Annotated in this window: 55 protein-coding genes, 1 pseudogene and 2 other annotated features; of the genes and pseudogenes, 4 read left to right on the plus strand and 52 right to left on the minus strand. The window is 41.2% G+C overall.

The window, feature by feature from the left end; genetic code table 11:
• Positions 1 to 121: 121 nt before the first annotated feature.
• From ruvA to BLR93_RS14275, 38 genes and pseudogenes are all read right to left on the minus strand, one after another.
• On the minus strand, positions 122 to 736 hold the full coding sequence (gene ruvA, locus BLR93_RS14090; RefSeq protein ID WP_093215867.1) for a Holliday junction branch migration protein RuvA: 615 nt from the start codon (positions 734 to 736) through the stop codon (positions 122 to 124).
• A 164-nt stretch (positions 737 to 900) separates the two neighbouring features.
• Entirely contained in the window at positions 901 to 1,464 is a 564-nt protein-coding gene (locus BLR93_RS14095) for a BofC C-terminal domain-containing protein (RefSeq protein ID WP_093215870.1), read from the minus strand.
• Between the two features lie 187 nt (positions 1,465 to 1,651).
• Positions 1,652 to 2,401 carry a YebC/PmpR family DNA-binding transcriptional regulator gene (locus BLR93_RS14100; protein WP_093215872.1) on the minus strand — a complete coding sequence of 250 codons (750 nt, stop codon included), beginning with the start codon at positions 2,399 to 2,401 and terminating at the stop codon, positions 1,652 to 1,654.
• Between the two features lie 232 nt (positions 2,402 to 2,633).
• Positions 2,634 to 3,152, minus strand: coding sequence for a YhcN/YlaJ family sporulation lipoprotein (locus tag BLR93_RS14105; RefSeq protein WP_093215875.1), 519 nt, complete (start codon positions 3,150 to 3,152; stop codon positions 2,634 to 2,636).
• 79 nt (positions 3,153 to 3,231) lie between these two features.
• Positions 3,232 to 3,969: an NAD(+) synthase gene (gene nadE / locus BLR93_RS14110; RefSeq protein WP_093215878.1), complete on the minus strand. Its 738-nt coding sequence runs from the start codon at positions 3,967 to 3,969 to the stop codon at positions 3,232 to 3,234.
• Between the two features lie 31 nt (positions 3,970 to 4,000).
• Positions 4,001 to 4,972 carry a phosphotransferase gene (locus tag BLR93_RS14115; RefSeq protein WP_093215880.1) on the minus strand — a complete coding sequence of 324 codons (972 nt, stop codon included), beginning with the start codon at positions 4,970 to 4,972 and terminating at the stop codon, positions 4,001 to 4,003.
• Between the two features lie 1,074 nt (positions 4,973 to 6,046).
• Positions 6,047 to 6,194: pseudogene (gene safA, locus BLR93_RS18525) on the minus strand (SafA/ExsA family spore coat assembly protein); the annotation flags it as partial.
• Between the two features lie 224 nt (positions 6,195 to 6,418).
• Positions 6,419 to 7,282 (minus strand): prephenate dehydratase, encoded by an 864-nt coding sequence (gene pheA, locus BLR93_RS14125; RefSeq protein WP_093215885.1) that lies wholly within the window; start codon positions 7,280 to 7,282, stop codon positions 6,419 to 6,421.
• Between the two features lie 16 nt (positions 7,283 to 7,298).
• Positions 7,299 to 7,748: an ACT domain-containing protein gene (locus BLR93_RS14130; protein ID WP_093215888.1), complete on the minus strand. Its 450-nt coding sequence runs from the start codon at positions 7,746 to 7,748 to the stop codon at positions 7,299 to 7,301.
• Positions 7,749 to 7,806: 58 nt separating this feature from the next.
• Positions 7,807 to 9,087 (minus strand): GTPase ObgE, encoded by a 1,281-nt coding sequence (obgE, locus tag BLR93_RS14135; RefSeq protein ID WP_093215890.1) that lies wholly within the window; start codon positions 9,085 to 9,087, stop codon positions 7,807 to 7,809.
• Between the two features lie 14 nt (positions 9,088 to 9,101).
• Entirely contained in the window at positions 9,102 to 9,644 is a 543-nt protein-coding gene (locus BLR93_RS14140) for a Spo0B domain-containing protein (protein WP_093215893.1), read from the minus strand.
• Between the two features lie 192 nt (positions 9,645 to 9,836).
• Positions 9,837 to 10,127, minus strand: a complete 291-nt coding sequence (gene rpmA, locus BLR93_RS14145; RefSeq protein ID WP_093215895.1) for a 50S ribosomal protein L27 — start codon at positions 10,125 to 10,127, stop codon at positions 9,837 to 9,839.
• A 15-nt stretch (positions 10,128 to 10,142) separates the two neighbouring features.
• Positions 10,143 to 10,475 carry a ribosomal-processing cysteine protease Prp gene (locus BLR93_RS14150; protein ID WP_093215898.1) on the minus strand — a complete coding sequence of 111 codons (333 nt, stop codon included), beginning with the start codon at positions 10,473 to 10,475 and terminating at the stop codon, positions 10,143 to 10,145.
• Between the two features lie 12 nt (positions 10,476 to 10,487).
• Complete coding sequence (gene rplU, locus BLR93_RS14155; protein WP_093215900.1) at positions 10,488 to 10,796, minus strand: 50S ribosomal protein L21; 309 nt, start codon at positions 10,794 to 10,796, stop codon at positions 10,488 to 10,490.
• Between the two features lie 15 nt (positions 10,797 to 10,811).
• Positions 10,812 to 10,887: a sequence feature (ribosomal protein L21 leader region), on the minus strand.
• A 37-nt stretch (positions 10,888 to 10,924) separates the two neighbouring features.
• A complete protein-coding gene (locus BLR93_RS14160; RefSeq protein WP_093215903.1) occupies positions 10,925 to 12,391 on the minus strand; it encodes a ribonuclease E/G in 1,467 nt (488 codons plus the stop codon).
• A gap of 12 nt (positions 12,392 to 12,403) precedes the next feature.
• Complete coding sequence (locus BLR93_RS14165) at positions 12,404 to 13,270, minus strand: M50 family metallopeptidase (RefSeq protein ID WP_139184431.1); 867 nt, start codon at positions 13,268 to 13,270, stop codon at positions 12,404 to 12,406.
• The gene (locus BLR93_RS14170; protein ID WP_093215910.1) at positions 13,254 to 14,015 is read right to left on the minus strand and encodes a M23 family metallopeptidase; all 762 of its coding nucleotides are present in this window, start codon (positions 14,013 to 14,015) and stop codon (positions 13,254 to 13,256) included. The genes BLR93_RS14165 and BLR93_RS14170 overlap by 17 nt, the downstream gene beginning before the upstream one ends.
• Positions 14,016 to 14,662: 647 nt before the next feature.
• On the minus strand, positions 14,663 to 15,460 hold the full coding sequence (minD, locus tag BLR93_RS14175) for a septum site-determining protein MinD (RefSeq protein ID WP_093215912.1): 798 nt from the start codon (positions 15,458 to 15,460) through the stop codon (positions 14,663 to 14,665).
• The gene (gene minC / locus BLR93_RS14180) at positions 15,453 to 16,139 is read right to left on the minus strand and encodes a septum site-determining protein MinC (RefSeq protein ID WP_093215915.1); all 687 of its coding nucleotides are present in this window, start codon (positions 16,137 to 16,139) and stop codon (positions 15,453 to 15,455) included. The genes minD and minC overlap by 8 nt, the downstream gene beginning before the upstream one ends.
• Positions 16,140 to 16,220: 81 nt before the next feature.
• The gene (gene mreD / locus BLR93_RS14185) at positions 16,221 to 16,760 is read right to left on the minus strand and encodes a rod shape-determining protein MreD (protein WP_093215917.1); all 540 of its coding nucleotides are present in this window, start codon (positions 16,758 to 16,760) and stop codon (positions 16,221 to 16,223) included.
• On the minus strand, positions 16,760 to 17,620 hold the full coding sequence (gene mreC / locus BLR93_RS14190; RefSeq protein ID WP_093215920.1) for a rod shape-determining protein MreC: 861 nt from the start codon (positions 17,618 to 17,620) through the stop codon (positions 16,760 to 16,762). The genes mreD and mreC overlap by 1 nt, the downstream gene beginning before the upstream one ends.
• Positions 17,621 to 17,634: 14 nt before the next feature.
• Positions 17,635 to 18,675: a rod shape-determining protein gene (locus BLR93_RS14195; protein WP_093215922.1), complete on the minus strand. Its 1,041-nt coding sequence runs from the start codon at positions 18,673 to 18,675 to the stop codon at positions 17,635 to 17,637.
• A 289-nt stretch (positions 18,676 to 18,964) separates the two neighbouring features.
• Positions 18,965 to 19,654: a RadC family protein gene (gene radC, locus BLR93_RS14200; RefSeq protein ID WP_093215925.1), complete on the minus strand. Its 690-nt coding sequence runs from the start codon at positions 19,652 to 19,654 to the stop codon at positions 18,965 to 18,967.
• Between the two features lie 28 nt (positions 19,655 to 19,682).
• Positions 19,683 to 20,261: a Maf family protein gene (locus BLR93_RS14205; RefSeq protein WP_093215927.1), complete on the minus strand. Its 579-nt coding sequence runs from the start codon at positions 20,259 to 20,261 to the stop codon at positions 19,683 to 19,685.
• 183 nt (positions 20,262 to 20,444) lie between these two features.
• Complete coding sequence (locus BLR93_RS14210) at positions 20,445 to 21,365, minus strand: hypothetical protein (RefSeq protein WP_093215930.1); 921 nt, start codon at positions 21,363 to 21,365, stop codon at positions 20,445 to 20,447.
• 128 nt (positions 21,366 to 21,493) lie between these two features.
• Positions 21,494 to 22,126 (minus strand): type 4a pilus biogenesis protein PilO, encoded by a 633-nt coding sequence (gene pilO, locus BLR93_RS14215; RefSeq protein WP_093215932.1) that lies wholly within the window; start codon positions 22,124 to 22,126, stop codon positions 21,494 to 21,496.
• Entirely contained in the window at positions 22,116 to 22,679 is a 564-nt protein-coding gene (locus BLR93_RS14220) for a hypothetical protein (protein ID WP_093215935.1), read from the minus strand. Before BLR93_RS14220 ends, pilO begins: the two co-directional genes overlap by 11 nt.
• Before the next feature lie 27 nt (positions 22,680 to 22,706).
• Positions 22,707 to 23,663, minus strand: coding sequence for a type IV pilus biogenesis protein PilM (gene pilM / locus BLR93_RS14225; protein WP_093215937.1), 957 nt, complete (start codon positions 23,661 to 23,663; stop codon positions 22,707 to 22,709).
• 14 nt (positions 23,664 to 23,677) lie between these two features.
• Positions 23,678 to 24,433 (minus strand): prepilin peptidase, encoded by a 756-nt coding sequence (locus tag BLR93_RS14230; RefSeq protein WP_093215939.1) that lies wholly within the window; start codon positions 24,431 to 24,433, stop codon positions 23,678 to 23,680.
• A gap of 81 nt (positions 24,434 to 24,514) precedes the next feature.
• Positions 24,515 to 24,868 (minus strand): competence type IV pilus major pilin ComGC, encoded by a 354-nt coding sequence (locus BLR93_RS18405; protein WP_093215941.1) that lies wholly within the window; start codon positions 24,866 to 24,868, stop codon positions 24,515 to 24,517.
• A gap of 178 nt (positions 24,869 to 25,046) precedes the next feature.
• Positions 25,047 to 26,249, minus strand: coding sequence for a type II secretion system F family protein (locus BLR93_RS14240; RefSeq protein ID WP_093215943.1), 1,203 nt, complete (start codon positions 26,247 to 26,249; stop codon positions 25,047 to 25,049).
• Positions 26,250 to 26,256: 7 nt separating this feature from the next.
• A complete protein-coding gene (locus BLR93_RS14245; RefSeq protein ID WP_093215945.1) occupies positions 26,257 to 27,291 on the minus strand; it encodes a type IV pilus twitching motility protein PilT in 1,035 nt (344 codons plus the stop codon).
• Between the two features lie 12 nt (positions 27,292 to 27,303).
• On the minus strand, positions 27,304 to 28,935 hold the full coding sequence (locus BLR93_RS14250; protein WP_093215947.1) for a GspE/PulE family protein: 1,632 nt from the start codon (positions 28,933 to 28,935) through the stop codon (positions 27,304 to 27,306).
• Between the two features lie 21 nt (positions 28,936 to 28,956).
• Complete coding sequence (locus BLR93_RS14255) at positions 28,957 to 30,429, minus strand: DUF7305 domain-containing protein (RefSeq protein WP_093215950.1); 1,473 nt, start codon at positions 30,427 to 30,429, stop codon at positions 28,957 to 28,959.
• A gap of 8 nt (positions 30,430 to 30,437) precedes the next feature.
• Entirely contained in the window at positions 30,438 to 30,854 is a 417-nt protein-coding gene (locus tag BLR93_RS14260; RefSeq protein WP_093215952.1) for a prepilin-type N-terminal cleavage/methylation domain-containing protein, read from the minus strand.
• Entirely contained in the window at positions 30,851 to 31,300 is a 450-nt protein-coding gene (locus BLR93_RS14265; protein WP_093215955.1) for a type IV pilus modification PilV family protein, read from the minus strand. The genes BLR93_RS14260 and BLR93_RS14265 overlap by 4 nt, the downstream gene beginning before the upstream one ends.
• A gap of 140 nt (positions 31,301 to 31,440) precedes the next feature.
• Positions 31,441 to 33,162: a GGDEF domain-containing protein gene (locus BLR93_RS14270; protein ID WP_093215957.1), complete on the minus strand. Its 1,722-nt coding sequence runs from the start codon at positions 33,160 to 33,162 to the stop codon at positions 31,441 to 31,443.
• Between the two features lie 92 nt (positions 33,163 to 33,254).
• Complete coding sequence (locus BLR93_RS14275; protein ID WP_093215960.1) at positions 33,255 to 34,535, minus strand: bifunctional folylpolyglutamate synthase/dihydrofolate synthase; 1,281 nt, start codon at positions 34,533 to 34,535, stop codon at positions 33,255 to 33,257.
• Positions 34,536 to 34,715: 180 nt separating this feature from the next.
• Between BLR93_RS14275 and BLR93_RS14280 the strand changes: the two genes are divergently transcribed.
• Genes BLR93_RS14280 through BLR93_RS14290 form a run of 3 tightly spaced genes read left to right on the plus strand, consistent with a single transcriptional unit; the run spans position 34,716 to position 37,026 of the window.
• Positions 34,716 to 35,612 (plus strand): ATP-grasp domain-containing protein, encoded by an 897-nt coding sequence (locus BLR93_RS14280; RefSeq protein WP_093215962.1) that lies wholly within the window; start codon positions 34,716 to 34,718, stop codon positions 35,610 to 35,612.
• A 17-nt stretch (positions 35,613 to 35,629) separates the two neighbouring features.
• Entirely contained in the window at positions 35,630 to 36,490 is an 861-nt protein-coding gene (locus BLR93_RS14285; RefSeq protein WP_093215965.1) for an ATP-grasp domain-containing protein, read from the plus strand.
• A 2-nt stretch (positions 36,491 to 36,492) separates the two neighbouring features.
• Complete coding sequence (locus BLR93_RS14290) at positions 36,493 to 37,026, plus strand: GNAT family N-acetyltransferase (protein WP_175559381.1); 534 nt, start codon at positions 36,493 to 36,495, stop codon at positions 37,024 to 37,026.
• 96 nt (positions 37,027 to 37,122) lie between these two features.
• Here BLR93_RS14290 and BLR93_RS14295 read toward each other — a convergent pair whose 3' ends face one another.
• From BLR93_RS14295 to hemA, 9 genes are all read right to left on the minus strand, one after another.
• On the minus strand, positions 37,123 to 39,777 hold the full coding sequence (locus tag BLR93_RS14295; RefSeq protein WP_425440952.1) for a valine--tRNA ligase: 2,655 nt from the start codon (positions 39,775 to 39,777) through the stop codon (positions 37,123 to 37,125).
• Between the two features lie 81 nt (positions 39,778 to 39,858).
• Positions 39,859 to 40,089, minus strand: a binding site (T-box leader).
• A gap of 413 nt (positions 40,090 to 40,502) precedes the next feature.
• Complete coding sequence (locus BLR93_RS14305; protein ID WP_093215973.1) at positions 40,503 to 41,522, minus strand: phosphotransferase; 1,020 nt, start codon at positions 41,520 to 41,522, stop codon at positions 40,503 to 40,505.
• A 188-nt stretch (positions 41,523 to 41,710) separates the two neighbouring features.
• Positions 41,711 to 42,793 carry a stage VI sporulation protein D gene (gene spoVID, locus BLR93_RS14310; protein ID WP_175559382.1) on the minus strand — a complete coding sequence of 361 codons (1,083 nt, stop codon included), beginning with the start codon at positions 42,791 to 42,793 and terminating at the stop codon, positions 41,711 to 41,713.
• A 170-nt stretch (positions 42,794 to 42,963) separates the two neighbouring features.
• Positions 42,964 to 44,253, minus strand: coding sequence for a glutamate-1-semialdehyde 2,1-aminomutase (hemL, locus tag BLR93_RS14315; RefSeq protein ID WP_093215978.1), 1,290 nt, complete (start codon positions 44,251 to 44,253; stop codon positions 42,964 to 42,966).
• Between the two features lie 17 nt (positions 44,254 to 44,270).
• A complete protein-coding gene (gene hemB, locus BLR93_RS14320) occupies positions 44,271 to 45,248 on the minus strand; it encodes a porphobilinogen synthase (RefSeq protein WP_093215981.1) in 978 nt (325 codons plus the stop codon).
• 5 nt (positions 45,249 to 45,253) lie between these two features.
• Positions 45,254 to 46,048, minus strand: a complete 795-nt coding sequence (locus BLR93_RS14325; RefSeq protein ID WP_093215983.1) for a uroporphyrinogen-III synthase — start codon at positions 46,046 to 46,048, stop codon at positions 45,254 to 45,256.
• Positions 46,048 to 46,977 carry a hydroxymethylbilane synthase gene (gene hemC, locus BLR93_RS14330; RefSeq protein ID WP_093215986.1) on the minus strand — a complete coding sequence of 310 codons (930 nt, stop codon included), beginning with the start codon at positions 46,975 to 46,977 and terminating at the stop codon, positions 46,048 to 46,050. Before hemC ends, BLR93_RS14325 begins: the two co-directional genes overlap by 1 nt.
• Positions 46,978 to 47,051: 74 nt before the next feature.
• Entirely contained in the window at positions 47,052 to 47,870 is an 819-nt protein-coding gene (locus BLR93_RS14335) for a cytochrome C assembly family protein (protein ID WP_093215988.1), read from the minus strand.
• 72 nt (positions 47,871 to 47,942) lie between these two features.
• On the minus strand, positions 47,943 to 49,310 hold the full coding sequence (hemA, locus tag BLR93_RS14340) for a glutamyl-tRNA reductase (RefSeq protein ID WP_093215991.1): 1,368 nt from the start codon (positions 49,308 to 49,310) through the stop codon (positions 47,943 to 47,945).
• Positions 49,311 to 49,594: 284 nt separating this feature from the next.
• Between hemA and BLR93_RS14345 the strand changes: the two genes are divergently transcribed.
• Positions 49,595 to 50,080 (plus strand): LiaI-LiaF-like domain-containing protein, encoded by a 486-nt coding sequence (locus tag BLR93_RS14345; RefSeq protein ID WP_093215993.1) that lies wholly within the window; start codon positions 49,595 to 49,597, stop codon positions 50,078 to 50,080.
• Positions 50,081 to 50,176: 96 nt separating this feature from the next.
• Here BLR93_RS14345 and yihA read toward each other — a convergent pair whose 3' ends face one another.
• The 5 genes from yihA to BLR93_RS14370 form a co-directional block, all read right to left on the minus strand.
• The gene (yihA, locus tag BLR93_RS14350; protein WP_093215996.1) at positions 50,177 to 50,758 is read right to left on the minus strand and encodes a ribosome biogenesis GTP-binding protein YihA/YsxC; all 582 of its coding nucleotides are present in this window, start codon (positions 50,756 to 50,758) and stop codon (positions 50,177 to 50,179) included.
• A complete protein-coding gene (gene lon, locus BLR93_RS14355; protein ID WP_425440953.1) occupies positions 50,745 to 53,012 on the minus strand; it encodes an endopeptidase La in 2,268 nt (755 codons plus the stop codon). The genes yihA and lon overlap by 14 nt, the downstream gene beginning before the upstream one ends.
• Positions 53,013 to 53,373: 361 nt before the next feature.
• Positions 53,374 to 54,654, minus strand: a complete 1,281-nt coding sequence (gene clpX / locus BLR93_RS14360; protein ID WP_093216001.1) for an ATP-dependent protease ATP-binding subunit ClpX — start codon at positions 54,652 to 54,654, stop codon at positions 53,374 to 53,376.
• A gap of 424 nt (positions 54,655 to 55,078) precedes the next feature.
• A complete protein-coding gene (gene tig, locus BLR93_RS14365) occupies positions 55,079 to 56,365 on the minus strand; it encodes a trigger factor (protein WP_093216003.1) in 1,287 nt (428 codons plus the stop codon).
• A 182-nt stretch (positions 56,366 to 56,547) separates the two neighbouring features.
• A complete protein-coding gene (locus tag BLR93_RS14370; RefSeq protein ID WP_093216006.1) occupies positions 56,548 to 57,543 on the minus strand; it encodes a tetratricopeptide repeat protein in 996 nt (331 codons plus the stop codon).
• Positions 57,544 to 57,671: the final 128 nt, after the last annotated feature.

The following is a 57,671-nucleotide window of genomic DNA, read 5'->3' on the forward strand; positions in this document are numbered from 1 at the left end:
TGGGCGCTTCCTGCTTCTCTGTACGATAAGTCAACTTCGAATCGCTGACGCTCTTCGAGTTTCCTTTATCTCCTCCGATGCAGTCCAGCGCCTGCACCGCTACCGGTCGCTTCCGCTTTTCTTACTTCATCAATAGGGCTAGGCCTTTGCGGATATACTCGTCGGAATTCGTATAATCCGCTTGCTTTAATACTGGCAGGATACTTTTCACTTCACGCTCAGAGTATCCTAGTGCCTTCATGGCGGCTGTTGCTTCCTCCAAAGCCTTATTATCCGCAACTGTTTCTAAGTCGGCATTATTCTCTTTACCGCCCTCCATCTGGGCAGCCTCAAAGCCAGCCGGAAGCTTGCCCTTCAAGTCTAAAATCATTTGGCGAGCTGTCTTCTTGCCGACTCCAGGGAACTGTGTCAGAAACTTGTCATCTTCTCTTTCTATTGCTGAAACAAATTCTTCTACCCTTACAGAGGCAAGGACTGCCAAAGCTCCTTTAGGCCCAATTCCAGAAACGTTTAACAGCTTGGAAAAAAGGAGCTTATCCTCTGTTTTTTTAAAGCCATATAGCGTCTGATTATCTTCTCTTATATAGTGATAAGTATAGATAAGAAGTTGTTCTCCGATCTCTTCTTGAAAATTAAATGGATTGGCACAAATTATTTCGTAGCCTACTCCACTGGCTTCAACAAATACAGCTTCCTCATTTACTGCTTCTAAAGTACCTTTTATGTATGCAATCATATTTTTGATTCTCCCCTGTTTTCTTTAGCCTACTTTTTATCTTACCATACAAGCGTATGTTCGTATAACAGTTTTTAGAGCTGAAACAGGAAATGCCTGCGAATTCAAATTCACTGACAAGCAAAAAAGACTCCAACTCATCCATTAAGTGGAGTCCTTGATGTTTAGCTGCTGACAGAGCGGGATGGCGCCATGTCACGATACGCCTCTAAAACATATTGATAAACTTGTTTAGAATCAATTTTAATCCCATCGTGAAGCTGCTTGACCTGATAGCTTTCCAATTCATCGGTATCAATTTGGTAGAAAGACTGAATGACCTGCTCATGAATTGGCAACCCTTCAAAAATAGTCAGCTGATTTTCCGCCAGGCCAAAGTATCCGTTTTCCTTCATATAAGGCGATATATCAGAGATTTCCTTCTTAAAGACGATTTCGCCTTCTTTTTGATCTACCACCTGCCAGTCATGGTAGTAAGACCAAAAGTCTTCCATTGCCCAAATCTTTTCTTTATGGGTACTTTCTTCGATTTTGCCGTCGATGTAATGTTTTTGAAGAGTAACTTCCAGCTCCAGCGGCTCTCGTTGTGCCGGATTTTCATTCTTGGCTGCTGGATTTGCTTTGTCTTCTATTGTTTTTGCTTGCTCTTCCCCCGATAAATATCCTGCAAATGTTATTATGCCCACAACCGCCAAGCTGCAAATAAGGAGCAACTGGTATCGTTTCACTTTTATTCACCCCATGTTTAGAATAATCTTCTATTGTCAGTTTGACCGTTTTAACAATTTTTATCCAAAATAAGGGGGAATCCTTGGTATTCAGGCATTTCGAATCAAATTTTTCAGCCAGCAATATCAGGGGTTCGTATAATAAAAACGGCCGACATAGACGTCCGCCGTTTCTTTAAAATAGCAATTATAATTGCGCTAATACTTCTTCATCCGCGTCAAGGTTATGGTAGATGTCCTGGACGTCTTCATTGTCTTCCAGCATATCCACCAGCCTGATCATCCTTTTAGCTTCCTCTTCTTCCAATGGGGAAAGCGTTTGGGGAATCATCGTCAATTCTGCAGTTGAAAAACGGAATCCGTTATCTTCCAAAACACTTTTTACCTCAGAAAAACTGTCGGGATCTGTATAAATTTCATAAGCATCCTCACTCGTTTCCATTTCCTCTGCTCCTGCTTCAATTACTGCCAGCAGCATATCATCTTCATCCGCTTCAGTTGTTTCCCGATCGACGACAAGATAACCTTTGCGGTCAAACATAAAACCTACACAGCCGTTCTCCCCTAGATTTCCGCCATTTTTGTTGAAAGCATAGCGTATCTCAGATGCTGTCCGGTTTTTATTATCTGTTAGAACTTTAACCATTACAGCCACTCCGCCAGGACCATAGCCTTCGTACGTCAATTCTTCATAATTGACTCCTTCCAGGTCACCTGTTGCTTTTTTTATTGCACGATCGATATTATCGTTAGGCATATTGTTAGCTTTAGCTTTATCTACTGCCAGCCGCAGTGCCGGATTCATTTCCGGGTCTCCCCCACCCTGCTTTGCAGCCACAAATATTTCTTTAGCCATTTTCATAAATATTTTTCCGCGTTTTGCATCCTGAGCATTTTTGCGGCGTTGAATATTCTTCCATTTAGAATGACCAGCCATAGGACATTCTCCTCTCTAATTGCTGTTTGAGCAGCAGCTTTTTCTGCCTGATTTAATCATTACTTTTATAAAGCAATGACCTAAGAAAGTGTGAAAAAATTCCTTTATTAATATAACATAAAAACAGGGAAGCTAAAAGTAGATTACTCTTAACCGGTCTTACTGATTGCCATTAAAATAAACCTTTGCAGCAGCAGTAAACTGCAGCAAAGGTTGGTTTGCTGACTATTGTTCAGTTTGTCGATCCTTCCTTTGCATCTCTGTCCCGCATCTGGTTCCAATAAATATCTCCTGTGTACACCAACACTTCTTTATCCTGCGTAAGTTCCTGCACCCGTGCATACACCCGATCAGAAATAGTCGCAGCATGGTCATCAAATTCCTGGTTAAGCCATAAAGAAACGATTACCCTGTCGCCTGAAGCATACACTTGACTCAGGCGTATTTCATCCCATTGATTAAGTTCTTCGGAAATTCCGATAGCTTCTTCATTATAAAACCCTTTATTGTACGCTTGACCAGGGGGCAGGTTTTCCTGGTGCCCGTTCAAATTCTGGCCTCGTTCTTGCCTGCCATCTTTTGAATGATCCTCGAGGCGGCGTTCAGCTTCCTCATGTGTACTGTATTCTATCGGCATGGTGGAATCCTCCATGCCTTCATCAATTACTTGCCCTTCTTCCTGTACTCTTGAGCAAGCAGTCGCCATAACAAACATAATAGTGCTAAACAACAACATCAACTTCTTTTTCACTAAAAAACCTCCCTTAATCCTTAGAATGGATTAGGAAGGCAATTTTAATCAGTTATTATTTGGATGTTGTTTTAATTTTTTACAAAGACGGCCCTGGAGCAATTTCACGCTTGTGCGCAGAATTTTTATGCAAACGATCGATAATTTCTTTATCTTTTTGCGGGATTTCTTCGCCTTTAAGATATTTATCGATCATGTCATAAGTTGTACCCATTTCATTTTCGTCGGTTTGCCCTTCCCAAAGCCCGGCGCTAGGTTTTTTATGAACAATATCATCAGGTACACCGAGATATTTAGCCATTTCCCGGACTTCTCCTTTCCCAAGGTCTACTAATGGAACTAAATCAACACCGCCATCGCCATACTTGGTAAAATACCCGGTATAGAACTCTGCCGCGTTATCTGTTCCTACTACCATATACTGATAGTTCGCAGCCAAGGCATAAAGCGTACTCATTCTTAATCGTGCACGCAAGTTAGCATCTGCCAGCTGTTGATTGTCCGTATTGACAGACTTCTGCTCTTTCAGCTGGGTTTGAATGTTTGAAAACAATACATCATGTGTTTCTGTCAAATCAACGGTAACGGAATCAATACCGCAGCTATCAATCACTTTTTTAGCATCCTCCATATCCTGCGGGTTGCTTTTACAAGGAAGAATAACACCTAATGATTGCTCGGGAGCAGCTCGTTTGATAAGATGGGCGACGACTGCTGAGTCGATTCCACCGCTGACTCCTACCAATAGTCCTTTTACTCCGGATTCTGCAATTTTTTCTTGTAACCAGGCGACAATTTTTTCTACTTTTTCCTGCATAAGTATTTTCTCCTCCCATTATAATAATAGATTATATTAGCATACCCTCGATGTCTTTCACAAATTTAAGCCTCTGTTCCCACTGGTATTCTAATCCCGTTAAATGCTCTTTGACAAGTTGGCTGTCAGCAATACGCTGGTTATATATCAACAGCCATTCCCTTATTAAATCAGCAGGTATGGCTGTGGCTCTCAAAAACAGAGCAATTTGACTGTCTAACAAATCAGGCATACTAGCCAGCAGCCGCTCTGCATTATTTTCTAGATACGGCAAAAATCGCTGGCCTAGCTGAATCCAGTCATATACTTCAGGAGCTAATGCCAACATGTCTAAATCGATGATAAAAGTTTTATTTCTTCTATTATGTCTTAAAAAATTATGAGACGCAACGTCGCCATGTGTCCAGGAGGACTTGCTGACAGCCTCTTCTTCAAGAGTTATCCAGTCTCCGCTACTAAAGTGAGCCATCATTCCTAAGGTTACTTCTACGATATCTTTTCCTAATTTACCATATCCGATTTGCTGGAAATCCCCTAATGTTTGGCTGAAAGTCTTTAGTCGACTTTCCCACTTCACGTGGAGCGGCGGTCTTAGGACAAGATTTGACAGCATGATTCCCCTGGCATTGTCATGAAACTCTCTAAGCGCCGTAACAGCCAGCTGACGATCCGTATTGTTTGCGAATGCTAAAGGGTTTCCGGGCTGATACGGAAAAATTACCCAGTACATGCCGAAACCATATAAAAAAAGTTCCCTATTTGGAAAAGGGACAAACCTTATTAACGAATTTTCAGTAAATTCCTCAAAAAATTCTGCTTGTTGAATGACTAATTTCTTGGATTTAATCCCTTTAATAATATACTTATCCGCTGAAGGACTTTGTGCGATAAAAACTGCATGTTTAATATGGGTGAGGGAAATTAGCGATAACCCCGCCTTAGCTTGAAGAAAGGAAGAGAGACGATCCTTAAAGGCATCGTCTCCTAAATCAGTTTTATTCACTTTCTTCTTCCTCATCTTCCTCCCGGGAATAAGCTGGATAAGGAGGATTAAAATCAGACATACCAGTAAATGGCTGCTGGCCGCCAGGATAGTTCGCATAGTCTGGATACATCCCTGGCTGCTGTTGGCCAAACGGCTGCTGATATGAAGGTGATTGGTAGTAAGATGGGTACATTGACTGGCCGCCCATTGGCTGCATTCCTGGGTATCCTCCCTGCATATTCTGGGCAGGATAGCCAAATCCTTGATTCATCATATATTGACCTGGATTTCCTCCCTGCAATGGCTGTTGATATTGCTGCCCGTAGTCTGCATAAGGTACGGGAGATGATCCACCACAACCACAGTCATCACTGTACATACCTGCCAAGTTTTGCGGAAGCTGTGGCATTTCCATTGAAGAAGACTCCATAAGCCCTTCCATCCCTTGCTGGATTCCTTCTACAGCAGGATAATCATACTGCTGGTAACCATGAGAATGGTTTTCTACTCCATATAAGGGGCCGCATGGATGCGAGGATGGCTCTGTCATCGGGTAATTTTGTAACGGCATTGGCATAGGCATTGGCATAGGATTGACCGGAATGCAGTATGGCATTGCCGGATAATAGTTGATTGGCATCATAGGCTGGTGACTCGGCGCAGAAGGAGCTGGCATTTCGAACTCATCCTGTTTCCATTTCTTTTGCTCATCTTTACCTTTTGGTTTACTATCCATTGGTTTTTTCGGCGCATCATACTTTGGAAGTGAAGGAATGTTCATATTAGCCGGAAACTTTTCCATATGCTGCTCCATCATTGGCACCTTGGGAAAGTCCATCGGCTTCATTGGGATACCTTCTTTTTTCCCTTTTTTACCATCATCCTCTTTAATAACTGGAAAAGCTTTGGGGGACGTATCTTTCCATGGATGTTTAGCAGGATGCTTTTTGGCTTCCCCTTCCTTTTTATCTTTCGGCTTTGGCGGAGATTGTTTTGTCCCTTTGTTTTCTTGTTGCTTTTTCTCTTCTGGTTTAGCAGGGTATTTTTTCATTTCCTTATCGAGACTGCCCTCTTTTTTCACTTGAACCGAGCTTCCTGGAACTTTTATCTTCATTCCGGGCATGATCATATCTGGGTTGGATAGATGAGAATTAAGCTGTATTAACTCTTCAAAATCCACACCATACTTGTTGGCGATTTCCCACAATGTTTCTCCTTTTTGCACTACATGAATTTTCATTCTGAAACTCCCTTCTATATAGTTAATAGCTGATACAAACTAGCCTAATAACAGAACAATTCCATAACAACATATGCGAATGCCCTAGAAAGGTTGATGAAATTATGCAGATGTTTGAAAATAAGATTAAAAAAAGTTGTTGATTAAACCATTATTAGCAGCAGTTATTAAAGCAAGAAAAACAGGCTGTCCAGCCGGATTTGTTTCTCCAGCCAACAGCCTGCTTATGCTTGTATATCCATCGTAAAGACCGGATATGTACCCAATATTGTTACTTTACATCCCAGAGCTTCCAGTTCTGCTATAACGCCAGGAAATAATACTTGGTCATAAGGTTGATTAACATCAATGATAAAAAAATAGTTGCCAAGTCCTGTCTTCATCGGTCGTGATTCAATTTTTGAAAGATTCATTTTCCGCCAGGCAAAGGCGGATAGCACTTGATGCAAAGCTCCAGCATAGTCACTCGGCAAGGTGATCATCAGTGTCGTCTTTTGAGCTCCTGCCAAATGGTGCTCACCCATAAGCGGATCTGCTTGCTTGGAGAGTACAGCAAAGCGCGTATGATTATTTGGATAGTCATGGATATTCTTCTTCAGCACCTTTAAACCGTATTCTTTAGCAGCAAGTTCGTTGCCAATGGCGGCTGCAGTTGAGTCAGATTCTGATACCATTTCGGCCGCTTTGCCTGTCGAAGTAGTATAATGGACATTGGCATGCTGTAGATTGTGATGAAGAAATTGATGGCACTGGGCAATTGCATGACTATGGGAATAGACATGCTTTATATCCAAAAAAGATTGATCGAACCCTTCCCTTACCATTAAATGCTGCTTTATTGGTACAACTACTTCAGCAATAATCGGCAGGCGGACTTGATGAATCATATAATCAATCGTTAAATGGACAGTCCCCTCGATCGCATTTTCCAGCGGTACCACACCGATGTCGATTTCATTGCTTTCGACCGCGTCGATGCATTCTGGTATTGTTCCATAACTAGCCTTTTCTTCTCCATTGAAAAGGGAATCCACCGCAATCTTTGTGAACGTCCCTTTTGGTCCCAAGTAGCCTATTTTTTTCGTCAATACTTCTCCCCCTGTTCTACGCCCCTGAACTTAATATTTCAACCTTATCAACGAAATCCATCCGTTTTAATTGCTGAATTAATGTTTCGATATTAGTCGTCATCCCGGAGGTGTTTAAAGAAATGGTAACGTTCGCCTTTCCCTGAAGCGGAATCGTTTGGTGAATGGTCAATATATTTCCTCCGGCTTTAGCAACCGTGGCCAACAAATCGGAAAGCGTTCCGGCCCTGTCTTCCAGATGAAAGAAGAGAGTGATCATTCTCTCCTTCACCATTGCCTGAAAAGGAAAAACAGCATCACGATATTTATAAAAAGCACTACGCGATAAATCCACTTGCTTTACTGCATCAAAAACGGATTCAACCTTACCTCTTTCGATTAATGCCTTTGCTTCAATCGTCTTTTTCATGGATTCCGGCAGAATATCGCTTCTCACTAAATAAAACTTTTCTTCTTTTTCAGCCATTAATCATTCCCCTTTTTATTTCCCTTTTCAAGCAGCCATCGGAAGTTTGCCCTTCCTTCTATTCAATGAACTCGAACTCATACTCAAGCAGACGGACTGTGTCCCCATCCTCTGCCCCTTTTTTGCGCAGCGCTTCATCGACTCCCATGCCGCGCATTTGCCGGGAAAATCGACGGACAGATTCATCTCTGTTGAAGTCTGTCATCTTGAACAGTTTCTCGATCCGTTCACCGGACAAAACGAATGCGCCGTCAGGATCCCTCGTAACTTGAAATCCTTCTTGCTCTGGTTCATAACGATAAATAACACGCTCTTCTTTTTCTTCAATTGGTGTTGTTTCTTTAGGGATGGTATCAAGCATGTCAGCAACTGCAAACATAAGCTCTCTTATCCCTTCCCTTGTAATAGTCGAAATAGGATAGACAGAAACTTCTTCTGTCATCTTTGCTTTGAAAGCATTTAAGTTTTCTTCTGCTTCTGGCATATCCATCTTATTGGCAGCTATAATTTGCGGACGATTCTCCAGTGTCAGGTCATATTCCTTCAGCTCTTTATTTATAGCTAAATAGTCCTGATAAGGATCCCTGCCCTCTGTAGCGGCCATATCGATAACATGGACGATGACTCTTGTCCGTTCCACATGCCTTAGAAATTGGTGGCCGAGCCCAATCCCCTCATGGGCTCCTTCAATTAAGCCGGGAAGGTCAGCCATTACAAAACTTCGCTGATCCGTTGTTTCGACAACTCCTAAATTCGGAGAAAGAGTGGTAAAATGATAATCTGCAATTTTAGGTTTCGCTGCACTTACCACTGAGAGCAACGTAGATTTTCCAACACTCGGAAATCCAACGAGACCGACATCAGCAATAAGCTTCAGTTCAATTTGAATATACCTTTCCCGACCTGGCTCGCCATTTTCAGCAAGCTCGGGCGCCGGGTTTCTCGGTGTGGCAAACCGGATATTTCCGCGACCGCCGCGGCCCCCCTGGGCAATAACAGCGCGTTGCTTGTGTTCAACTAGATCAGCGATAACTTCCCCTGTGTCATCATCTCTTACAGTCGTACCAGGCGGGACAGCTAACACTGTCGGATCAGAATTCTTCCCGTGCTGGCCTTTACTCATGCCGTTTTCTCCGCGTTTTGCTTTAAAATGTTTTTGATAACGAAAGTCCATCAGGGTGTTTAATCCCTCATCAACCTCAAAAACGATATCTCCGCCATTACCGCCATCTCCGCCAGCAGGTCCCCCCATCGGCACATATTTTTCTCTGCGGAAGGCTACAAGGCCGTTACCGCCATCCCCTGCTTTTACATATACTTTAACTTGATCGACAAACACAGTTGATCACCTCTTCAGCTGCACGTCCATTTGACTGTACATTGATTTTTTTCTTCATCTGTTGATAGGATAGATATTTTATATAGGTCACTCATGTCCGACAATTTTTCTTCCATTTCTACAGGGTTTTCAAATGCCCCTGTGAATAGCAATTGTACCTCGATGCTGTTTGCGTCCTCTTTTCCACACCTGAGTGTCAGTTCGCCTTCATATAATTCCATTGAATTACTATGTGCTTCAAGCAGATCAGTAATCGTTTGTAATCTGGACACTATTTGTTCATCATATACAGTATGCTGGTTCTTTTCCAGATAAATTTGATAATCCAAGCGGAAATTACTGTAGTTCCAATTAAAACTAATTGCCCAAAGTGCTGTTCTTGGCAGGCCTGCATTAGAAATCCGCCGTTCTTTTTCCATAGCCATACTGATTTGCTGAATTTTGTCCTGTACTTTGTCCAATTTTCCCATTGAAGCGTATCCAGTTAATAACTGTAATTCATTCATCCAGTCGTGGCGATAGTGACTTAAAAGATTAACGACTTCTTCTGATCTCATATATGTAACCGCCCCCTATTTGTTATCAAAATTATAGCAAAAAAGAACGCTGACTAAAACAGAGACATATCAAGTGATTAGGAATGCACGGTGCTAAAACCGTATCCTGGCCAGTCAAGTGAATATAATAGTTAAAACTGTTGTGCAAAAAAAAGACTCTAACCTTAAAGGCTAGAGTCTTTCATTAGCAAATTAAGCTTCTTGAGCTACAGGATACACGCTCACTTTTTTGCGGTCGCGTCCGTATCTTTCAAACTTAACAACACCGTCAGCTTTTGCGAAAAGAGTGTCGTCTCCACCACGGCCGACATTTTCACCTGGGTAGATTTTTGTTCCGCGTTGACGGTAAAGAATTGATCCACCAGTTACAAATTGTCCGTCAGCACGCTTAGCGCCAAGGCGCTTTGCCTCTGAGTCACGGCCGTTTTTTGTACTACCTTGCCCTTTTTTCTGTGAGAAAAATTGCAGATTAAGACGTAGCATTTGGTTTGCACCTCCTTATTTTTCAGAGATGGTAATATATTTTCCATAGTCTCTTGCTATGGTCTCCAAGGATACCATCATACCCTCGAGCAGTAAATGTGCTTTAGCTTTTTTTTCATCTGTTAAATCTTCAGGCAGTTCCATCCGTAAATAACCGCCTTCTTCACCTGCTTGTTCAATGATTGGTTCCATTTCACAAAGAGAGATTACAGCATTTACAGATCCAAAGGAAACTGCTGAAACTCCAGCGCAGACCAAGTCATAGCCTTCTGACACACTGTCAGCATGGCCTCGTAACTCGAACGCGTCAATATTGCCTTGTGTACGGTTCACTGTCACCTTAATCATCTAAACCAGCCTTTAAGCATTGATTTTATCAATAGTTAGTTTAGTGTAAGGTTGACGATGACCTTGTTTACGACGGTAGTTTTTCTTTGGCTTGTATTTGAAGACAGTTACTTTTCTGCCGCGCCCTTGCTTTTCAACTTTAGCTGTGACAGAAGCACCATCAACGTAAGGAGCTCCGACTTTTACATCGTCACCGCCAACGACAAGCACTTTGTCAAATGTAACAGATCCGCCTACTTCACCATCCACTTTTTCTACGTAGATTGCTTGGCCCTCTTCTACTTTGACTTGTTTACCACCAGTTTCAATAATTGCGTACATAGTTCTGCACCTCCTCGTTAGACTAAGACTCGCCATTCAGGTGTCAACAGACGTTGACTTAGAAACCTGTTCTGTGCGGTTGTAGCATGCGGGTGCTACGATGAATAACATACTGATGTTACCATAGATTAAAAAAGTTTGTCAATACTTTCTGTTGGCTTTGCTGTCAAATACTGCCCTGCATATTCCTTGCTTCCTGCATAAACAACTTTGAAGAAACTGCCGATTTGATCAGTTTTAACTAGATACAATTCCCCCCCCAGATTATCCGCAAGATTTTCCAGAGAAACCAATTGCAAGAACTGCCGATGAACCTCAGCAGTCACTTCAACTATGAGCACTTCTGCATTTGCTCCAGCCTGTTGGATGAGCTCTCTTTCCATCATAAACGCAATCGTAGAAGGGGAAAAACAGCTTTGGTTTGATTGAGAACTATCCTGCAATAAATAAGAAAGCGGGTATAGCTCCCGTTTTCTGGACATTTCCAGAAGCCCCAGCTTCGTAAAACCATAAATTTCTGTCCGGACTGGATCAGCAGCAAGCTGTTCTGTCATTTCCTTAATAAGATCTGCTTTATCCTTCGTTGATTTCATATTAATGAAATCAATAATAATGATACCGGAAATGTTGCGGAAACGCAGCTCCCTGACAATTTCTTTCGCGGCAATCCTATTCACTCTAACTGCCGTTTGGCCTTTATCGCTTTTGCCTGTGAAAGCTGCCGAATTGACATCTATCACGGTTAATGCCTCTGTCTGATCTATATATAACTCGATTCCTTTTTCCATAGAAACCTTGCGTCTGACTGCCCGTTCTAAAAGCTGATTGATAGACATTGGCAAGGTTGTTTCTAATTGCCTATTCCATTGGGTGATGGCTGCAAGGTCAACAAAAGCCGCCCTGATTTTTTTGGCCATATCCAAACTGTCTGTGATAACTGAGTCAATTGTCCCAGGAGAAAACTTTCGGAGAAGCCGCTCCGGAACAGCAGTGTCTTCATATAGTCTGGCAGGAACATTACTTGAGTGGGCTTGAGTACTCAGCATCCTCCACTGTTTACGTAAATGGTCCAGCTCATTTTCCAAATCTGTAAAAGGCACCTGATGCCCGCTAGTCCGGATGATAGCTCCCTCTTCCCCTGAAAGCATTGCTGTAGTTCTGTCCCGCAGTTCTCCTCTTAAAGGTTCATTTATTTTTTTCGAGACAGCTACGTAATTTCCAAAAGGGAGATAAATGATATTCGTCCCTGGGAGGGTTACATTAGCTGTCAGCTTGGCACCTTTATTTCCATATGCTGCCTTCTGAACTTGCACAAAGATGCTCTGACCTTCCGTGATAATATTTTCAAGCTTTAAATTCGCGTCCATTCTTGCCGCTGGTAATTCTTTTTTTTGCAAAAAACCTCGCTTTCCCCCATCATAATCGATGAAAGCAGCTTGTAACCCTTTCTCTAACTTATCAACTCTAGCTATATATATATTGCCGACCTGGCCGCTCAAGCCTGGACGGTCTATCACAAGCTCTTTTAATTCGCCATTTTCCTCCACTATTCCGATCTTTTCAGAAGTTGCGGCATGAATATAAACAGTTGCCAATTTAGTTCATCCTCACTCATCGCTATGCATTATTTCTCCAGCACTAGCCTGGTACTGGTTTATTTTAAAATATGCGTACAAGCATACTTTTTCATCCATCCAGCCTTCCGTTCTGCCGGCTTGTTTCACAAAAATGTGATGGGTTTCCGCCCGCTTGAATTTGGAAAATACATCGATCAAGCGTGTGTCCGGCGCAACAACCAACGGTCTGACTTTTAATTTATTCTGCTTAGCCATATACCTTTTCACTAAAAAACGAATAAAAATATAATAGCGCTGTTTCCATTCTAGACGATTCTCCCAGATTATAAAACCCGCGAGCATTACGGTACTTAATGTAAATGGATAAAAAATAAGAAAAGAAAAAACTCCAATCGCCGAAAATATGATGGAGCTGATAATTGTCACACTATGGGCTTTTCTAAAGGGAAGAAAACGGGATAACATCAAAAAATAAATGCGCCCGCCATCCAGTGGCCAAATCGGCAGCAGATTAAATAGTAGAATCGTTGTATTATATAAATAGCCGAGTTGAATGACTGCTTGGGGAAGGACTTCAAACTTGGAAAACATCAATAAGAGCAGGTATATCCAGATATGCTGAAGCGGGCCAGATGCTATGATCCAGGCCTCTTCCCTCATTGGCTTCGTGCTGTGCTCTTCCGTTTCCATAACTCCGCCGAACACCCACAAGCTGATCCTCCTAATTCTCCAGCCAAATTTGCGGGCTGCAGCAAAATGGCCGAGTTCATGAATAAAGACTATTAAAAAGATGACAACGAATTCTACCAGCATCCCGGTTATTACTGCAGTGACCGCAAAAAACCACAATACCGGATGTATATGCAATTGAGGAAACATGCTACTGCTGTTCGTCAACTTGCATCACCTGAACCGGATCTAAAAATTGATTGTTTTTTTGAATAGCGAAGTAAATATCCTGTTTATTTTCCTGGGAAGGATCAAATTCTCCGATTACATGATTGTCCCCTACAAATTGATACTGATATACATCGATGGCACTTAAGTGGCCATAAATGCTTTTACTTCTATCAGGATGTTGGATAATGATTGTTTTTCCGGTCTCGCGGTTATTGCCTGCGAAAATAACTATTCCATTATTGACTGCCACGACCTCCGATTTTTCGTTAGCAGTAATACGGATTGCCTCACCGTTCGTTTGAAATGACTGACTGACAGTTCCATTCACTGGCAAAATAGCTGGAAGGCTTCCCTCAGCTTCCTGGTTGGAGGATACTGCCAAAGGGCTGCCGAACTTTTCCTGGTACCAGGCATTAACAGAAGCAAACGGGAATTCTTCTTTTAATGCCTGGGTTGTCCACTGTTTCGGCTGCTCTGCCCAACCAGCATCCATCCGATAAACCATCGATACAACAAAAAATATTACAGCTGCCAAAATCACTTTCATTACCAGAGTTCCGGCAAAACTGTCCTTTGATGTTTGTGGATTAACAAAATCTGAAGAAAAAGGCATATAACCATGTTTTTCTTCTTCCTGTGGGATAGAAGTGTGATGGCTTCTGTTCGGTATCGAACTGCTCAATGGGTTTTCTTTTTTTCTTTTAGCAATATTTCTCCTAACTTGCTGCACATCTTTTTTCATTCGTTTCACTTTCCTTCGCAGGGATTTGTACAAGTCTATGAAACAAAGAAAAAAGATATGCTGGCCCTGGAACAATAATTGTTAAATGGATCGATAACATGTACCCATTATAAGATTTAGTAACAAACATAAAAATCACCCAGCTTTCTATTAAAAACAGGGAGATTTGTTTGAGGCCGCTGAAAAAGTCTTTTTTAATCTAAAGGTGCTGTCAACGTTTATTGTTCATTCCATGAAACGCTTGTTGGTGGTTGCTTGCCGCGGGCACGGCCTCAGCTAACTAGGTCAAGAAAATCACTTGACAAAGTGGGTCTTCGGCTCGCGCTGTTCCCGCAGGCGTCACCATCGATCGCTTATCGCGGAATCAACAGAGGCCAATCTGAAAAAAGTTATTTTGCATAGACACGGATTTGAGGTCGCCTCATCTTCGGGTTCTATAAGGCATGCGCATTCAAGGTGCGATGGCGATTTTTACGGCAAATGTGAAACGAATTGTTAAACTAATCAATGAGTAGAAGGCACAAACCTCTTGAAATTAGACGAAAAGCCGTCTGTGTGGAAATTAAATTCCATACAGACAGCTTTTTAAAATTCCACCTATTATAGAGCTTCAATTTTCAGTGGTTTCATTTGCATTCCGGGATTTTTTATGACCGCATACCAAAGAATTTCTTCATTTTAGAAAACATGCCTTTATCTTCTTCTAAAGATAAAAGCGGCACCGTTTCTCCGAGGATTCTTCTCGTTATATTGCGGTAAGCCAGCGAGGCTTTGGTATTAGGATGAAAAGCAACAGGCTCTCCATGATTGGAAGCTTTAATTACTTCATCATCATCCGCTACGATACCGAGCAATTCAATCGACAAAATTTGAACAATTTCATCAACATCAAGCATATCCCCGGTTTTGACCATGTGGTTTCGGATTCTATTGACAATTAAATGCGGCGGCTCAATATCTTCTTTTTCCAATAAACCAATAATTCTATCAGCATCACGAACACTGGATTTCTCAGGAGTGGTTACCACAATTGCTTTATCAGCCCCGGCGACAGCATTTTTGTAGCCTTGTTCGATACCGGCAGGACAATCTATTAATATGTAATCATACTCCTGTTTTAATTCGGTGACAATTTCCTCCATTCCCTCTGGAGTCAGATCAGACTTATCACTAGTTTGGGCAGCTGGCAGCAGGTATAAGCAATCAAACCGTTTATCTTTAATCAGAGCTTGCTTTAATTTGCACCTTTTTTGAATGACATCGACTATATCATAGATAATACGGTTTTCCAGTCCCATGACCACATCCAAATTCCGCAGACCGATGTCTGTATCGATAAGACAAACTTTTTTCTCCATTAATGCAAGTGCTGTTCCTAAATTGGCTGTGGTGGTTGTCTTGCCAACTCCACCCTTACCTGAAGTAATAACGATTGCTTCACCCATGAATCATTCTCCTTTCAAACCCGTTTATATCCGGTCGTTTTCGTGAAAGAACTTGGAGGCGGTCAATGATAATCTTTTCTTTCTCTTTATCTATTATCCCGCATTCCATATAGACACCTTCTGTATCATAATCAGGGGATCGGCTGATATAATCAGCAATCCTCAGCTGTGTTGGTTTCATATATGCGGCAGCAATAATCGCTTCTCGATTATTTGGAAAACCGGCATGAGCTACTCCGCGGAGATTACCCATGACAAAAATATTGCCGCTGGCTATAATTTTCCCTCCTGGGTTCACATCGCCAATCAACAGCATATCACCGGTGACTTCAAGGACTTGTCCTGAACGGACCACCTTATTTACCACTTTTACTTCACTATCTTCCAACCATTGCAGAGCCTGTTTTTTCGGAATGACATCAGACTCGATGGATTGGACAACTAATTTATTTTTATTACGGATCACTCGCCTTAGTTCTTCTTCCTGATCCTGATGCAAATAGCGGTTTCCCAATTGAATCGTTACTGTAATCATCGGATCATCATCCGCCACATGATTGGTTGATAACGTTTCTTCCAGTTCAGTCAGCAACTCGCTGAACGAGCATGTATCATCAATATACAGGGTAAGACCATCCCTAGTTCCTTTAATCGTTATAAGTTGCTTGCTGCCTGCCACGATCATTCACCTCAAACTATTTATTAAATAACCAGATCAATTCAGCAGCCATTGAATTTAATGGTTTTTTGCTTTATTAAATTAAAGATTGTTGGAATTGCTGAAGCGCTCCTTTGACCATTCGACAAGCTTGCGCTTGGTCAATGGATAAATCAATAAAAAGAATATTAGATTTGCCAGCAAGGTTGGTATTAACCGGATATACAAAAATTCCTGCCAGGAAATCCCTGTTATCCCAATAAAAGAATAAACAATATATACTCCAGTATCGGCCAATCCAACTGCTATTACAGTTAATAACAGGGCCACAAAGAAATTGGTATGGAGCATCTTTTTCATACCATGGACTGCATAAACGACCAAAGGATAGATAAACATATAAACGCCTAATACACTCGTATAAACCACATCAATCATTAAGCCAAATACAATGCCATACATAACCGATAAATATGTATATTCCAAGTCGTAAAAAACACTTATTAAAACAAGATATATTAATACCCAGTGAGCAACTACCATCCACTGTCCAGTTACAAGGCTGTTCGGTAAGAAGTCCTGAGCCACACCTTCAATAATCAGAAAGAATAAAAGAAAAAGAGGAAGATAAAATCTTTTCATTATTCTTCCCCCTCCTCTTGCTGATCTGCTAAGAGATTAACCACAATCACATGGTCCATGCTGTCCACATCTGCAGCAGGAGTTACATAAGCCATCTGGGTAAGTCCATATTTATCTGGTGTAACTTCTTCTATTGTACCTATTTCCAAGCCTCTTGGGAATACCCCGCCCATTCCCGAGGAAACAACAAGGGCGCCATCCTCTATTTCAGAATCATAGGAATTCAACTTCAACATCAATGCTTCTTTTTCTTCATCATAGCCGATAATAAAACCAGCTTCATCCTCTTTGTCTTCCTGGGAGACAGTGACAGAAATCCGGTTGGATCCGTCAAACCCTCTTAATAGCTGAACAGTCGAAGAAAATTCCGCCGCTGACTGGATTTTTCCGATCATTCCTTCCCCAGTTATCACAGCCATGTTTGCTCTTACCCCATCCTGTTTTCCCTTATTGATGGTGACTTCTTTAAAGAAAGGTTCCGGGCTTTGACTGCGGACAGAAGCTTGAATCGGTTCATAGTCGGATATCGATTCCGCCTTCTCAAGGATACTTCTTAATTCCTCGTTATCCTGTTTTAATTCCTGTATTTCATAAAGCAAGGATTTATTTTCGGCAAGACGTTGTTTTAATAGTTGATTTTCTTCATACGTATTTTTTATATCATCTATATTTGAAAAGATATTGCTCGTAAATTGTGCGGGCCGGTGCACGATCCCCTGCAGCCACCCTACTGAATCCTTTAAAAATTCTTCAGCGGTCGTCAAATCATCACGATCTCTCAAGGAAAACCCGATAAAAGCAACAAGGACGATAAATCCAATCAAAATAATGAATAAACGCGTTCTTCTAAAAAAAGACATTAATTAACACCTACTTACTTCATGAAGGATCGATTAGACACATTAGGCTGGGACCTAAAGTGATGGATATACTCTAAAGATTTCCCTGTTCCGATAGCTACACTGTCCAGCGGTTCTTCAGCCACGAATACAGGCATCTTGGTTTCTTCACTGATGACTTGATCCAGCCGTTTCAACAAAGCGCCGCCCCCTGATAATACAATGCCGCGATCCATAATATCTGCCGCTAATTCTGGCGGGGTCTTTTCCAGCGTATTTTTGACAGCCTCTACAATAGAAGTCACTGTATCATCTAAGGAAGAAGAAATTTCCTCTGCTGTAATCGTAATTGTCTTCGGAAGTCCTGTAAGCAGGTCTCTGCCTCGTATATCCATTTCTTCATTTTCCACAGGTAGACCAGCTGATCCGATATCCATTTTTATAGACTCAGCTGAACGTACCCCAATCATCAAATTATAATTTTTTCTAATATACTGGATTATTGCTTCATCCATCTCATCGCCGGCAGTTCTTACAGATTGGCTGGTAACTATACCTCCCAGCGAAATAATCGCCACTTCAGTAGTCCCTCCGCCAATATCGACAATCATACTTCCTGTAGGTTCCCAAACCGGCAAGCCTGCACCAATGGCGGCTGCAAATGGCTCTGCTATAGGAAAAGCCTCCTTCGCGCCTGCCTGTTTAGTTGCATCGATTACTGCGCGCTCTTCCACCATTGTAATACCAGAGGGTACACAAACCATTACATTCGGCTTCTTGGCAAAAGCAGAACGGTTTTTTTGTGCTTTTCTTATATAATATTTCATCATTACTGCAGTTGTATCATAATCAGCTATAACTCCGTCTTTCATCGGACGGATAACAGAAATATTGCCTGGTGTACGGCCGATCATATTCCTTGCTGAACTTCCAACAGCCTCTATTTCACCGGTAGCTGTATTCTTAGCTACAACGGATGGTTCTCTGACTACCACTCCTTTGCCTTTTACAAAAACAAGAGTGTTCGCAGTTCCTAAATCTATCCCTAAGTCTTGTGATAAACTAAATCTTCCCAAAAATAATCTCCCTTTCCGACACGTTTCATAATGAAATAAGCTTTTTTTCACTTGTATGTTTTACTATATCGATTACCGACATAACTTGCAATTAATCCTATAGTGTTTTTCTAAATAATTCTCCAGTCCTTTATATCCATGCTTTATCACAGAACTTGATCCGAAGTTGCTGGCTTCACTGCGATATTGCATGAGAAGAAGCGCCAATCACAAGAAAATTCTTGGGAATGGCGCTGACTGTATAATCCGTCTATATAATTATACGAAAAAAAAATAAAAATAGATAGTGTTACAGATATCCTTTTTCTTTTAATGAGACAAATTTACGGTCACCGATAACTAAGTGATCTAAAAGTTCTATTCCAATCATTTTTCCACATTCTAACAGGCGTTTTGTAACGTGAATATCTTCCTGGGAAGGAGAAGGGTCTCCGGAAGGATGGTTATGTGCACAGATAATAGAAGCTGCTGATCGCTTTACAGCTTCACGGAATACTTCTCTAGGATGAACGATCGAGGAATTAAGGCTGCCGATGAAAATTGTTTGGCGATGAAGAATTTGATTTTTTGTATTGAGGAATAAACAAACGAAATGCTCCTGATTCAAGTTTCTCATTTCTTCCATCACGTAGTCAGCCCCGTCCTCTGGGCTGCGGATGACATGCCTTTCATCAGGTTTGAAACGGTGCATCCTGTTGCCGAATTCAATAGCTGCCAATAACAAGACCCCTTTTGCTGTTCCAATCCCTTTAATGGCAGTCAGTTCTTCAATCGTAGCATCTTTCAAAAGACTTAAGCCTTCAAAATGCATGAAAACCCGCTGGGAAAGAGTGGTTACTGACTCATCTTTTGTTCCTGTACCAAGCAGAATGGCCAGCAAGTCCTGGTTCGATAAATGTGCCGGCCCGTATTCAATCAACCGTTCTCTCGGCCGATCTTGTTTTGGTACATTTTTTATGGTTACATTGGCATGAACCATTGATATATCAACCCCTTATTCATAAGCCTCAACTACCAAGGTGGTAAGGAAATATCCCAAATGGCTTAAGCTTTCGAACTACAGTTGATAGTGGAAGACCAACCACGTTGAAGTAATCACCGGAAATTTCCTTGACAAGTAAAGCTCCGCGTCCCTGAATTCCATATCCCCCCGCCTTATCGAAAGGTTCGCCTGTTTGAATGTATGCGACTAGTTCAGCAGTTGACATATACCAAAAACGTACCCTCGTACATACAGCAAAAACGATTTCCTCCTCATAAGAGCGAATGGAAACTCCTGTAAAAACTTCATGGGTATCTCCATTCAACCTGGAAAGCATAGCAAAAGCTTCTTTCTCATCTTCAGGTTTGGTTAGAATTTCTCTCTGATGGCTGACCACAGTATCGGCGCTTAGTAATACCTGACCCTGTTTAAGCGGGAGTGATTCCCCTTTCAAAATTGCGAGTTTTTTCACCAGCCGTTCAGGGTCTTTCTCCTTTATTGATTTCTCATCTACCTGTGGAACATTAACCGTAAAAGCGAGTCCCGCTTGTTTTAATAATGCTTTTCTGCGCGGGGAACCTGAAGCTAGAATAAGCTGTGCCATAACCGATTATCCTTTCCTTGGTATTTGGGTAACCACATTTTATCCAAGATTATATCCTTCATACAAATTGGCAATATTCTAATTTACATAACGCGACCTCGTATATATTACAGATTTGTTATACAATTCATCGGAAAAACGACCCCTGCATACAGACAATATGAAAAATTGATCTAATTTACACTATTTACTGCCCGATACTGTTTTCCACATCTTGAGCAATTGTACTTGTACATCAATGGGCTTCATGTCACCTATGTTATCCAATAGTTCCCCTGCTTGTCCATGAAGTTCGGTCAGCATTTCTTGCGATCCATCTGGATATGCGTCCAACCATTCTTTCCATTGATCCTTTGCCAAATCGCCTTGCGATGACACACTGCTATCCCATAACGCCTGGAAACCCTGGAGCCAATTTGCCTCTTCGTCTGACAAATCTTTTGTTTGTCCCTCCGTCTGCCAAGCTTTTACATACGTATCCAACTGCTTCCCTGCGATTAGTTCTGCCGTTTTTTTCGCTCCCGCTTCTGTATCCCCCAAACCTGCAAACAAATAAAATTGTCCTTCATGTTCCCAAACAACGGAAGGCAATCCTGAATCAGAAAAATTCTTCTGCCATTCCTCCGCTTTAGCTTGGGAAGAAAACACTCCTCCCTGAACGACATAAGCATTCATGCCTTCAACCGAAAAGTCCGCTTGCTTCGGCTGTTCATCCGCTCCATCTGCTGTTGGCGCATCCACCGGTTGGTTATTACCGTTAGCTGTCGAGTCATTTCCATTTTCATCCATTCCGGCGAACATCCGCAGCATAATAAATCCCAATGCTAACCCAATCATTAATGCCGCAATGGCCGCAAACACAAACACTTTATATATTCGCGGGACAGCCTTCCTCCGTTTACTTCCACCAGGAGACCATTCTTCAGCTTTCCAGCCATCCTCTTGTTCGAGAACGGAAAAACCTTTATGTTCCACCTCTTTTTCCAATGCAGCTGCTTGTTGCTTATAAGTAGTTGTGTGGACGGGCGGATGTTCAGCTTTCCTACTAGTGGCAGAATCCTTCTTGTCTTTCATGCGAATCGTAATAGATTTATGCTTCTCCATACCGTTTCCCCGTTTCTAATAGAATTTGCACCAACTCTATCATAGACCGGACAAAAAGTAAGAGGAGATTTGTCTAAGGCAAATCTCCTCTTTTCACCAAATAGTTTGCTAATCTTCTATCATTCCTGCTAATCCGAAAAAGGGTTTGTTTTTTCTGCAGGTTTTTCATATTCCTCTATCGATGTTTCTCCCATCAATATGTCCAAACCAGAAGTATAAAAAGCAGAAACAATAAAGGAAAATTCAATTCCATTATCTGTCTTCGTATTAAACGCCAAAGAATCAATATTAACAAGGCGGTCTGCTTTCTCTATTTTTGCCAAAAAAGTATACATGTTTTCGTAACTTGACGCGGAAACCTCGAGTTGATACCGGAAACTATTTACATGTTCTGGTAAAGAACTCTCCTCATTTGCCTGGCTGGAGGCACTGTTCTCTTCAGTAGTTAAGGCAATTTCATTTATAACACTACCAGTTTCGAGAGCTGTTTTTTCTATCATGACTAACAGACGGTCCAATTCTTTCGTTACTGGCAACTGCTGTTGATATGATGCAGAGCTTTCCAGCCGGTCTGTCTCTGGCTCGGCATTTCCTTCTTCAAGCTCGGATTGCTGAGCAGCCAGTTGCTTTTCGAGCTCTTCTGCCTTGCTGTTCAGCGGGGCAACAAACAAATGATAGCCGGCAAAGTAGACAGCAACTGATAAACCCGCCCCGAAGATTATCAACCATAGCCAAAGACGGTTTATGCTGTTAATTTTCAACTTCTGCCGCCTCCTCTTGCCAATTCTGTTTATCTATTCGTATGTCATAAGTAGAGTGATAGGAGGTTTTTGCATCCTCACCACCCTTTTTCATGGATACAATGTCGGTTACAGAAACCTCTTCGATAAATGGCTGCTTTTCTAACTCATGGGTATAGGCCGCCGTGTGTCCAATACTTGGCACACGGATTGTTAATATTAATCCTTCGAGGTGATCAAATTGATAATTTTCAAAGTATCCTTGTTCCGGCAGCAGCTCGATCAGCTTGTCCAGTAGGGCTACCGTTGGAAAAACAGCTGCTTCTACATCCCCAATCCGTTGAGCAAGTATCTCTCGGCTTTGCTGAAAGTTCTCATTGTTTTTCACATGAGCTAACTCTTCCCGATTGGACTGCCATTGCGATTCCATTTGTGCCACCTCGTTTTCGGCATTTGAACGCTGTATATATAATAGAGCTGTCGTACACCCAACTAATAAAATACATATGGTTATAATTACTGTAAACGGCTGTTTCTTTCTTCGTTCCGCTATTAAATTTATTTCTACCGTCATCAGAAGTCTCCACCTTTGGCCGAATCTTTACTTTTTGATCGACAAACCTAATACATCAGCATATTTACCCGGGACTGGAATCTTGTCTTCCAGTTCGTTAATTAGCTGAACGGGAATATGATAATTCTCTTTCATAAATTCTTCCACACGGTTAAGGTAAGGAAAGTCACCAGTTAACAGTACTTTCGTTATTTGTTGTTCTCCATCCATTACGGAATATTGATAAAAGTCCATAAATCGCTCGGCCATCACCATTTGCTCTTCCAATGATTGACCGATTTCTTCCTGATTGCCTTGCCAGGCCAAATCATTTTCCTCCGGGCTGTAAGCCCAATTTGCGGAAGGAAGCAGCGATTTAACCTGCCTGGTAAAGACCGGCTTCTTTTGATAAAATGCCGTTAATACAATCGAATCTTTTCCCCACTGTATCAATAATAAATGTTCTTTATCGCTAGCAAGGCCAAGCTGAAAATAAAGCCTGTACAAACATAAAGAAGATAAATCAGCTACCAATGGCTTTAAGCCAGCTTTGCCGAACAGTTGCAGAAAATCGGATATTCGCTCTCTTGGATAGGCAAACAATAATATCTTCGACTGGCTGCCTTCTTCTCCTGTGATAACAAAGTCGATGACAGGATCATTAAATGGCAGCCTTATACTGTCCTGCAACTCCATATTAATATAACTCTTTATCTCTTCCTTCTTTAATTGCTTTGGCACCAAATGTTCGCGGATCGTTACAGAAGAGTCCGGTACACAAAAAGACAACGGCCAGTTTTTCCATTTCTTTTCATTTACTAATTGATGCAGTTTTTCTAAAAATACTTCCTTATCGATTATCTTTCCATCAGCTATCACGCCATCCTCGAGAAACACTTCTCCGTAATCAGCCATCCCTTCAATGGTTGACTGGCTGTTAACCATATAACGGATTACCTGGTCCTTGATAATCAAATTTACTTGCTTCTTCCTATTATTTAACATAGTTGCCACCTACTTTAGAAAAAAAGTGTGAAATACCAGTTGATTATTTTATCGCCAAAAAAATATGTCGTAAGAGTTCCTAATACAATGTAGGGACCAAATGGTACAGGCTCTTTTCTGTCAATTACCTTTAGAGACAGTAAAACCATTGAAATTACTGATCCATATACTGTTGAAAAAAAGAAGGCTAATAAAAGCTGTTTCCAGCCCAGAACCAAACCTATAACTCCGAATAACTTCATGTCTCCGCCGCCCATCCCGCCTCGGCTGAAAATAATTATAGCCGCCAGGAGAATGATACCTAAAACAAAACCGAAAAACGGGGACCACCATGGATCAAGGGGAACAAACAGACGCACGACTAAAAATAACGGTAAAAAAAACAACAACACACGATTTGGTATTTCCATATAACGAAGATCTGATACTAAAATGATAACTAACAGGGAGACTAGCAGCAAAGCTGCAACAAGTTCTCCCTGCATGCCAATATAATAATAACTAAAGGCAAAAAGCAGACCAGTGATCAACTCTGCCAGCGGATACATGACGGAAATCGACCGCCTGCAACACCGGCATTTACCCGCTTGAACAAGGAAAGAAAAAACAGGAACAAGTTCGTACCAGGCTAACGAATGGCGGCAGTTTGGACAATAAGAACGCCGGGATTTAAATAATTCCTGTTTAGGAACTCGTAAGCCAACGACGCTATAAAAGGAACCAAGAATTAAACCGAGGACAAAAAAGTAACAGAGGTAAAATAATTGCATATTTTTCTCCTAAATATGTAGAGAGATCCCTAGAAGGGATCTCCTTGGATTACATTGGTTAAGAAGGGCTGCTCATTAAGCTTATGAACCTTCGCTAAATTCAAAACTATATTCGTCTTCTCCTGGGTTCGAATTATAAGTCACTTTTCCTGTTGGCAGATCTGTACCCTCTTTTTCTTCAAGATAATCTTTTTCCACTAACTCATCTACCGTTATCTCTGTTTCAAACTCACCAGCTGCATAGGCTATTCTGGCAGCCTCCTCTATCATTTTGATTTCTGCATCATTTGCTTTATCTTCTGTACTATCGATAATTCCCCCGATAGCTGGCACGGCAATGGCTGCGATAATCCCTAGAATAACAATAACGGCGAGTAATTCAACGAGTGTGAAACCTTTGGCATTGTTCAACTTTGTCCAGACTTTTCTTATCATTTGCAGAACTTCCTCCCTTTTTATCAAATCTTATTTTAGACCGCCAAGTTTGGCGTATGTAGCACTTGACCCATTTTTCACAAAACTAAAATATTAGTTCTCTCAATATTCTCTCAACTATCTTAATTATACTATAGAAGAATAAGGTGTCCATTACTTTATGACTAATTTTGGAAAATTAAATATTTTCGAAAATAGAAAACATTGGAATGATGATTGCTAGCACAATGGCCCCGACCATTACAGCTAAAAAAACCACCATGATAGGTTCGATTAATGTTTTCAGCTTGTCGGATGCCTCATCCAGTTCCTGCTCATAAAAATCTGCTACCTTTTTCAACATTTTATCAAGGGATCCCGAACTCTCTCCAACTGCTATCATCTGCGTGACTAGCTTGGGAAATACCCAATGTTCTTTCATCGGAGCAGCTAGCGATTCTCCCTCTTCTAAGGAAGCCTGACTATCCTGCAAAACTTTTTTTAAAACACGATTATTTAGTACCCGTTCGGTGATTTCAACCGCCTGCAAAATAGGAACAGAGCTATTTAACAGAGAGCTCAATGTCTGTGTCATCCTGGCCAGTAGTGCCTTTTGGATAAATCGCCCAAACAAGGGAAATTGCAGTTTCATCTGGTCAAGTGCTTCGGCATAAGGGCTTTTATCTTTTACGTATCGATAAAGCAATACAACGGTTATTGCCATTATTACTAATACCCACCAAAAGGACTGGGCAAAACTACTTATTTTCAAAACTGCAGAGGTGTAGACCGGGACTTCTTCCCCAAAAGATGAGAACATTTCTGTAAAAACCGGTACAATGAACACAAGTAGAAAGATACAGACCAACAATGAAATAAAACCAACCACAAGTGGATAGGTCATTGCTGATATTACTTTTTGCTTCAACCGGTATTGCTTTTCAAAATAAGCAGCCATATTATTCAAAATTTCATCAAGATTTCCACTGACTTCACCTGCATGAATCATACTTACTAACAATTGCGGAAATACTTTCGGATAATCGCCCATGGCTTCTGATAAAGAAACACCCATTTCCAATTCTTCCCTGATGCTTTCCAATGCTTTCTTCAAGTGCTTATTGTCTGTTTGTTCTGCCAGAATACCGGTAGATTCGACAAACGGAATACCTGCATCAATTAATGTAGCGAATTGACGGAGGAAAATGACAAAATCACGATTTCTGACACGCCTGCCAATATATATATCCTGGTAAAGAAAGCTGTTCAGCTCCTGGACCTCAAAAGCTGTAATTCCCCGTGCACTAATAGCGGAAATTGCCTCCTGCTGCGAGCCTGCGCTCACTTTTCCCCGCCTTGATTTACCAGAAGCTGTCCTTCCTTTATAACGAAAATATGCCATTGGAAGGTCACCCTCTTTCCTTTAAATAAGGAAGCGCAAATTCTTCCGCAATAGCATCCTCGCGCAGCAGTTTTTTAATATCCATTGTCATGGTGTGCATGCCCTGGTCCCTTGATACCTGCATCGTGTTTGGGATTTGGTGCATCTTTTCATTACGGATAAGGTTTTTAATGGCTGCTGTATTCCTCAAAATTTCTGTAGCTGCTCTCCTCCCTTGTTTATCAGCTGTTTGAAAAAGCCGCTGGGATACAATCGCCTGCAGGACATTTGCCAATTGAATTCTTATTTGCTCTTTTTGATGGGCAGGGAATACATCAATGATCCGATCCATCGTCGAGGAAGCGTCTGTTGTATGCAGGGTGCCCAACACTAAATGACCTGTTTCTGCAGCAGTAATAGCAGTAGAAATTGTTTCCAAGTCCCGCATCTCCCCGACAAGAATTACATCGGGGTCCTGACGGAGACAAGCACGCAGCCCGTTATGGAAATTAGCAGTATCAAAACCTACTTCCCGCTGATCAATAATACAAGTGCGGTGGCTGTGTAAATATTCAATAGGATCCTCCAGTGTAATAATATGCTTGTTCATCGTATGGTTCATATAATCGATCATTGCCGCTAGCGTAGTGCTCTTACCGCTTCCGGTAGGACCTGTCACAAGCACCAGTCCCTGTGTACTGGCGGATATCTGCTTGAGAACTGGCGGTAACTGCAACTCAGCCAAGCTGGGAATGGTAGTAGGAACGACACGGACCGCCATTGAAATACAATTCCGCTGGTAAAAGATATTCATACGAAATCGTGAAATACCTGCTATGCCATAGGATAAATCTATTTCTCTCTGACGGTTCAGCCTTTCCCATTGGCCATCATTTAACACGCTTCTCGCCATTTCTCTGGTGTCCTCAGGTGCCAAGCTTTCTTCTCCAGATGCTAGCAAATCGCCATTTATACGATAAACTGGAGGGGATCCAACAGTAATATGTATATCGGAAGCATGTTTGGCAAATGCATCCTTCAATAATGAGTCCAGGCGAATCATAACAAACCCTCCCTATTCTTCTGATGCGACACGCAATACCTCTTCTAAGGTAGTGATGCCTTTCTTCACTTTCAATAAACCATCATCAATCAAAAACTTCATACCATTTGCTTTTAAATAGTGTTTTAGTTCCGTTAAAGAGTTATTGTTCATCATGTATTGGCGGATAGAGTCGTCAATTACTAATAATTCCTGGAGGGCTGTTCTGCCTTTATACCCCGTCTGCCTGCAGCTATTGCAGCCTTTTCCTTCCTGGATTTCGTTAATTTCCACCCCATGTTTTTCGAATAAGTCTTTTTCCATTCTGGTTACTTCTCTGCTTTGCTTACAGTCCTTGCATATACGTTTGACTAGGCGTTGGGCCATAATACCCGAAAGGGAAGACACTACGAGATAAGGTTCGATTTTCATATCAAACAGACGTGGAATAGCAGCTATTGCACTGTTTGTATGTAAAGTACTGAACACCATATGTCCGGTTAACGATGCTCTGATAGCAATCTCTGCTGTTTCTGTATCCCTTATTTCGCCTACCATAATAATGTTGGGATCTTGTCTTAAAATAGAGCGCAGACCTGCTGCAAATGTTAAACCAACCGAGGAACGCACTTGTACTTGATTGACACCCTCCAGTTGATATTCGACCGGATCTTCAACAGTTATAATATTGACATTTTCCTTATTCAATTGATGGATGGATGAATATAACGTAGAGGTTTTTCCAGATCCTGTCGGCCCAGTTAACAGGATGAGACCAGAAGGCTGTTGAATCAGCTTTTGGTATTTCTGATAGTTATCCTCACTAAAATCCAATTCGGATAGTTTTTTTAACACATTGGACAAATCCAAAATTCGTATGACGACTTTTTCTCCAAAAACCGTTGGCAGAATGGAAATCCGTAAATCGATCGGTTTTTCGTCAACTGCCAATCGAATTCTGCCATCTTGTGGAAGGCGTGTTTCTGTAATATTCAAATCGGCAAGTATCTTTGTTCTGGCAATCAACGAATTTTGCAGTCTTTTTGGTACTGTCCGGTCCTTATGCAAGATCCCATCGACACGGTAACGGACAGACAAGCAGTCTTCCGCAGGATCAATATGTATGTCGCTTGCCCTCAGATGAACCCCTGTTTGCAGAATTTGATCCATAATCCGAATAGCCGGGGCATCTTCAGACAACTCTTCCTCTCCTTCTTTGAGAGAAAAATCTTCTAAATCATAGTATTTGTTGATCGCTTGTAAGATATCATCTTTGGAAGCAATCACCGGTTTTATCTGAAATCCGGTCGATAATTCTAAATCATCTATGGCAAAGTAATCCATTGGATCGTTCATCGCTACTGTAATCGTATGTTCTTTTTGGTTTAAAGGGATCAACACGTTGCGCTGAGCCATCTCTCTAGGAACAAGGCTAGTCAATTCTTTATCTATCGGATAACGATAGAGAGATACACTTGGAATTCCGAGCTGCAGCTCTAGTACTTCCAACAATTGCTGCTCCGTTATAAACCCGCGCTCCAGCAATGCATCACCAAGTTTTTGGCCATCTTTTTTGTTTTGAAGCGTGTCTAAAATCTCCTCTTCGGTCAGTAGGCCTGATTGTTTTAATAAATCGCCAAGTTTCTGTTTATTTCTTAATGGCATGCTGTCCCTCCTATAAATCCCTTATTGCTTTACTTCTCTGACCGGCTTCTTGCTAATCAAATCCTCTTCCGTGCCATGATCTCCTCTAGTTCCAAACGGAAAGTCATCAAAGTCGATTGCTTCATAGACAGCATTTGTACCACCGCTCCCATGAAATGAATCAGCTATTACCGCCCCTGCAGTCCGCCCGCCTCCTGCCAGCTTAAACCCTGCATGAGGAGCTAGTATCAAAGAGGCACTTCTGGCTCCGCCAGTAATTTTCACACTTGTACCACCAGTAAGGATATGCCCGGAAAAGTCACCGCCTCCCGTAAGTTCTATGTCTGCCGCTTCAGCAAATAATGAACCGGAAACTTTTTGGGCACCGGCTAATGTTACTTTATTTGCCCCTTTTAGATAAACATTCAAATCTTTTATATCACCACTATCGTTAAGCGTACTACCGGAACCAAAAGTGATTCTATCCTTAACATAAAGTGTTAATTTCCCGGGGTTAACAAGGTTGATATGACCATTTTCCAAATGTAAACGTTCGACAACCATGCTTACATCCCGGCCGTTTAAATCAATATCCAAGCGATTATTGCTCCCGATATGGATTTCTTCCAACGATACATCTTTATTTAAGGTCAACTGGTACGTTGCTTTCCCATTGTTAATAGATAACCTGCCATTGTTAATTTCACCATTATTGCCGCCTTGCAGCTTTTGATCCTCTATAGCTGAAAAGACAGGGAATTCCGGAAAAGCAGGCAGTTCCAGCGGAGATTCTGATTTCCCTACTGGTTTTGGCAAGTTATCTTCCATGTAATGCGGAGCATCTACTGCTTTATCCTCAGCGCCTTCAGGTACATAGATGGCACCATTCTCTAACACAGTTCCACCGGAAAAGCGAATCGAATGCTCCTCATTTGAGTTGGTACCGATATTGCCTTTAATTCTAGCTCCACCGTTTAATTCGATGGTTGTATTTGTGTATACAGCCATATCTTCAGGTACTTGTAACCCTCCGTTCCCTTTTGGTATCCACTTTACTGTGATTGGACGCTCTACCGTTCTGGAACGCTTGCCTACAACTCCTTTAGAAACGAGTGTGTACTGCTTCGTGTCCTTAGCGGTTTCTCCTTCTTCCACGCGGACAACCGCTTCAGGCTGAACGCCGAAATTTTTTTCAAAATATCTCTCTCCGTAAGTGTTGGCCGCCGTCATTTCTTCCTCTATACAATTCCAATAGGCCGAAGCAGAATCGTACGCATAACAATGAGTTTCAACTTTGTCTTCTATTTCATTTAATCTCACAGTAGCTCCGGATTCAGCTATATAATAGGCAGATTGATAACTTCGCTCTCCTGCACTTAAGTTTGTATTATGGACGATGATACCTAGCAGCGCAAAGCCCAAAACAGATAACACCACCATCACCAAGAGGGTCATCACAAGCGCAGCACCAGACTCGTTGTTAAGCTTCCTGCCCCGCAAATCAATTAACCGCATTCGTTCACCTACTCTCTGGCATAAATCACCGTGCTAACCGAAGAATATTGCTGTCGTTTGTTCGAAACACTTTTAACGGTAATCTCGGCTCCACTCCCATTTTCCGTAGGATTGACGGTAAACTCGGCAATTCCAGTCACCATCAGTCGATCGTTCCGCAACATTTGCGTCCCTTCTTGTTTATATACATTTCCGTCGACTGTGAGGACATTTCCCTCGATAGCCAGCATATTCGAGCTTCTTATATCTTTGGTAATCTGTTTAAGTACAAGTCTTACATTCGATTGATTATTTACCTGCTTTATTTCATTGGTGAATTGCTTTTGGCCAAACAAGTGGACAGAACTGGCAAGCCCGACTATTAACCCTAAAAGTGCCAAAGCAGCTAGTAATTCTACAAGTGTGAATCCTTTGTTATTCCTCATAACCCATCCCTCTGGCTTTCCCAGTCAATAATCGATTCCATTTGTGCTTCCAGTTTATTTGGTGATCCTTTTTGATAAACCTTCACTATCACACTCCCCAGCTGGCTTTCCTGGTCGGGCGTTTTTAGTTCAACGGTTACATGGTAACCTTCCGTGTCATTAGAAACTATATTGGAATTGCTGGCCGAAGTGTATTTAGCTCGCAGAGCATCTATACTTTTTTCATATCCTTTTGTGTTATGACTAATGTGGTAAACTTCTTCCAGGTGGGTTTCGGCTATATATGTACCGTCTATTATTTTTTCGGAGACATGGTTTGTTTGGGCTGCTTGCACAAATAAAGTTAAAAAAGATACGATGACAATTGATAGGATAGTAATGGAGACCAGTATTTCGATTAGAGTGAGCCCGCTGGAATTTTGTAAGTATCGCTGTTTATTTCTCATACCTGAGCCACCTTCTTTTCCTTTCCCGCTAAAAATTCTATTGATACACAGGGGAAAACAGCTTTCCAGGACCTTGAACTACTAGCTTGCTATTTCACCTAGAACCTGCTGCGCAAAGATTTGGCAGCAAGTCTTTTAAATTACTTCTCATAGACGGCAACCTTATTCCGTCCTTTTTGCTTTGCTCCGACATACATAGCTCTGTCAGCATGACGGACCATCTCCAATGGATCTTCACAATCATCCGGATAGGAGGCAATGCCAATGCTAGCTGTCATAAATACTTTTATCGTTTCCTCTTCGTCAAGAATATGGTCGGATACGTAGAATGGATCTTCTGAAATTGCCTTTCGAATAACTTCCGCAATAAATAAACAAGATGATTTGCTGGTTTTCGGTAAAAAAATGACAAATTCTTCCCCGCCGTAACGTGCTACTACTCCTTTTTGCCCGACAATTCTTGTTAATCGAGCTGCCAATTCTCTTAATATTTCATTTCCGCTCTGATGGCCATAAGTATCATTAATCGATTTAAAATGATCCATGTCCAGCAAAATCAGCGAAGCTGACTCCTTTATCGTACTCTTTTGCAGCGTTTCAAAGTATTCCAAAAGATGATCTTCAAAATATCTGAAATTATACAAACGGGTCAACGCGTCCCGCTCGCTTCTGGTTTTTGTTTCTTCATAGTTTTTGGCGTTTAGAATGGAGACTGCAAGATAATTAGTCAATATTCTTAACATCATGAATTGTGATTTTTCAAATGCCCGCTTCCTTTTAGAAACTAAAGTAATCACACCAACGACTTTATTATCCCTCTCCAGTGGTACGGAAATCAGACTTTCTCCGGGAATTTCCAAGTGTTTATCAACCAGTCCGATCCATTGTTTTCTTTTGTGGTAATGGACCCCCTGTTTATTTGCCCAGACATCCCCGCTGATTCCCTGGTGTCTATAAAGAATATCGATTTCCGGGAAATCGAGCTTTTGCTCTGCATCAATAAACCTCACCAGTCTTAGATAGGCCTCCTCCTGTACTTCATAGACCATCGTATAGTCAACGGGCAGCAGATCTTGAATCCGTTCGTTAAATAAATCAATAACCTCATTGACTTCCATTTGGGCTGTTAATTGATGTCCGATTTCGCTCGTTTTCTGGAGATGGAAATTCACTCTTTGGCTGGAATGATACATTCTTAAAATATAGGAAATACTGATTAGCGGAAAACCAATAAACAAAATAGCACTTGATCCATCTTGTACATAGAACATATATAGGATGAGGCCGATCGGAATGACAAGAATTAACGTATATGCTTCCCAGATAAGGCCGCGGTCAAAGAACTTCGTCTCTATTCCGTAAATCAACCTTTTTATCAACCGTAGTGTAAACTGATTTGTCATAAAAGAGGTAAAAATATAGCCGATAATCGGGACTATATTATCAGCGTTCTGTAATACATCTGCCCCGTTGCTGCCGCCAAGCAGCCAGTATACCGATGCAGAGATAAGTGAAACAAATAAAAACATAAGCAGATTCATCGGCAGCCTGAAGAACTCTTTCTTTCTGATCCTGATACCAGCGAGCAGGCATATAATCGCCACTTGTGTCAAAATGACCTCTATGAATAAACCATAGTATAAAAATACAGCTAGACTAACACCATTTATAAAAAATATCGGTGTTTGATTGACCACTATGGGGAATAAAGCTACACTGCACATCAGCAGGCCGAATAAAAGAATATCTACCCACTTTACCGGTACTTCAGGCGACCATTGCAGATATGTCAACCAGACTAATAAAGGCCATAGAAACAACCAAGCGATTGATAGACCAATTCTTTTATTTCTACTCACCATCTTCAGCAACTCCCCAAATTCTTCTATCACTTTCTTATCATGTCCAGTTAGGCCTTAAGACTTATTTTATTGATAACTTAAAAATACCACATTTATCCTCTATTAACAAAGAATTTTCTGACTAGTTCTATAAAATGCAAGGAACCTGTCACAAAAACTACTTTTCCCTCAGGCTCCTTCAGCTCAGATTTGACTAGTGAATGCCAGTCGGAAACTATCTCAGCGGAACCTGGCATAGCCATGCCTTTAAGCTGGTCCAGCCTGGCCGCTCTTTCATGCGAAAAAGTAGTCATATATACTCGGTCAAATGTTCCCAGCAGGGGCGGCAGCATATCTGTCAACTCTTTATCTTTAAACGCCGCGAATACTAAGTGCTTTACTTGATTTGGATAATACTGCTTGACGGTTTCCAAAAAAGACTCAATTCCTTCTGGATTATGGGCTGCATCTAGTATGACTGTCGGCTGTTCATATACCTTTTCAAATCTGCCTGCGATGGTTGTATGCAACAACCCCTTTAAAGCCTGTTTCCAGGTAAAAGGGAATTTTTCTTTTAGATATTCGACAGCCATGAGCGCCAATGCCGCATTGTCAACCTGATGATTCCCTTTCATCGTAATGGCGCATGGAAGCGATAGATTTCCGGCCACAAATTCAAAATCCTCTTTTATTTCGCTAACTGCTTTATTATTTACGGCAAAGTCATGTCCATAACGAAACACGGACGAACGGCAAGAAGCAGCTTCAGCCAGAATTATCTCTTCAGCTTCCCCAGGAACCCTGCCTAGGATAACTGGTATCCCTTGTTTAATAATCCCTGCTTTGTGGCTGGCTATTTGAGCAATTGTATCACCTAAAAATCGTTGATGGTCTCTGCCTATGCTGGTAATAATCGCCACCAGCGGATCTATACAATTTGTTGCATCCTCCGTTCCACCCATGCCTGTTTCTATAATGCTAATCTGCGTCTCTTGAGCTAATATATAAATAGCTGCTACTACTTTTATTTCAAACTCGCTTGGTGGATTGTGCTGCTCATCCAAAGTTGATATGTATGGAAAAATAAGATTCATTGTATCGACAATCTTTTTGCTATCTATTGGTTTATTCCCAATCCGAATTTCCCCTTGCAGCCCTAATATACTTGGAGAAGTAAACGTACCCACTGTCCAACCGGACTGGACTAGCATATTTTCTATGTAGGCTATCGTAGAACCTTTTCCATTCGTTCCAGCTACGTGTATTGCTTTTAGCTGTTTTTCCGGTCTGCCCAGACTATTTAGTAAAAAATAAACTCTTTCCAATCCGGGTCTTATACCTATGTTACGTCTATCCGCCAAGAAGTCACTTACTTCTTCTACTTGTTTAAACATTTCTTTTCCTCCGCATACCGATTAAGTGATCCAACAAACTTCTATAGCTTTTAAATGTTGAATGAAAGTGCTTGTTACTTCAAAAACGTTGAAAACTTGCTTAAAATGAAACAGATATAATCTTAATTATCAAGAGCCTCATTATATACTATCATTAAAAGCTTTAAAAAGGAGAAGATCATGGTAAAATTTGGATGGGTGATTTATAACGGACATCTGCCTGGAAATAAGTTCAAAGACTTTGCAGAATGGATTCAGGAGGCTGCAGCTAAAAGAGATATTAACATGAGCATTATCAAAAATAACCACTTGATTCCTACGCTTTCTCAGGAAGGCGGGACAATCACCAGTTTATCGGGAGGTCCCAAGCCCGATTTTGTCGTTTTTGGCGATAAGGATATTCTGCTGGCAAAACAGCTGGAGTTAACGGGGATACCCGTTTTTAATAGTGCGGAAGCTATTGCTGTTAGCGATGATAAGGCAGCAGCTTATCAAATACTGGCTAATGAAAAACTCCCCATTCCAGAAACGCTCATCAGTCCGAAAGTATTTCCAGGCAGCACTGCAATTGAACAAGACAGCTTTTTGCAAGCAGGAAAAATATTAGATTTTCCGCTGATAATCAAGGAATCCTTCGGGTCATTTGGCGAACAAGTATATCTGGTCCACTCAAGCGGTGAAATGTTGGAAAAAATAAAAGAAATCGGCGATAAGCCATTTGTTCTGCAAAAGTTCATTTCTTCAAGCTTTGGGAAGGATTTGCGTTTAAACGTAGTAGGCAGCAAGGTAGTAGCCGCTATGAAACGGACTTCACATAGCGACTTCCGTGCAAATGTCAGTGCAGGGGGGGAGATGGAAAGCTACCAGCCTAATAGTGAAGAAAGCCAGTTAGCTATAGAAGCGACAAAAGCTATTGGCGCTGACTTTGCCGGAGTGGATTTATTATTTGGACCCGAAAATAAACCACTAATATGCGAAGTGAATTCCAACGCCCATATAAAAAACATATATAACTGTACAAAAATCAATGTAGCTGACCATATAATAGATTATATCATCGACAAACTAAGTAAATAAGACAAGGGGGGAGCTTAATGCGGAGAACTGGATGGATTATTTATGAAAAAGAAGATGCGGCAGCAAACAGTTCTTACATCGACTGGTTTATAGACGAATGCAGTAAACAGGGAATTTCCTTAATGTTGATTCTTCGCCATCAATTGACCATTGGAATCTTCTCACAAAGAACCGAAATAAAATTACATAATCAAATAGCTTCCCAGCCTGATTTTTGTGTAGTCCGGACAGTTGAACCTTTGTTGACCAGGCAGTTGGAATTACTCGGTATTCCAGTATTTAATCCATTTGATGTTTCTTTTAGCTGCAATAATAAAGCTATTACCCACCAACGAGTTGCACAGCTGGAAATACCCATGGTTGATACATCTTTTTGGCACTATCATCAATTAGGTGAACAGCTGCCAATTGCGCCTCCTTTCGTCATTAAAGAAGCGGATGGCAGGGGCGGGAAACAAGTCTACCTGGTGGAAAGCCTTCGGGAATGGCAGCAAACGTTACCGAGACTGTCAGCAAAAGATTTGCTTATCCAAGCATGTAATGTGCAGCGGGGGAAAGACTTGCGAATATTTGTTGTCGGCAAGGAAATTGTCGGTGCAGTGCTCCGCGAAAATGCCGAAGATTTTCGTGCTAACTTCAAACTTGGGGGTAGTGCATCCTACTATCCTATTTCTGCACAAGAAAAAGAACTTGTACAAAAAATTATTAATGACTTTTCGTTTGGAATGGTAGGAATTGACTTTTTATTTGACACAGCTGGCGGCCTGCTATTCAATGAAATTGAAGATGTGGTCGGAAGCAGAACGCTAAGTAAGGTGAGCTCGGTCAATTTATTAGAGAAATATGTGTCTTTCATTAATGAACAAATAGGAGGGTAATCTTGATCACTATCAGGCAGGCTGTCCAACAGGATGTCAAAGCAATTGCAAAAGTAAGTGTTGATTCTTGGTTGACCACTTATCAGGGAATTTTGCCAGAAAATGTGCTTAATAAGGTTTCCTATCAACAACGGAAAATTGCCTGGCAAAAACGGCTTTCGGACTCTAGCCATTATCTTTTCGTTGCAGAAACACATGAAGGAGTAGTAGGATTCATTAACGGAGGAAAAGAACGAACAAACAACTATCCATTCACAGGGGAAATTTACAGTTTTTACATACTAAAAGAGTATCAGCGCAGGAAAATTGGTGTCCAGCTTATGGACACGCTCGTCCAGCGATTTTTAGATGATGGAACTGACTCTATGCTTGTCTGGGTACTTGAGGATAATCCATCGAGAAAATTTTATGAGTCCTTTTGTGCAAGCTGTGTCGATAAGCAGTTGCTAGAGGAACTAGATGTTCATGAAATAGCCCTCGGCTGGTCATATCTCCAAAAACTTTCTACAAATCTCAACAAAATTATCAATGGTTAAAAAAAGTCTGTCCAACAAATCGGACAGACTTTTTGTTTAGTTATTCCATTTTATTAAAAACACCTGTTAAGCGGCGTAAGGGCGTGTTCGCCCTTATTAAGACTGAAGTTCTTTTAGGCGGGTTTCGACTTTTGTACGTTTTTCTAAATAATCTTTTTGCTTTTGTTTTTCTTCTTCGACAACTTTCTCAGGCGCTTTTTTTACAAAACCTTCGTTAGAAAGTTTTTTCTCGACTCTTTCCACCTCTTTATTCCACTTTTCTAATTCATTTTGCAGACGTTCTACTTCTTTTTCAATATCGATTAACCCTTCCAGCGGTAAATATAACTCTGCTCCAGTGATTACAGAAGACATTGCTTTTTCAGGTGCCTCAATGCTAGTAGCTATCCTCAACTCATTTGTGTTACAAAAACGCTCCAAGTAATGGCGGTTTTTCTCTAATTTTTCGGCAATCTCCTGATTTTCCGTCTGTACTAGCAGCTGAACTTGTTTTGACATCGGCGTGTCGACCTCTGCGCGGATGTTTCTTACCGATCGAATGATCGCTACGAGCTGCTGCATCTCTTGCGATGCTGCTTCATTATGGAAATCCTCCCTTACAACCGGCCATGGAGCCCGAGTAATGGACTCTCCTTCATGTGGAAGGTGCTGCCAAATCTCTTCTGTAATAAATGGCATAAATGGATGAAGCATCCGCATCGTTTGATCCAGTACATAAGCAAGAACCGATCTTGTTGTCTGCTTGGCTGTTTCATCTTCCCCGTATAGTGGGAGCTTAGCCATCTCGATATACCAATCACACAATTCATCCCAAATGAAATTATATAAGTGGCGGCCGGCTTCTCCAAATTCATATTTATCAGTATTCTTGGTGACTTGTTCGATCGTTTCATTCAGCCTGGTTAGTATCCACTCATCAGCAACCGATTTTTCTCCTGATAAATCTATATCTTTGTATGCGATGTCGCCCATATTCATTAATGCGAACCTGGAAGCATTCCAAATTTTGTTGGCAAAGTTCCACGTAGATTCGACTTTTTCCCATTGGAATCGCAAATCCTGGCCAGGCGTAGTCCCTGTCGACAGGAAGTAGCGTAGCGAATCAGCGCCGTATTTATCTATAACATCCATAGGGTCGACTCCATTGCCAAGAGATTTACTCATCTTCCTGCCGTCTGCAGCCCTCACTAGCCCATGAATTAATACGTCATTAAATGGACGCTGCCCGGTAAATTCAATGGATTGGAAGATCATCCGCGCTACCCAGAAGAAAATGATGTCATATCCGGTAACTAGTACATTGGTTGGGAAAAATCGCTTAAAGTCCTCTGCTTCGGTATCTGGCCAATGCATGGTAGAGAATGGCCATAATGCGGAAGAAAACCATGTGTCCAGCACATCATTATCCTGTTCCCAATTCTCTGCATCTTCCGGAGCGTCTTTACCAACATACATCTCTCCGGTTTCTTTGTGATACCAGGCGGGAATTCGATGCCCCCACCATAGTTGACGTGAAATACACCAGTCACGGATATTTTCCATCCAATTTAAATACGTCCGTTCAAAACGGTTAGGAACAAAATTAACTTTTTCTCCCTGCTTATTCTGTAGGTCGACAGCAGCGTCAGCTAATGGCTGCATTTTGACAAACCATTGGGTCGATAAATAAGGCTCTACTACAGCCCCGCTTCGTTCAGAATGTCCAACTGAATGCATATGCTCTTCTATTTTGAACAGTACGTCTTCTTCCTGTAAATCCTTTACTAGCTGTTTTCGGCATTCAAAGCGATCCATGCCTTCGTATTTACCAGCTTTTTCATTCATCGTGCCATCTTCATGCATTACCAGAATCCTCGGTAAGCTATGCCGGTTGCCAATTTCAAAGTCATTTGGATCATGAGCGGGTGTAATTTTAACAGCCCCGGAACCGAAATCCATGTCAACATAATCATCAGCAACTATTTCAATTTCCCGGCCAACTATTGGCAAAACTACCTGTTTTCCAATAAGATGCTGATAGCGTTCATCATCAGGGTGAACTGCCACCGCTGTATCACCAAGCATGGTTTCCGGTCTTGTGGTTGCAATTTCAATATGCCCTGTTCCATCTTTTAACGGATACTTCATATGATAAAAGTGGCCTTGTACTTCCTCATGAATGACTTCAATATCAGATAATGCTGTTTTGGTCGTAGGGTCCCAATTGATGATATATTCTCCGCGGTAAATCAATCCTTTTTCATACAAGGACACGAATACTTCCTTTACTGCCTCGGATAGGCCTTCATCCAATGTAAATCGCTCGCGGGAATAGTCGAGTCCCAATCCCAATTTGGACCATTGTTCGCGAATGAAATCAGCATATTCGCCTTTCCACTCCCAAGCCTTTTCTATAAACGCTTCCCGGCCTAAATCATACCTGCTTTGTCCTTGATCCTTTAATTTTGCTTCAACCTTTGCCTGTGTAGCAATCCCTGCGTGATCCATACCGGGAAGCCAGAGCACATCGTACCCCTGCATCCGTTTAATTCTGGTAATGATATCCTGCAAAGTTGAATCCCATGCATGGCCGATATGCAGCCTTCCTGTTACATTTGGCGGTGGGATCACAATCGTAAACGGGTCCTTCCCTTTGTCTCCATCCGCTTCAAAATATTTTCCTTCGAGCCAAAATTTATAACGGTCTTTTTCGACAGCACTAGGATCATATTTCGGGGGCAAGGATACTTCCTGTTTCTTTTCCTCCATCATTGGTTACCTCCTGGTTAAAATAAATAGCCGTGTCTCGGGAGTTAATTACTGGTAAAGTAAAATAAAAAAGTCCTTTCATCCATAAAGGACGAAAAGGACTTTGCTTCCGTGGTACCACCTTTGTTTACAGGCAAAATACTGCCCATACACTTGAATGCTTTAACGGCTGACAACCGGCTTCTCCTACTAACAGGTTCAAAGAAGCTGTATCCCGGGCGACCTTCCAAAGCAGCAATCCTGGAAAACCTTTCAGCTGGCGGCTTTCCTCTCTTTAGGTGGATGCTTTGTACTCTTCCCGATCACGACATTTAATCTTGTTAAATTTATATTAGTTATTTTATCCAAAATGGTGCCATCAAGTCAACCTAAAGATAAAAAGATTAAATGTTTTTAGCAAAAGCCCTGCTTATAGGTAAGCAGTAGATTTAGAATCGCTTCACCACACTTTTACACAATTCTCACGTTAATTGTAGTTAAATTGTAGCGAAATCGTCACCGGGCTCATAGAATACACCAAAAGAAAAAAAGGGGTGAAATAACTTGGCGCGCTTTTATCGTTACAAACTCCCCCCCTGGTGCAGATATTGGTTGGTAGTATGCGAGAGGGCTACACTGCCAATAATGATCTTTCAATTAATCAGGACGTTGTTCTTTCCAACTACACTGGATGTATTCTTGCTAGGCCTGTTCGTAGGATTATTCGTGGCTTTTTATATGGAATGGATTTAATCTTCCTGTAATTGCTCTTCAAGAATCTTTTCCCGCTGTTCATACAGGATGCCCTGCAGCTTTAGCCCATGAATAAGACGGCGGTGCGCCCTTTCCAAATCTCTCACTTGAAAAGGGAGCGCTTTGTCTGATTGCTGTTGTAGATTTTTCTCAACCAATTCCAGATAAGAGGAAGGGTTCAATAGCAATATGGCAAGTAAAGATTTCTCGCTTAACAATAGTGGGTTTCTTTTTTCGTATAAAGGAAAAAAATTCATCACTTCACTAAATAAACTATCGTGGTACTGAAATTCATTATTGAAATAGATAACTAAATCATGAACGGGATTACCTGTAAATGAATGCTCCCAATTTACTAGATAACCGTTATCTTTAATAGTCAGGATATGCGAAGAACGGAGATTACCGTGGCATAAGCATTTCCGCTGGCGATTATCTGCCTGGATATCTTCAAGATAATAGTCCAGCCAGGATTCCAATTGAGTGAAGGCTCGCTCTATGTCGCGATAATGGGTGCAGACCTGTAATTCAAATGGAGACATAAACCTTCTTGCTTCAAACCGTTCCACATACTCCAGCAATTTTCTCCTATTTGCACGGACTTGCTGCGACTGGCCTGCTACTATCTCTTGGACATCGGCAAACAATATGTCATTTTCCTGTATTGTCTGTTTATGAATCGAAGAAATTTCTCTAAAAAAAGCTTCGATGCCATGAACAGGTTCATCTCTTTCCATAGTTTCCTGCCATGGTGTTAAGTAATAATAGCTTCCCTGGTGTTGCACAAACAGTTCTCCCCGGCTAGTCATATAAACAGGCACTACCGCTTTAAGTTCATGGCGGTATGCTTGTTGGTATGCATTCCTCCAGTTTACAGCCTGATGGGGATTCAGCCGGGAACGTTTTAAGGCGAACGTATAGTTATAGGTATGGACCTTATAAAGCCGGTTGGTCATTTGTACGATTTCGGCGGGGCCGATGTCATATTCTTTCAGGACTTGTTTTAACTCTTCCAATGCTCAATCACCCCCAAACTTTCTGCCATATTTTTAAATGCCGGCACCCCACTTAGGGAATGAACAGACAACCAAGCGGTGAGCAAATCCCCGAGGAAAATAACCCTTATGGAAGTATAGAAACAAAATAAATCCCTTGACCGCTTACTTCTGGCAAGGGATTACTTCGCAAGATTACTGGAACAGTTTTATTTCTTAGCCGGAATATAAAGAATTTGTCCTTCAGTAATATCTTCATCGCCAAGTCGGTTCGACTTTGAAATATGAAGAGGAGAGATTTTATATTTTTCCGCCAAGGAAGCTAGCGTATCACTTTCCTGGACAATGCACATTTTCATACTAGTAAAACGTTCTTCTTTGTTCTCGAATATATTTAGTAAATATCTGGTATCCTGAGCATCCTCACGGTCTTTTTCCAGCTCATCCGGAGATTCATATGATTCTTCCGTTTCACTGTAATAAACTTCTTCCTCTCCTTCTGTTTCTTCCAGTTTTTCTTCGCCATCCAGTTTACCGAAAAATTCAGCCAATGATTGCGTCTTTTTTTTCCATCGGTCTTTATCTGGTTGCTGCTCGGAAACTTCAGTGTTTAGTTCGGGGGCAATTTCTTTTTCTGTATCCGCATCGGCTGATTCCGGACTTTCAACTTCCGTTTCCTCTTCAGCTTTTTCTTTCACATCAAACCGGAATACTTCTTCTTGTTTCTCCATGGCTGTATCGCCATTAGCTAACTCTTCTTCGGCTAATGATGGCGTTCTCTCCTCCTGCTGCTCGGAGGTATCCTCTTCCTCGTCCATGGATGCAAACCCTTGTTCTGGTTTTTCCCGAGGCTCTACCACTCCATGAATCGCAAGTGAAGCATTCAGTTTTAACTGATTCGATTCCGGGAGTTCATAATCGAAAGATTCAATACCGACCATGACATCTTCTAAAGAATGGACACGGTATTTAGGTATAGACACTTCCACAGGAAAATGATGAAAAAATTCATTGACACCATCTTCATAAGTTTCTATACGATCTACCAGACGATAAGATGGATGATCATGAAAGGGATCCGAGTCTTCTTCGAAATTCCCATGTTTGCTAACCTGGAAGTATTCCCCTTTTAGCTCGATGACCCCCCTGACAGACACAAAATCACCCATCTCCTGTATAGATATTTCCGGCTCTAAGGATATACCCATCATCTCATCAACTTCCTGTCCCTTTTTAAACCAGACAGATTCATTCAAATCAAAAGTAAAAACAGATTGACCATCTTCTGTCAACATTTACTCCTCCCTTCAAAATCCCATAGACCTCGAACAATCTCCTCCCTTCAGATATATGAGCATTCCACGAAAAATATACCAGTGTTTAGTAGAGGCTGGCTCCAACTTAGTTTATCCTGCATAATAATAGCCCTGCAGGTAAACCTGCAGGGCTAGGGTGAATTTCTTTAGTTATTTATCTTTTCAAATGCTTTTCTTACTGCTTGAATTGTTTTTTCGATATCCTCATCTGTATGAGCTGTAGAAAGAAAGATTCCTTCAAATTGGGATGGCGGCAGGAAAATACCTTCGTCGATCATCGTCCGGTAATAGCTGGCAAAATGGTCTAAGTTGGCTGATTTGGCCGTTTGATAGTTAACTACCCCTTCATGGGTAAAGAAGATACCAACCATAGACCCTGCACGGTTTATGTTTATCGGCACATTAAAGTCTACTGCTGCCTGTTTATACCCTTCTACAAGCTTGTCTACCTTGGCACTGATCTGCTGGTAAGCAGCTTCATCCATGGCGCTCAATGTTTCATAACCAGCCGTCATTGCCAACGGATTACCTGACAGCGTACCAGCCTGATAAATATCTCCCACGGGCGCGATCCGTTCCATAATTTCCCGCTTACCGCCATATGCGCCGACTGGCAGTCCGCCCCCTATTACTTTGCCTAAGCACGTAAGGTCAGGAGTGACTCCGTAATAACCCTGGGCACATTCATAACCGACTCGAAAGCCTGTCATTACTTCATCAAAAATTAAAAGCGTACCATTTTCGGCAGTAATCTGGCGAAGCTCCTGTAAAAAGCTTTCTGCTGGAGGAACTACGCCCATATTGCCTGATACAGGTTCCACTATAACAGCCGCCAAGTCATCTCCGTATTGTTCAAAAGCATAACGGACACTTTCTGTATCATTATATGGCACAGTAATCGTATTTTCAGCAATCGATTCCGGTACTCCCGGACTATCTGGCAGCCCTAGTGTTGCAACCCCTGATCCCGCTTTTATCAACAATGAATCACCGTGGCCATGGTAATTTCCTTCAAATTTTAAAATCTTATCCCTTCCAGTATAACCACGAGCTAAGCGCAACGCACTCATCGTTGCTTCTGTTCCCGAGTTCACCATGCGAACCATTTCAATCGAGGGAACCCGATCGATAACCAGCTTGGCTAGCTTATTTTCAATTTCAGTAGGGGCGCCAAAGCTAGTACCAAGTGCAGTCACTTCATTTAGTTTATTCACAACCCGGTCATCCGCATGGCCTAGGATCAGTGGTCCCCAGCTTAGCACATAATCGATATACTCGTTTCCGTCAATATCCCAAATTCTCGAGCCTTTTCCCCGTTCCATAAATAACGGGTCCATACCAACGGATTTAAAGGCCCTTACCGGAGAATTCACCCCACCAGGCATTAGGTCGACAGCTTCTTTATAAGCATCCTTAGAACGATCAAAATTTCCCATTTTACACAACCTCCAACTTATTCATTTAACCATTTTGCTGCGTCTTTAGCGAAATAAGTGACAATCAAATCTGCTCCTGCCCGTTTCATAGATGTCAATTTTTCCAATACCAATTCTTTCTCGTTGATCCAGCCATTTTGGGCTGCCGCTTTTACCATCGAATATTCCCCGCTAACATTATAGGCGACAAGAGGTGCATTAAAGCGATCTTTCACTTCGCGCATAATATCCAGGTAAGCCAAGGCCGGCTTTACGATTAAGAAGTCGGCGCCTTCCTCCATGTCAGATTCCGCTTCCCGCAATGCTTCCAGCCGGTTAGCCGGGTCCATTTGGTACGTCTTTCTATCGCCGAATTGCGGCGTGCTTTCTGCAGCATCGCGGAAAGGGCCATAGAAAGAGGAAGCATATTTAACAGCGTAGGACATAATTGGGATATTGCTATAGCCCGCTTCATCCAAGCCTTTGCGAATAGATGCCACAAAACCGTCCATCATATTGGAAGGCGCGATGATATCCGCCCCAGCCTTTGCCTGACTGACTGCTGTTTCCACCATTAATTGCAAAGAAGCATCATTATTCACATCTCCATCTTCAATTACGCCGCAATGCCCATGGGAAGTGTACTCGCAGAGGCACGTGTCGGCAACTGTAATTAATTCCGGTACCTCTTGCTTTATTTTTCGCAATGCTTGCTGGACAATTCCGGTTTCGCAATAAGCCTGGCTCCCCTGTTCATCTTTTTGTTTAGGAACGCCAAACAACAGGACAGAGCGGATTCCTAACTGGACTAATTCGTGCATTTCAGAAGTCAGGTTATCTAACGACACTTGAAAGACGCCAGGCATCGATGAAACTTCTTTCTTGATGTTGTCTCCTTCGACAACAAAAATAGGATAAATTAAATCATCCGTTGATAGCTGTGTTTCTCTTACTAAAGCTCTCATTGCAGTAGAGTTTCTTAACCGGCGATGTCTTTTAAAATTAGAATCTTGCATGTAATTCACCTTATTCCTTTCGCATGGAAGTATCTGTTCATTGTTTCAATCATGCCATCAATCGTGTACTCCTCAGGCACCAGTATATTTTTGAAGCCGTGTTTAACAGCCGCCTCTCTTGTTGTAGGACCAATACATACACACAAACCTTCTTCTTTAATCCGGCGCTGCAGCGACTCTGCAGCGGCTGTAAGCCAAATAAAAGCTTTTACAGTGGATGGACTTGTAAAAGTGTATGCATCTAATTTTTCCTGATCAATATAAGTTAACAGCGTTTCCTGGACATCTTCATTAATTAGCGTATCATATACGACCGCTTTCTGAAAAAAAACTTGCTGTTCTGATAGCTGATACGCAATGTCCTCCCTTGAGAGACCCCCAGCAGCAAGTAGGACTTTACCGGGAGACGCATATTGTTCCAAAAATTCACTTACCATTTTATCTCCCGCAAATTCGTTAGGGATAAAATGAACAGGAAAACCTAACTTATGTAACTTACTTTCTGTTTTCCTGCCTACTACAGCAAACTTCATATAGTTAAGGGAGGATATATCTATATTATAATCATTTAATTGTTCGAAAAAAAACTTCACGCCATTGGCACTTGTAAAAAACACCCATGTAAATTCGTGAAGTCGGTTAAATATCATTCGATTTGGTTCGGAAATACGTTTATGGAATGTAAGAAGCGGAACCATATACGGGATGGCATCCGCTTTCTTCATTTTTTTCGCAAAAACGTCGGCTTGCTCTTTACTTCGTGTAATTAAAATTTTCCTGCCAGAGAGAAACTTGTCCATTACTGGTCAAGCTCCTCTCTAGCTTCATCAACGATTTCTTGTGCGCCGCGTTTTTTCATTCGAACGGCTGCTTCCTTCCCAACTTCTACAGGGTCTTTCCCCCGGACAACTTCCTTAAGAACTGTTTTTCCGTCTGAAGTAGCAACGAGAGCCGTCAATATGACCTCTTCTTCCTCCATGTATGCATAGCCGGCTATCGGAATTTGGCATCCTCCGTTAAGCAAATGTAAAAATGTCCGCTCAGCAGCCACTGTGTGGGCAGTGTACTCATCATTGATTTTACTTAGCAGTTCTCTCAACTCCTGATCGTCCTCACGGCATTCAATAGCTAAAGCTCCCTGTCCTACTGCAGGAACACACAGCTCTGGATCAAGGAATTCAGTAACAATTTCTTCTCCCCATCCCATCCGGATGAGTCCGGCTGCTGCCAACACGATTGCATCATAGTCTTCTTCCTCTAGCTTTCTAAGCCTCGTCTCGATATTTCCACGAATTGATTTAATTTGCAAATCAGGGCGCGCTGCTTTTACTTGTGCAGCCCGACGCAGGCTGCTTGTTCCCACGATCGCACCTTCCGGTAATTCTGAAAGCAGGATATCATTATTAGAAACAAAAGCATCCCGATGGTCTTCCCTGACCGGAATGGAAGAAATGGCCAACCCTTCTGGAAGCTCAGAAGGCATGTCTTTCATACTGTGTACAGCCATATCGATTTCTTTATCAAACATTGCTTGCTCTATTTCCTTGACAAACAAGCCTTTACCGCCCACCTTTGACAAGGTTACATCAAGAATTTTATCTCCTTTTGTCATTATTTTTTTAATTTCAAACTCATAAGGAGCCCCCGCCTTTTTGAGCTGGTCGATAACCCATTCGGTTTGAGTCAGTGCCAAATTACTCTTTCTGGAACCTATTACGATTTTGCGCATGTTTTGTCCTCCTGACAATGTAAACTATAATCTAATACGAAAAATATCGTTGCATCTATTTATCTATTCGGCAGTTAAAAATGAAAGCTAGACAATGTACTGAAAAGAAAGAAATTGATAAGCAGGAACAAAAAAGCTCCTGTATTGAACAAAGTGATTGACCTGCCCTGATATCCTTTGACAATCCTTAAAAATAAATGGACCATATAAACCATTAATACAAACAATGATCCTAATGTTTTAATATCATACCAGTAAAACTCTGCGCCAGAAGAATAAGCCCAGACGACTCCCAAAATAATCGAAATCATAAGAACCGGCACGCCAATGGTTACTGTCTGAAAAGATAGTTTGTCCAGGCGGTCCAATCCGCCAAACCGCTTTAACCACTTGTAGCCCTTCTTCTCCTTTAATAATCGATACTGCAATAAATACATCACCGAAAACAAGAAAGAAACAGTGAAAAAGCCATAAGATAGCAAAGCCAGGCTAATATGTGCTATTAACAGTTCACTAACTAAATGAACTCCCCGCTCCGTACCTTTGAATTGGGCTGTCGCTCCTATATGCAGCAGCATGATAAAAAACCCGAGCAAATTTGTGAAAAAGACGATGAAATCTACTCTGAAAAATTTATTTATTAGCAGGGAAAACGTCACTAATATCCAAGCATAAAAGTATAAACCATCATACATATTCAAGACAGGAAAACTATCTTCCTTTACTAGTTGATACAATAAAAAAAAGGTTTGTAAAATCCAAACCAAACTAAGCAACCAGAAGGCAGCACGATTCACCTTCCGGTTGTATTGGATAAAATCAATAAAGTATCCCATCACACTAGCGCCATATATGAGAAGGATAAGTTCATAAAGCCACTTCATTTCCAGCATATGGGAAATCCTTTCATTAATCAAACTCTAATCGCTACTTAAATCAACTTAGATAATACCGTTATGATTGTACTAGTTAGTGGATGCTTTTTGCAAAGCCGGAAAAGAAACTTCACCGCTGTTGCCAAAACTAATTACTTGGTTTCCCGGTTGTTTATTTATTTCTTCTTCGACCAATTCTTCTATACCGAAAATCTTCACAAACATTTGCAGGGACTCATCAGCATTGGGCTGGGCAGCCAATTCCTTTGCTTGTAAAATCGGTTGTTTCAACATTTGGTTAATGATACTCTTCGTATGCTTATTCAAAACTTTTTTCTCACGGTCCGAAAGATCCGGCATCTTACGTTCTATGCTTTTCATCGTTTCTGCTTGGATGGACAGAGCTTTTCCGCGTAATGCGGAAATAACAGGCACAACACCAATCGTTTGCAGCCAGTCATTAAATGCTACAATTTCTGCTTCAATCATTAACTCGATTGCTTCAGAAGCTGTTTTTCTTGTCTCCAGGTTAGCATCAACAATTCCTTGCAGATCATCAATATCATATAAAAACACACTGTCAAAATTACCAAGCTCGGGATCCAAATCCCGCGGCACAGCTATATCAACAAGAAATAAGGGTCGGCCTTTTCTCTGTTTGTGGACTGGCGCAAGTAGCTCTTTGTCCAAAACATAATCATTTGAACCCGTAGAACTAATTAGTATATCAGCATCTTTCAACGTTTCAGATAAGCTGTCGGTTGTTTTGGCCTGCCCATTAAATTGCTGGGCAAGTGTTTCGGCTTTTGCCAGCGTGCGGTTTATCACAGTCACTTTTTCTACTCCGGAGCCTTGAAGGTTTTTTGCTGCCAACTCGCCCATTTTGCCTGCTCCCAGAATGACGACATGCTTGTTTAACAAATCGCCAAAAATTTTCTTAGCCAGCTCTACCGCGGCATAACTTACGGATACAGCATTATCGCCGATTTCCGTGTCTTTGTGCGCCCGCTTTGCCAACGTTATTGCTTGCTTGAATAGCTCATTATAAATGGTACCGGTTGTCCCTGACTCCTGGGCAAGAAGAAAGGCTTCTTTCATTTGGCCCAGTATCTGGGTTTCTCCCAACACCATAGAATCAAGTCCGCTGGTCACTTTGAATAAATGTTCAATCGCACCATCGGCTTCATAAATGGCCAAATGTGGAGAGAAGAACTCCTTATCCGTGTTAAACCAGTTTGCTAAAAATTGTTTAATGTAATAACGCCCAGTGTGGACTTGATCTACTACTGCGTAAATCTCCGTCCGGTTGCAAGTGGAGATTATCACGTTCTCCAGCACACTTTTCTGCCCGTTTAAAGACTTCATTGCTTCAGCAACATTTTCTTCTTCAAATGTAAGCTTTTCCCTTACTTCCACAGGGGCTGTTCTGTGATTTATTCCGACGACTAAGATATGCACTTTTATCTACCCCCAATAATACATATAAATAAAAAACAGCGTATAGTTATCCTTTTATTCCAATAATTAATTAAAAGTCTTATAATTCCACTTTCATTATAACACGATAGATTTAACTATCTGATGAATTTTGTGAACAGAATTTGAAACTATATGTTAGGATATTACTGTAGTGTCAGCTCATCAACCATAAAATTAATCCTTTTGTACTTTATCATACACTTAGCATTTATTCAACAAATTAATACTAAATAATAATAATTATAATCTATGGAGGATTACCAGTGAAAAAACAACACATATTTACCGGTTTTTTATTAATCGGAATTGGGGTGTATTTTCTGCTGCGCCAGTTCCAAATACCTTTCTTTACAGACTTTTACTCATGGCCGACATTGTTAATGATTATAGGCATCGTCTTTCTATTCCATAGTTACTTTTCCAAAGAATATAAGAATTTATTCCCCGGAACAGTACTTCTTGGTCTTGGCCTGCATTTTTTTGGACTCCGCCATTACTCCTTCTGGATTGATCATTGGGGTATTTATCCATTAATCATTGGCATCGCCTTTTTGATAAGATTTCAAAAAACGAAAAACGGTTTACTGCCCGGTCTTATCTTATTAGCTGTCGCACTATTTGCCATCTTCTCTATGAACAAACCTGGCTGGTTTATGTGGGTCAATCGAGTGGCGGCTTTTTTAGAAACCTTCTGGCCGCTAACCCTGATAGTGGTCGGAGCTTATCTCTTATTCCGCAAGAAAGGATGATAATAATAAAAAAGAGCGGAAGTGTCCGAACTTGCTTCGAACTGCTACCGCTCTTTTTCAGCCTTTCATGATTGCTTTCGATAGGATAAAAAGTTTTCAAATGAATGATTCAATGGTTCTCCATGCTTCTTCTTTTCCTTCGGCCGTTTCAGATGAAAAGGGAAGGATGATGTCTTTCACGTCTGCATCCAACGTTTTTACTACTCTTTGCAAATGACTGGACCGTTTGTTCTTAGGAATTTTATCTAATTTCGTGGCGATCACAATAACAGGAAGTTCATAATGCTTTAAGAAGTTATACATCAGCACATCGTCTTCTGTTGGCTGGTGCCTTATATCCACAATAAGCACGGCAGCTTTCAGATTTTCCCGTTCCATAAAATATTCTTCCATCATTTCTCCCCATTTTGCCCGTTCCTTCTTAGAAACCTTCGCATAACCATAGCCAGGTACATCGACAAAATAAAAGCTTTCATTTATTTTATAAAAATTCAATGTTTGCGTTTTTCCTGGTTTTGATGAGGTTCTGGCAAGATTTTTACGGTTGATCATTTTATTGATAAAAGAAGACTTCCCCACATTCGATCTTCCTGCAAGTGCAATCTCCGGCAGCATATCACCGGGATATTGTTTTTTTGATACTGCACTAATAACGATTTCTGCCTCAGTTACTTTCATTGCTCTCCTCCGTTAATGCATGTTTCAACACTTCATCTAAATGCTCAACCGGGATGAATGTTAAATCTTCTCTGACGCTTTTAGGGATATCATCTAAATCCCGCTTGTTATCGGCAGGTATGATGATTGTTGTTAAACCAGCCCGATGCGCGCTGAGTGACTTTTCTTTTAATCCGCCGATTGGGAGCACACGCCCACGCAAGGTGATTTCTCCCGTCATACCAACTTCCCTCTTAACAGGACGGCCTGTCAAAGCAGAAACCAGAGCTGTAGCCATGGTAATCCCTGCAGAGGGTCCATCCTTAGGTGTCGCGCCTTCAGGAACATGGATATGAATATCGTTGTTCTCGTGGAAATCACGATCAATATTCAATTCCTCGGCTCTGGACCGAATGTAACTGAATGCAGCCTGGGCAGATTCTTTCATCACATCGCCAAGTTTCCCTGTCAACGTTAACTTACCTTTTCCAGGATATAATGATACTTCTATCGAAAGCGTGTCGCCGCCGGCTGAAGTATATGCCAAACCAGTTGCTGCTCCTACCTGGTTCACCTCTTCCATCCGTCCATAACGGAATAGTGGCTTTCCTAGCAGTGCTTCCAATTGCTTTTCCGTTACGACTACTCTCTTTTTGTTTTCGCTGACAATAATTTTGGCTGCCTTTCTGCATAAAGAAGCTAATTGTCTTTCCAGTCCTCGTACTCCTGCTTCCCTTGTGTAGGTACGGATTAACTTCGTTAAGGCTTCATCACGCAACTGAAGCTGGCCTTTATTAAGTCCATTTTCTTTCACCTGTTTAGGCAGTAAATGTTCCTTGGCAATATGCAATTTCTCCACTTCTGTATAACCGGCAATCGAAATAACCTCCATTCGATCCCGTAAGGGGCCAGGAATCGATCCCAGGTTATTGGCAGTGGCAATAAACATAACATTTGATAAGTCGTAAGTTTCTTCGATGAAGTGATCGCTGAAATTGCTGTTTTGTTCTGGATCAAGGACTTCAAGCATGGCTGAAGAAGGGTCTCCACGAAAGTCACTCGCCATTTTATCAATTTCGTCCAATAAGAAGATCGGATTAATTGTTTTCGCTTTCTTCATTCCTTGAATGATCCTTCCTGGCATAGCTCCTACATAGGTCCGCCGGTGACCGCGTATTTCTGCTTCATCGCGCACCCCGCCAAGGGAAATTCTCACAAAGTTTCGATTTATTGCCCGGGCAATCGATTTAGCCAATGACGTTTTCCCGACTCCCGGTGGACCAACAAGGCACAAAATAGGTCCCTTTATTGTTTTGGTAAGCTGTTGTACTGCCAGGTATTCAAGCACTCTTTCCTTTACTTTTTCCAGTCCGTAATGGTCCTCATCCAGGATTTTCTCTGCATGGTTCACATCTAAATTATCAGCTGTCTTGCTCGTCCACGGAATGGATAGCAGCCAATCCACATAGTTACGGATAACAGAGCTTTCCGCTGAGCTTTGTGGGACTTTTTCATAACGGTCAAGTTCCTTGTATGCTGTTTCCTGAATCTTTTCGGGCATATCGGAATTTTCAATTCGTTCTTTTAATTGAGTCACTTCGCTCGATTTGCCATCTTTATCGCCCAACTCTGTTTGAATGGCCTTCATTTGTTCTCTTAAATAATACTCTTTTTGGGTTTTTTCCATGGACTTTTTCACGCGCTGGCCGATTTTCTTCTCTAAATTGAGCACTTCTCGTTCGTTCGAAATAATGGTAATCAAACGGTTCAACCGCTCTTTTACATTTTCCATTTCTAATAATTCCTGCTTATCTTTCAGCTTTAAAGATAAATGCGAAGTGATTATATCAGCAAGCCGGCCGGATTCATCGATATCGGTCACTGTATCTAACGTTTCCTGGCTCACCTTCTTCGATATCTTTATGTACTGTTCAAATTGTTCAATTAAAGATCTCATTAATGCTTGTTCTTCATTTTTATCGCCTTTCATTTCCTTAAATTCCTGGATATCGACGATAAATTGATCATCATCTTCTACAAATTGAACTATTTCGCCCCGATAAAGCCCTTCAACAAGCACACGTATTGTCCCGTTGGGCAGCTTCAGCATCTGCTTCACTTTCGCCAACGTTCCAACCCTGTAAATATCATTGATCGCAGGTTCATCTACACTGCTTTCTTTTTGGGCTGCAAGAAATATACTTTGATCTTCCATCATCGCCTTTTCCAGAGCATTCACAGATTTTTCCCGGCCTACATCAAGATGCAAAACCATAGCTGGGAAAACTAATAAACCTCTTAATGGCAGGAGGGGAACTTGTACTTTGTTTTCTACTGTCACTCTTGGCACCTCCATTTTATACACCGTGATAACTGATAAATAACACCATACTCCCATTTCTTTATTACTTCACAAAACCGACACTTTTATACCAGTGTAAAGAAAAGATTGTACCATGTAAATCATCAAACATTGCAGTGTTAATACTATTTCCTGACTTCCGCTATTTTAAAACATTTGCCGTGATGCTTAATCGCCTTAATCATGTATAAATCCCTTGCTATGAAATAACAAGGGATTTATATCAGCCAATGAATCATGTTTATTTAAGTAAAATTCATTGTAAATAATTTATTTAAGCACTTTCCTTTGGAGACTCCTTGTTTTCATCTTTGACAGTGCCATCATTCAAAACCAGCTTCGGACGGCCGTTTTCCAATAACACCGTATCCTTCGTGATAATACATTTTTCAATGTCGTCCCTGGAAGGAAGTTCAAACATTACATCGAGCATGATCCCTTCAATAATGGAACGTAAACCTCGAGCGCCTGTTTTGCGTTCGATTGCTTTTTTGGCAATCTCCACAAGGGCTTCTTCCTCGAACTCTAATTCAACATCATCAATTTGGAATAATTTTTGATATTGTTTAGCAAGCGCATTTTTCGGTTTTGTGAGAATCTCAACCAATGCATCTTCGTCTAATGGTTCCAGGCTGCCGATTACAGGAAGACGGCCGATGAATTCTGGAATCAATCCAAACCGAAGCATATCTTCCGGCAGTACTTTTGAAAGTAGTTCTCCCTTGTCTAAATCCTGATTCGTGTCTTCAGAACCAAAGCCAATAACTTTTTTACCTAGACGGCGCTTAACGATTTGTTCAATCCCATCAAACGCTCCGCCGCAGATAAATAAAACATTGGTAGTGTCTATTTGAATGAATTCCTGATGAGGATGCTTACGTCCACCTTGTGGCGGCACACTTGCAACGGTACCTTCCAGAATCTTCAGCAATGCTTGCTGGACACCTTCCCCAGACACGTCACGTGTAATCGATGGATTTTCGGATTTTCTAGCTACTTTATCAATTTCATCGATATAAATAATGCCCTTCTCTGCTTTTTCTACATCATAATCTGCTGCTTGAATTAATTTTAGAAGGATGTTTTCAACATCTTCCCCTACATAACCAGCCTCAGTTAGCGAAGTAGCATCAGCGATTGCAAACGGTACATTTAAAATTCGCGCTAGAGTTTGTGCAAGCAAAGTTTTACCGCTTCCGGTAGGTCCTATCATCGCTATATTACTCTTGGATAGTTCCACATCATCAGCCGTGTTTTTGCCAGAGTTAATCCTTTTGTAATGATTATACACAGCAACAGATAAATTCTTTTTTGCCTTTTCCTGTCCAATCACATAATCATTTAGGATTTCACAGATTTCCTGTGGTTTTGGAATTTCTTTGAATTCCACTTCTTCTTCATTACCTAGTTCTTCTTCAACGATTTCCGTACAAAGTTCAATACATTCATCACATATATAAACACCAGGTCCAGCAACTAATTTTCGAACTTGGTCTTGGCTTTTACCACAAAAGGAACATTTTAACTGCCCTTTTTCCTCATTAAATTTATACATCTAATTCACCCCTCAAGTTATAAGTATCTATAATGATATGAGAAATCATCTACATTTAACGTAAAAGATTACTTTCTTTAGCTCATAATATCAGATAACGCGTTTCGAAAAAAGTAAAATACCTTAAAACAAAATGATCTCATTCATTTTTACCCATCCAGGTACTTACCAAAAGTGTTGCCATCAATCGGAATTAATAAACCGCTTAATTTCATACAGTTTAAACTTAATTATGTAAGAAGAAATGAATTTGTCAACTAATATACGATTTATGTATGTCTATTATATTATATTATATTATAAAGCTGTGATATATGTTTCTCTCCATAGTGATTTGAATGATTAAATTTTAGTCTTTCCCTGCTGGTTTATAGAGAAAACAAGGCACGAACCAAAATCGCGCCTTGTTTTTTAGAGTATTGATTTATTTTGTTTTGCTGTGTTCAACAAGAAAATCAATGGCTTTCTTAAACCTTAAATCTTCTTTGATAGCATCGGTGTTACCGCCAAGCATTTGTTTAAGCTGCTCAACTTCTGTCTGATACATGGAAGCCATTGATTCGAGCTCTTTGTCCACGTCTTCATCAGTAGGCTGAACATCTTCTGCGTTTGCAATCGCATCGAGGGTCAAGTTTGTTTTAACCCGCTTTTCGGCATCCTCTTTCATTTGCTCTTTCAAAGCATTTTCATCTGTGCCGGAGAACTGGTAATACATATCCATCGTCATTCCCTGCATTTGCAGACGTTGTTCAAATTCTTTTACCATCCGGTCGAGTTCAGTTGTTACCATAGCTTCCGGAATTTCTACTTCAGCATTTTCTGAAGCTTGTTCAATCAAAGACTCACGTTTTTTATTATCAGCGTCTGTTTCTTTTTGTTCTTTAAGACGCTCTTTCGTTTTGGTTTTCAATTGTTCCAGCGTTTCAACTTCTTCATCGACATCTTTTGCAAATTCATCGTCAAGTTCCGGCAATTCTTTTGCTTTGATTTCGTGGATTTTTACTTTAAACGTTGCTTCTTTTCCAGCTAGTTCTTCGGCATGGTATTCCTCTGGGAAAGTTACTTTCACTTCAGTATCTACGCCAGTTTCTTTACCTACCAATTGTTCTTCAAAGCCAGGAATGAAAGATCCAGAGCCGATTTCAAGTTGATGGTTTTCCGCCTGTCCGCCTTCAAATGCTTCCCCATCAACGAATCCTTCAAAGTCAATGACTACCGTGTCACCGTCTTCTACTTTTCCTTCTTCTTTAACAACTAATTCTGCTTGCTGTTCTTGTATATGAGACAATTCGTGTTCAACGTCTTCATCTGTTACTTCTGTTTCTTCCTCTTCTACTCCCAAGCCTTTGTATTCACCCAATTTAACTTCAGGTTTTACTGTAACTTGTGCCGTGAAGATTAGCGGTTTGCCTTTTTCGATTTGAGTTACATCTACTTCCGGTTGATCAACCGGTTCAATTCCCGTTTCTTCTACAGCGTTAGTATATGCCTCAGGCAAAACAATATCTACTGCATCTTGGTATAGTGACTCTACACCAAAGCGTTGTTCGAACATTCCTCTAGGCATTTTTCCTTTACGGAAGCCTGGAACCTGTACTTGCTTAACCACTTTTTTGAAGGCTTGATCTAAAGCCTGATCAAACTTATCCGCTTCAACTTCGATGGTCAAAGTTCCCTGGTTTCCTTCTTGTTTTTCCCATTTTGCTGACATGTAATTCCCTCCAACATCTATAAATTCAGTATGTCTTGTTTGACGTTCATTCGGTGTATAATAGTATCATACGAAGGCGGAACGCAATTGCAACCACCTTATTATAACATAATCATTTGTGCTTTCAACAATTAGAACAGCCAGAAACAACAGCAGCCGTGATGGCTTCCTGAAAAAGTTCTTTATTCTTCTATAATGGAAAAATAACGTTTTTGGCTCTCAGCTATTTCTTTTAAATATGTATCCGTTTCAAAAGCTTCAGCTTCTTTTCTATATGTATTTTCGAAGGCTTCCAGCTGAAGATATTGCGCACCCATTATTTTCAATGCATGGCTTATTGCCACTAAATCCTTTTCCTCCGGCATTACTGGATATCTTACATATAAATAACGGTACAGGAGATTCTCCAACAGTTGGAAAAGCGAAGGATTATCCTGTTCCACCTCACGCATAAGCACGTGTATTTGCTTCGTTACAGCATGCGAGTCGATCCCCTTTAATTTTGAAGGATTGACTGTTATAGTAAAGCCCAATTTATCTACTGCTATATCCTCATCAATCTGCTGCTCCTGCATCCATTCTATTATTGCTGTTTTGACTACAGGATCGATCTGCTGATCTTTGAGAAGCCTTTTCAAAAATTGAATATATGGTGCAACGGCTAAACCGCGGCATTGCACTAAAAGTCTCCATTGTGAGAACGAATCCCCTGCTTTAACTGCCTTGCCAAGTTCATTAATATAGTCATATGCTTGTTCGTCCATTTTGTCCTGGCTTAATTTTTTGCTCATTTCCGATAGCTGTTTCAATTGCGATTGAAATGGTTCCACAACCGTCTTGCTGGCAAAGACATCCTCTATTATTTCAATCAGTTGTTTATATTCGCTCATCTGAAACAACAATGTTAAATAAATATGTAAGTATTCAAAGTAATAATCATCTTCCTGAGCTATAAGGCGGCGGCACAATTCCTCTGCATCTTCTGTTTTTCCCAGCTCCATTAAGCAGATTATTTTTCCGGTGAAGATTTCATGAGAATAAATTTCATGGCCAATCAGCTCATTAAGTTTTTTCAGTGCATCTTCATAACGTTTTTCTTTCAAAGCTTGCAGGCTTTCCTCTTCCAGCGTATCTTTCCATTTAGGAAAAATAATCACATTGTCATTTTTCGTTTTCATGCGCATCCTTCCTAACCGTTTTTGATGTATGTATTAGCTGCTATTTTTATCTGTACCCTTAAAATAAAATTTAAAACAAAGTTGTGCCCATTAAATACAATATAACGATTGGGTGAAGAACATTGATA

Origin of the sequence: Sediminibacillus albus, assembly GCF_900101125.1 — a bacterium.
Classification (GTDB): Bacteria; Bacillota; Bacilli; order Bacillales; family Amphibacillaceae; genus Sediminibacillus; species Sediminibacillus albus.

Excerpts from the sequence above, each read along its gene's own strand:
- ruvA (WP_093215867.1), bottom strand. The coding sequence starts at position 736 with ATGATTGCATACATAAAAGGTACTTTAGAAGCAGTAAATGAGGAAGCT.
- BLR93_RS14100 (WP_093215872.1), bottom strand. The coding sequence starts at position 2,401 with ATGGCTGGTCATTCTAAATGGAAGAATATTCAACGCCGCAAAAATGCT.
- nadE (WP_093215878.1), bottom strand. The coding sequence starts at position 3,969 with ATGCAGGAAAAAGTAGAAAAAATTGTCGCCTGGTTACAAGAAAAAATT.
- BLR93_RS14130 (WP_093215888.1), bottom strand. The coding sequence starts at position 7,748 with ATGGCTGAAAAAGAAGAAAAGTTTTATTTAGTGAGAAGCGATATTCTG.
- BLR93_RS14140 (WP_093215893.1), bottom strand. The coding sequence starts at position 9,644 with ATGAGATCAGAAGAAGTCGTTAATCTTTTAAGTCACTATCGCCACGAC.
- rpmA (WP_093215895.1), bottom strand. The coding sequence starts at position 10,127 with ATGCTACGTCTTAATCTGCAATTTTTCTCACAGAAAAAAGGGCAAGGT.
- BLR93_RS14150 (WP_093215898.1), bottom strand. The coding sequence starts at position 10,475 with ATGATTAAGGTGACAGTGAACCGTACACAAGGCAATATTGACGCGTTC.
- rplU (WP_093215900.1), bottom strand. The coding sequence starts at position 10,796 with ATGTACGCAATTATTGAAACTGGTGGTAAACAAGTCAAAGTAGAAGAG.
- BLR93_RS14170 (WP_093215910.1), bottom strand. The coding sequence starts at position 14,015 with ATGAAAAAAGATGTGCAGCAAGTTAGGAGAAATATTGCTAAAAGAAAA.
- minD (WP_093215912.1), bottom strand. The coding sequence starts at position 15,460 with ATGGGTGAAGCAATCGTTATTACTTCAGGTAAGGGTGGAGTTGGCAAG.
- mreD (WP_093215917.1), bottom strand. The coding sequence starts at position 16,760 with ATGAAAAGATTTTATCTTCCTCTTTTTCTTTTATTCTTTCTGATTATT.
- mreC (WP_093215920.1), bottom strand. The coding sequence starts at position 17,620 with ATGTCTTTTTTTAGAAGAACGCGTTTATTCATTATTTTGATTGGATTT.
- radC (WP_093215925.1), bottom strand. The coding sequence starts at position 19,654 with ATGGTTCATGCCAATGTAACCATAAAAAATGTACCAAAACAAGATCGG.
- BLR93_RS14205 (WP_093215927.1), bottom strand. The coding sequence starts at position 20,261 with ATGGCACAGCTTATTCTAGCTTCAGGTTCCCCGCGCAGAAAAGCATTA.
- BLR93_RS14210 (WP_093215930.1), bottom strand. The coding sequence starts at position 21,365 with ATGGAGAAGCATAAATCTATTACGATTCGCATGAAAGACAAGAAGGAT.
- BLR93_RS14220 (WP_093215935.1), bottom strand. The coding sequence starts at position 22,679 with ATGACGGTAGAAATAAATTTAATAGCGGAACGAAGAAAGAAACAGCCG.
- pilM (WP_093215937.1), bottom strand. The coding sequence starts at position 23,663 with ATGTTAAATAATAGGAAGAAGCAAGTAAATTTGATTATCAAGGACCAG.
- BLR93_RS14230 (WP_093215939.1), bottom strand. The coding sequence starts at position 24,433 with ATGCAATTATTTTACCTCTGTTACTTTTTTGTCCTCGGTTTAATTCTT.
- BLR93_RS18405 (WP_093215941.1), bottom strand. The coding sequence starts at position 24,868 with ATGATAAGAAAAGTCTGGACAAAGTTGAACAATGCCAAAGGTTTCACA.
- BLR93_RS14240 (WP_093215943.1), bottom strand. The coding sequence starts at position 26,249 with ATGGCATATTTTCGTTATAAAGGAAGGACAGCTTCTGGTAAATCAAGG.
- BLR93_RS14245 (WP_093215945.1), bottom strand. The coding sequence starts at position 27,291 with ATGATTCGCCTGGACTCATTATTGAAGGATGCATTTGCCAAACATGCT.
- BLR93_RS14250 (WP_093215947.1), bottom strand. The coding sequence starts at position 28,935 with ATGCCATTAAGAAATAAACAGAAACTTGGCGATTTATTAAAACAATCA.
- BLR93_RS14255 (WP_093215950.1), bottom strand. The coding sequence starts at position 30,429 with ATGCGGTTAATTGATTTGCGGGGCAGGAAGCTTAACAACGAGTCTGGT.
- BLR93_RS14260 (WP_093215952.1), bottom strand. The coding sequence starts at position 30,854 with ATGAGGAATAACAAAGGATTCACACTTGTAGAATTACTAGCTGCTTTG.
- BLR93_RS14265 (WP_093215955.1), bottom strand. The coding sequence starts at position 31,300 with ATGAGAAATAAACAGCGATACTTACAAAATTCCAGCGGGCTCACTCTA.
- BLR93_RS14270 (WP_093215957.1), bottom strand. The coding sequence starts at position 33,162 with ATGGTGAGTAGAAATAAAAGAATTGGTCTATCAATCGCTTGGTTGTTT.
- BLR93_RS14275 (WP_093215960.1), bottom strand. The coding sequence starts at position 34,535 with ATGTTTAAACAAGTAGAAGAAGTAAGTGACTTCTTGGCGGATAGACGT.
- BLR93_RS14280 (WP_093215962.1), top strand. The coding sequence starts at position 34,716 with ATGGTAAAATTTGGATGGGTGATTTATAACGGACATCTGCCTGGAAAT.
- BLR93_RS14285 (WP_093215965.1), top strand. The coding sequence starts at position 35,630 with ATGCGGAGAACTGGATGGATTATTTATGAAAAAGAAGATGCGGCAGCA.
- BLR93_RS14295 (WP_425440952.1), bottom strand. The coding sequence starts at position 39,777 with ATGATGGAGGAAAAGAAACAGGAAGTATCCTTGCCCCCGAAATATGAT.
- hemL (WP_093215978.1), bottom strand. The coding sequence starts at position 44,253 with ATGGGAAATTTTGATCGTTCTAAGGATGCTTATAAAGAAGCTGTCGAC.
- hemB (WP_093215981.1), bottom strand. The coding sequence starts at position 45,248 with ATGCAAGATTCTAATTTTAAAAGACATCGCCGGTTAAGAAACTCTACT.
- BLR93_RS14325 (WP_093215983.1), bottom strand. The coding sequence starts at position 46,048 with ATGGACAAGTTTCTCTCTGGCAGGAAAATTTTAATTACACGAAGTAAA.
- hemC (WP_093215986.1), bottom strand. The coding sequence starts at position 46,977 with ATGCGCAAAATCGTAATAGGTTCCAGAAAGAGTAATTTGGCACTGACT.
- BLR93_RS14335 (WP_093215988.1), bottom strand. The coding sequence starts at position 47,870 with ATGCTGGAAATGAAGTGGCTTTATGAACTTATCCTTCTCATATATGGC.
- yihA (WP_093215996.1), bottom strand. The coding sequence starts at position 50,758 with ATGAAAGTAACTGAGGCAGAAATCGTTATTAGTGCAGTATCAAAAAAA.
- lon (WP_425440953.1), bottom strand. The coding sequence starts at position 53,012 with ATGGTTTTGCATCTTGATGTAGGCCGGGAAAAATCTGTGAATGCTCTG.
- clpX (WP_093216001.1), bottom strand. The coding sequence starts at position 54,654 with ATGTATAAATTTAATGAGGAAAAAGGGCAGTTAAAATGTTCCTTTTGT.
- tig (WP_093216003.1), bottom strand. The coding sequence starts at position 56,365 with ATGTCAGCAAAATGGGAAAAACAAGAAGGAAACCAGGGAACTTTGACC.
- BLR93_RS14370 (WP_093216006.1), bottom strand. The coding sequence starts at position 57,543 with ATGAAAACGAAAAATGACAATGTGATTATTTTTCCTAAATGGAAAGAT.